Annotated in this window: 33 protein-coding genes, 3 tRNA genes and 4 pseudogenes (2 of these 40 only partly in view); 21 read left to right on the plus strand and 19 right to left on the minus strand. The window is 43.3% G+C overall.

What is annotated here, in order from left to right; all coding sequences use genetic code 11:
• A protein-coding gene (tamB, locus tag A4A68_RS02570; RefSeq protein WP_067566239.1) for an autotransporter assembly complex protein TamB crosses the window boundary here: on the plus strand, positions 1-1628 show its final stretch. It extends 2179 nt beyond the left edge of the window; the window shows 1628 of its 3807 coding nt (coding positions 2180-3807); the start codon falls outside the window, past its left edge; it ends in the stop codon at positions 1626-1628.
• Positions 1629-2573: 945 nt separating this feature from the next.
• On the opposite strand, the pseudogene A4A68_RS02575 reads toward tamB, so the two are convergent.
• Positions 2574-3482 (minus strand): annotated as a pseudogene (locus A4A68_RS02575) (5'-3' exonuclease); the annotation flags it as partial.
• A gap of 820 nt (positions 3483-4302) precedes the next feature.
• On the opposite strand from A4A68_RS02575, the gene ppa reads away from it, so the two are divergent.
• The gene (gene ppa, locus A4A68_RS02580; protein WP_067566245.1) at positions 4303-4830 is read left to right on the plus strand and encodes an inorganic diphosphatase; all 528 of its coding nucleotides are present in this window, start codon (positions 4303-4305) and stop codon (positions 4828-4830) included.
• Positions 4831-5240: 410 nt separating this feature from the next.
• Here ppa and A4A68_RS02585 read toward each other — a convergent pair.
• A tRNA-Thr gene (locus tag A4A68_RS02585) sits at positions 5241-5313 on the minus strand.
• 1289 nt (positions 5314-6602) lie between these two features.
• On the opposite strand from A4A68_RS02585, the gene adk reads away from it, so the two are divergent.
• The 3 genes from adk (at position 6603) to rpmA (ending at position 9370) form a co-directional block, all read left to right on the plus strand.
• On the plus strand, positions 6603-7247 hold the full coding sequence (adk, locus tag A4A68_RS02590) for an adenylate kinase (protein ID WP_067566249.1): 645 nt from the start codon (positions 6603-6605) through the stop codon (positions 7245-7247).
• A 353-nt stretch (positions 7248-7600) separates the two neighbouring features.
• Positions 7601-8566: a ferrochelatase gene (gene hemH / locus A4A68_RS02595; protein WP_067566252.1), complete on the plus strand. Its 966-nt coding sequence runs from the start codon at positions 7601-7603 to the stop codon at positions 8564-8566.
• Positions 8567-9112: 546 nt separating this feature from the next.
• On the plus strand, positions 9113-9370 hold the full coding sequence (gene rpmA, locus A4A68_RS02600; protein ID WP_067566255.1) for a 50S ribosomal protein L27: 258 nt from the start codon (positions 9113-9115) through the stop codon (positions 9368-9370).
• Positions 9371-9611: 241 nt separating this feature from the next.
• Here the strand turns inward: rpmA and cls are convergent, their stop codons facing one another.
• Together cls and trxB are read right to left on the minus strand one after the other, a co-directional pair.
• Complete coding sequence (gene cls / locus A4A68_RS02605; protein ID WP_067566258.1) at positions 9612-11072, minus strand: cardiolipin synthase; 1461 nt, start codon at positions 11070-11072, stop codon at positions 9612-9614.
• A gap of 303 nt (positions 11073-11375) precedes the next feature.
• Positions 11376-12344: a thioredoxin-disulfide reductase gene (gene trxB / locus A4A68_RS02610; protein WP_067566261.1), complete on the minus strand. Its 969-nt coding sequence runs from the start codon at positions 12342-12344 to the stop codon at positions 11376-11378.
• A gap of 1052 nt (positions 12345-13396) precedes the next feature.
• On the opposite strand from trxB, the gene waaA reads away from it, so the two are divergent.
• On the plus strand, positions 13397-14665 hold the full coding sequence (gene waaA / locus A4A68_RS02615) for a lipid IV(A) 3-deoxy-D-manno-octulosonic acid transferase (RefSeq protein WP_067566572.1): 1269 nt from the start codon (positions 13397-13399) through the stop codon (positions 14663-14665).
• Between the two features lie 1238 nt (positions 14666-15903).
• Positions 15904-16827, plus strand: coding sequence for a Kdo(2)-lipid IV(A) acyltransferase (locus A4A68_RS02620; RefSeq protein WP_067566264.1), 924 nt, complete (start codon positions 15904-15906; stop codon positions 16825-16827).
• 2446 nt (positions 16828-19273) lie between these two features.
• Here A4A68_RS02620 and rplY read toward each other — a convergent pair.
• From rplY to dnaA, 8 genes are all read right to left on the minus strand, one after another.
• The gene (gene rplY / locus A4A68_RS02625; RefSeq protein ID WP_067566276.1) at positions 19274-19558 is read right to left on the minus strand and encodes a 50S ribosomal protein L25; all 285 of its coding nucleotides are present in this window, start codon (positions 19556-19558) and stop codon (positions 19274-19276) included.
• Positions 19559-20313: 755 nt separating this feature from the next.
• Positions 20314-21174 carry a peptide chain release factor N(5)-glutamine methyltransferase gene (gene prmC, locus A4A68_RS02630; RefSeq protein WP_067566279.1) on the minus strand — a complete coding sequence of 287 codons (861 nt, stop codon included), beginning with the start codon at positions 21172-21174 and terminating at the stop codon, positions 20314-20316.
• Positions 21174-22256 (minus strand): peptide chain release factor 1, encoded by a 1083-nt coding sequence (gene prfA / locus A4A68_RS02635; RefSeq protein WP_067566282.1) that lies wholly within the window; start codon positions 22254-22256, stop codon positions 21174-21176. Before prfA ends, prmC begins: the two co-directional genes overlap by 1 nt.
• 281 nt (positions 22257-22537) lie before the next feature.
• Positions 22538-23290, minus strand: coding sequence for an FNR family transcription factor (locus A4A68_RS02640; protein ID WP_067566574.1), 753 nt, complete (start codon positions 23288-23290; stop codon positions 22538-22540).
• 489 nt (positions 23291-23779) lie between these two features.
• A tRNA-Ser gene (locus tag A4A68_RS02645) sits at positions 23780-23867 on the minus strand.
• Between the two features lie 1258 nt (positions 23868-25125).
• Positions 25126-27540 carry a DNA topoisomerase (ATP-hydrolyzing) subunit B gene (gene gyrB, locus A4A68_RS02650; RefSeq protein ID WP_067566285.1) on the minus strand — a complete coding sequence of 805 codons (2415 nt, stop codon included), beginning with the start codon at positions 27538-27540 and terminating at the stop codon, positions 25126-25128.
• A gap of 218 nt (positions 27541-27758) precedes the next feature.
• Positions 27759-28859 (minus strand): DNA polymerase III subunit beta, encoded by a 1101-nt coding sequence (gene dnaN / locus A4A68_RS02655; protein ID WP_067566288.1) that lies wholly within the window; start codon positions 28857-28859, stop codon positions 27759-27761.
• Between the two features lie 2 nt (positions 28860-28861).
• Positions 28862-30256: a chromosomal replication initiator protein DnaA gene (gene dnaA / locus A4A68_RS02660; RefSeq protein WP_067566290.1), complete on the minus strand. Its 1395-nt coding sequence runs from the start codon at positions 30254-30256 to the stop codon at positions 28862-28864.
• A gap of 2004 nt (positions 30257-32260) precedes the next feature.
• Here dnaA and A4A68_RS02665 point away from each other — a divergent pair.
• From A4A68_RS02665 to hemW, 3 genes are all read left to right on the plus strand, one after another.
• Positions 32261-32815: a YggT family protein gene (locus A4A68_RS02665; protein WP_067566293.1), complete on the plus strand. Its 555-nt coding sequence runs from the start codon at positions 32261-32263 to the stop codon at positions 32813-32815.
• 203 nt (positions 32816-33018) lie between these two features.
• Positions 33019-33174 carry a non-canonical purine NTP pyrophosphatase gene (locus tag A4A68_RS03930; RefSeq protein ID WP_158648185.1) on the plus strand — a complete coding sequence of 52 codons (156 nt, stop codon included), beginning with the start codon at positions 33019-33021 and terminating at the stop codon, positions 33172-33174.
• 157 nt (positions 33175-33331) lie between these two features.
• Complete coding sequence (gene hemW / locus A4A68_RS02670) at positions 33332-34462, plus strand: radical SAM family heme chaperone HemW (RefSeq protein ID WP_067566296.1); 1131 nt, start codon at positions 33332-33334, stop codon at positions 34460-34462.
• Positions 34463-34887: 425 nt separating this feature from the next.
• On the opposite strand, the gene ruvX is transcribed toward hemW, so the two are convergent.
• Complete coding sequence (gene ruvX, locus A4A68_RS02675; RefSeq protein ID WP_067566299.1) at positions 34888-35310, minus strand: Holliday junction resolvase RuvX; 423 nt, start codon at positions 35308-35310, stop codon at positions 34888-34890.
• A gap of 535 nt (positions 35311-35845) precedes the next feature.
• Positions 35846-35919, minus strand: a tRNA-Arg gene (locus A4A68_RS02680).
• 169 nt (positions 35920-36088) lie between these two features.
• On the opposite strand from A4A68_RS02680, the gene folD reads away from it, so the two are divergent.
• Positions 36089-36961 (plus strand): bifunctional methylenetetrahydrofolate dehydrogenase/methenyltetrahydrofolate cyclohydrolase FolD, encoded by an 873-nt coding sequence (gene folD / locus A4A68_RS02685; protein WP_067566302.1) that lies wholly within the window; start codon positions 36089-36091, stop codon positions 36959-36961.
• Positions 36962-37091: 130 nt separating this feature from the next.
• Here the strand turns inward: folD and cysS are convergent, their stop codons facing one another.
• Positions 37092-38468, minus strand: coding sequence for a cysteine--tRNA ligase (cysS, locus tag A4A68_RS02690; protein WP_067566577.1), 1377 nt, complete (start codon positions 38466-38468; stop codon positions 37092-37094).
• An 835-nt stretch (positions 38469-39303) separates the two neighbouring features.
• Between cysS and A4A68_RS02695 the strand changes: the two genes are divergently transcribed.
• Both A4A68_RS02695 and A4A68_RS03510 read left to right on the plus strand, forming a co-directional pair.
• Positions 39304-40023, plus strand: a complete 720-nt coding sequence (locus A4A68_RS02695; protein ID WP_067566305.1) for a UDP-2,3-diacylglucosamine diphosphatase — start codon at positions 39304-39306, stop codon at positions 40021-40023.
• Positions 40024-40944: 921 nt separating this feature from the next.
• On the plus strand, positions 40945-41151 hold the full coding sequence (locus A4A68_RS03510; RefSeq protein ID WP_158648179.1) for a hypothetical protein: 207 nt from the start codon (positions 40945-40947) through the stop codon (positions 41149-41151).
• A gap of 27 nt (positions 41152-41178) precedes the next feature.
• Here A4A68_RS03510 and A4A68_RS03955 read toward each other — a convergent pair.
• Positions 41179-41434: pseudogene (locus tag A4A68_RS03955) on the minus strand (5-(carboxyamino)imidazole ribonucleotide synthase); the annotation flags it as partial.
• A 149-nt stretch (positions 41435-41583) separates the two neighbouring features.
• Positions 41584-41928, minus strand: a complete 345-nt coding sequence (locus tag A4A68_RS02700) for a hypothetical protein (protein WP_067566307.1) — start codon at positions 41926-41928, stop codon at positions 41584-41586.
• 1119 nt (positions 41929-43047) lie between these two features.
• Between A4A68_RS02700 and rpsU the strand changes: the two genes are divergently transcribed.
• The 4 genes from rpsU (at position 43048) to dut (ending at position 47885) form a co-directional block, all read left to right on the plus strand.
• Positions 43048-43263 (plus strand): 30S ribosomal protein S21, encoded by a 216-nt coding sequence (gene rpsU / locus A4A68_RS02705; protein ID WP_067566310.1) that lies wholly within the window; start codon positions 43048-43050, stop codon positions 43261-43263.
• Positions 43264-43400: 137 nt separating this feature from the next.
• Positions 43401-45161, plus strand: a complete 1761-nt coding sequence (dnaG, locus tag A4A68_RS02710; RefSeq protein WP_067566313.1) for a DNA primase — start codon at positions 43401-43403, stop codon at positions 45159-45161.
• A gap of 134 nt (positions 45162-45295) precedes the next feature.
• Entirely contained in the window at positions 45296-47137 is a 1842-nt protein-coding gene (rpoD, locus tag A4A68_RS02715; RefSeq protein ID WP_067566316.1) for an RNA polymerase sigma factor RpoD, read from the plus strand.
• 289 nt (positions 47138-47426) lie between these two features.
• The gene (gene dut / locus A4A68_RS02720) at positions 47427-47885 is read left to right on the plus strand and encodes a dUTP diphosphatase (RefSeq protein WP_067566318.1); all 459 of its coding nucleotides are present in this window, start codon (positions 47427-47429) and stop codon (positions 47883-47885) included.
• A 727-nt stretch (positions 47886-48612) separates the two neighbouring features.
• On the opposite strand, the gene fabB is transcribed toward dut, so the two are convergent.
• A complete protein-coding gene (gene fabB / locus A4A68_RS02725; protein WP_067566322.1) occupies positions 48613-49824 on the minus strand; it encodes a beta-ketoacyl-ACP synthase I in 1212 nt (403 codons plus the stop codon).
• Positions 49825-52031: 2207 nt separating this feature from the next.
• Here fabB and asnS point away from each other — a divergent pair.
• Positions 52032-53432, plus strand: coding sequence for an asparagine--tRNA ligase (asnS, locus tag A4A68_RS02730; RefSeq protein WP_067566325.1), 1401 nt, complete (start codon positions 52032-52034; stop codon positions 53430-53432).
• A 409-nt stretch (positions 53433-53841) separates the two neighbouring features.
• Here asnS and sspA read toward each other — a convergent pair.
• Positions 53842-54369, minus strand: a pseudogene (gene sspA / locus A4A68_RS02735) (stringent starvation protein A).
• A gap of 860 nt (positions 54370-55229) precedes the next feature.
• On the opposite strand from sspA, the gene aroK reads away from it, so the two are divergent.
• The 3 genes and pseudogenes from aroK to rpe all read left to right on the plus strand — a co-directional run.
• Positions 55230-55751, plus strand: a complete 522-nt coding sequence (gene aroK, locus A4A68_RS02740; protein WP_067566328.1) for a shikimate kinase AroK — start codon at positions 55230-55232, stop codon at positions 55749-55751.
• A gap of 683 nt (positions 55752-56434) precedes the next feature.
• Positions 56435-57174: pseudogene (locus A4A68_RS03260) on the plus strand (Dam family site-specific DNA-(adenine-N6)-methyltransferase); the annotation flags it as partial.
• A gap of 46 nt (positions 57175-57220) precedes the next feature.
• Positions 57221-57671, plus strand: partial view of a ribulose-phosphate 3-epimerase gene (gene rpe, locus A4A68_RS02745; protein ID WP_067566330.1) — the 5' portion only. 230 nt of this gene lie beyond the right edge of the window; the window shows 451 of its 681 coding nt (coding positions 1-451); the start codon lies at positions 57221-57223; the stop codon falls past the right edge of the window.

Consider the following 57671-nt stretch of genomic DNA (forward strand, 5'->3'; position numbering starts at 1 on the left):
ATATTGTCCTCGGTCCATCCGTGCAAGCAAGTGTGTTACTCAACCGTTTTGATCTGATGATACTAAAGCCGATGCTGCCAGCAGAAATGCAGATCAGTGGTTTTTTTACCGGTCGAGCCGATATGCACTGGACCTTGGGTGGCGGTTTTCCGAAGGGTAAATTGGTGCTGGTAGGTAACAATATAAAAGTGAACCAGATTGTGAAAAATAAGACGCTACCGGTAGTCTTTGAGACACTGACGCTTAATGCTGCGCTGGATAAAGACCTTGCGCGTTTGGACTGGTTGATAAACATTGCCGGTAACGGCCAGTGCAACGGTCAGGTGCAGATCACAGATCCTCAGCACCGGCGTGAACTGTCCTGCACTGTTAATGTCAATAATCTTTCTCTATCACTGTTGAAACCGCTGTTATCTCGGGACGAAAGCGTCAATGGACTAATTAACGCCGCATTGCAGCTCGGTGGGGATATACAGCGACCACAGCTTTACGGTCATCTTGGGCTGGAGCGTTTGATCATTAAAGGCACTTTCATGCCTTTTGCTATGACCGATAGTCGGTTGGCGCTTTCCTTCACCGGTAACCACTCTACGCTGCATGGTTTTATTGGTACCACTCATGGTCATGTTAACCTAACCGGAGACGCTGATTGGAGTAAAATAGAGGCCTGGCGTGCGCATATTAACGCGCATGGAAACCGAGTGTACGTCACCGTACCACCGATGGTGCGGCTGAATATGTCGCCGGATATCGTGTTTGAGGCCACGCCGACACTGTTGACCTTCAACGGCACAGTCGATATTCCCTGGGCACGTATTGAGGCTCAAGATATACCGAAAAGTACGATCAATATCTCTAAAGATGAAGTGCTGCTAGACGAGAACCTGCAACCGTTGCCAGATAGCGCCGACTACGCCGCGATCCCGATTAACTTAAATCTGCTAGTACACGTCGGTTCAGATGTACGTCTTGACACTTTTGGCTTAAAAGCTAGACTGACGGGCGATCTGAAAGTGGCGCAGGATAAACAAAGGTTAGGACTTAACGGACAAATCGATATTTTATCCGGTCGTTTCCATGCTTACGGGCAAGATTTAATCGTTAAAAAAGGACAATTACTGTTCTCTGGCCCAGTTGAGCCTTATTTGTATATCGAAGCAATTCGTAATCCTGATTTTAGTAAAGATGATGTTACGGCAGGGGTCCGTATAACCGGACTAGCTGATCAGCCGAAAGTTGAGGTCTTTGCCAATCCGGGTATATCTCAACAGGAAGCACTGTCTTATTTATTACGTGGACAGAGTTTGGATGCTGCAAGCGTCGACAATGGTATGATGACGTCAATGTTAATTGGCATGGGGGTTGCCCAGAGTGAACAAGTTGTAGGTAAAATCGGACAAGCACTTGGGGTAAGTGAACTAGCGCTAGATACTCAAGGGGTTGGCGACAACTCCCAAGTGGTGCTTAGTGGATATATTGCGCCCGATTTACAAGTTAAATACGGTGTGGGTATTTTTGATTCTTTAGCAACGTTAACGCTGCGTTATCGTTTAATGCCTAAGCTTTATTTGGAAGCCGTGTCTGGCCTGAACCAGGCGCTAGACTTGCTTTATCGGTTTGACTTTTAATTATGCGAATTATTCTTTACAGTAGTAGTTTGCGACGCAAACAGGGAAAAGCTGTTAGATAACGAACATTTTTTAACAGCCAGATATAATTTCATTTTCATAGTCTTACTTTTTGTGATCCAAGATGGTAAACCGCTACTTGTTTCTATTTTACTTAAAAGTACAATTAATGCTTATCTGAATTCAAAATATAAGATCTATTACTTTTCACCTACACCGATAATCTATTAGTGTCTTTATCTGCATTAATGTCGGCGCTTCTACATGCTGTAAGCCATTTCGATGGCAGCTAGTCCAGTGCTAGATCAACAACTTTTTATTGATACCATCATTTTGATAATGTTATTTGTTGTACAACATTGCCTGCTGCTGTTTGCTGGAAGAAAAATTCTTTCTCTAATTAACAACGCTGCTCTTTCCAGCGCTACAGAATGTGTTTGGTTTCCCATCTTTTGGTGCATTGTTCAATGCATGCCTTCATGTTTTTGCTACAGATACAACGTCACAATACTGTTTCCTGCGGCGTAAGACGAAACCTACTCCTGTTATTTCTTTCAAATCTTTTTTCAGGCAGTTATATTGTAAAGGCCAGCGTCAACACATAAGATGCCAGTATGATATCGAACGCCTAGCTGAATATTGTTTCAGAACCCCAAAATCGAATTTAAGATTCTAACTAAGATTTTCTAAAACCGATTTCAGTACTGCCAATACCGCAAAGCGGTTTAGTTAGCCAGAAGCGTCCAGATAATCCTGTTACACAGGAAGAGTAATCGTATCGCCAAACTACCTGTCGATTCTGATATTAAGAGTAGCGGTCATTCCACATACTTAAGGATTACCATGTCGTAAATGATCTGATGACAGTCTTTTGATAAGACTTTTTTCAGTGCCTTAACTGCCGTTGGGTGTAGAAGTAATAAACGGCGATGGTGTAACGACAGTGCTTGTGCGCTCTTGCAACCATTGACCCGTTTCTAAATCGCTTAGCCAGCGTTTGAATTCATAACGCTGAAATAACAACATCAATGCTTCCACTTCGATTTCTTTTATTACCGTTAACTTATCATAAGGTAAGCTCAACGGCACATCAGTTTTAATGGTTGCCAGCTGGTAGGAGAGAAACGCCGTATCACGGTACAACGCAAGTTTAGCAGCTGCGGTTTTAGCGCCGCGGAAGTTTAGGCAACTAACGCTATCAAGCTGTTGATAGAGCCTCTCCAGACCGCCAAACTCTTTCAATAGTGCCTGTGCGGTTTTCTTACCCACTCCCGGTACGCCAGGAATATTATCGGAACGGTCGCCTATTAGGGCCAGATTATCAATAATAAGCTCTGGCGGCACACCGAATTTCAGTTTCACTTCCTCCGGTCCGAGAATTGTATTAGACATAGTATTAATCAAGGTAATTTTTGACGATACTAACTGCGCCATGTCTTTATCACCGGTGCTTATCAAGACGTCCCGACCGGCGCTCGCCGCTGCCAGTGCTAGTGTACCGATAACGTCATCAGCCTCGACGCCATTAACAACCAATAAAGGCAAACCCATCGCTTTAACCATATCATGCAGCGGCGCTATCTGACTGTACAGATCGTCCGGCATGGGCGGCCGATGAGATTTATAATGCTTGAACAGCATATTGCGAAACGTCTTGCCCTTGGCGTCAAATACTACTGCAATGTGGCTTGGCCGATACTGAACCAGTAAGCTCTTAAGCATATTCAATACACCATATATCGCCCTGGTCGGTTCTCCCGCCCTATTAGTCAGCAACGGACAAGCGTGATAGGCACGGTAGAGATAAAAAGAACCATCCACTAGAATAATTGGATTTTCTGCTATTTGGACCATAGCGTATTTTACTTGTAACCCAAAGTTACTGATAGTCATGAATTAATACATACTGTTAATAATTTTCTCATACTACGAGAAAGACGTTTGATGTGAATTTTCAGGCATGTCATCTTATATTACGAGATAATTTTTACTTGCTAAAAACTTTATAAATGCGCTTTATATCAGTCATACAAAAGCTACATTAAATGTATTTAATATTATTACTATAGTGTCTATGCATTTCTCACCCTATGTACGAAAAGACACTTGACATACAAAACGTCATTCTTCGTCTACTTTACAACAGATAACGACTTCAGCGTTAGAAACGCCTCGTCACGATTTAAACGCAGGTATTAGTTAGTTGTAACTCAGATCATCTAGTAGCATATGTCATATACCACATAATAATTTAGCATGCCTCAGACAGACTTAGGACTGTCTTAGTTGAGCGTTTCTATAGCGAAATAGAGCTAAAATATTTTCAAAAATAACTTACAGATGTGCATTGGATCATGAAATTCACTGATTTTCTATCCTCCGATTTTTTTAAAAGATAGATCTCAATGCTTGATATTACTGTCCATCGTTATAGCGTAACCATGAAGTTACGTTAATGATTATTCGACACCGGGAGCGCCACAGGAGAACGTTTGAAATAAACGTGGTAAACGCAGACTACCTGCCGTACTCTATACGTTGCGTCACAAAGTGAGCTGACGCTGATATGACTGGTGTAATAACGTGATTTTAGTTATTCAGCAGGCGTTGCGACAGACTGCTTAGGGAAATAGCTATACTAGCCTTTCCGCTTTATAAATTTAAGGGAAACAACATGAGCTTAAATCAAGTACCAGCAGGCAAAGATCTACCAGAAGATATTTATGTAATCATCGAAATTCCAGCTAATATTTCTCCCGTTAAGTACGAAGTTGACAAGGAAAGCGGCGCTTTATTTGTTGATCGTTTTATATCTACCGCGATGTTTTATCCTTGTAACTATGGTTATATTAACCATACACTTTCCCTGGATGGTGATCCAGTAGATGTGCTGGTACCTACGCCATATCCATTGCAGCCAGGCTCGGTAGTACGTTGCTGTCCAGTAGGCGTGCTAAAAATGATCGATGAGTCCGGTGAAGATACTAAAGTAGTGGCAATACCACACGCCAAAGTGGCACGAGAGTATAATTATATCAAAGACATTAACGACCTATCTCCACATTTGCGCGCGCAAATCACACATTTCTTCGAGCATTATAAAGATCTAGAAGACGGAAAATGGGTGAAAGTAAACGGTTGGGACAGCGCCAAAGCAGCCAAAGATGAAATTATCGCCTCCATTGAGCGTGCTAAAAAGTAATCTTAGCGCAAAAACAACCGCTCACAGAACGGTCTTTCACTTTTAGTTGTCTGACGGATTCAATTTCTTTTAGCAAGTCTACCGAACGCTAGTTTAAATATATTGATTTTCTGTAACTACTTTTGAAATGCATATGACAAAGATTAGTATCATTTCTCCTTGTTACAGCGACACACACAGAGTGCAATGTGATGATCATTCGGCATCGAGCGCTCAACGCTACATTTACAATCTGTATTTGAAAACGTCTAAGCTTCATTTTCGCAATAAATGATTCAAAATAATTGCACGAATGTTGACTAACTGTTCTGGAGCGTTTAAAAAATACGCGATATCTGAAGACTTATCGCTCCAGTTTACAGGATATTTTTAAAACGAAATGAAAATTATCTGGCTGCCTGTTTTGATAATGCCGATAGTAGGGGTTGAACCTACGACCTCCGCATTACGAATGCGTTGCTCTACCAACTGAGCTATATCGGCATAAAACTACTTTACATATAATGTGCATATTAAAAAAGAAAGTCAATAGGCGCATTTATCTACGCTCTCTTCTATAAAATTGCGCTAATCTTGATAATAAACACAACAGAGATGAAAGCTCGTCACTGCGGCAAGAGTTTTGCGCGCGGCTGACTTCAAACGACCCGCTAGTTGACGCTTTCCCGCTTGTATCGTCTGGCGGGTGAACGCTGACACGCGCCAATTCGTTAAGTCCAGTAGTCAAATTGGCCTTAGTGAAAACGGCTACCGTTATCGAAGTCGGTTTAGGTTGTCCCCGTAGCTAATCCTTTTGTAGATTATTAAGGACGAGTTAGAGATAGGCACAAATGGGAATAGCCGTACACCGTATAAATTATCATATTAAGATCTATTAATAATAAATCATTTGCATAATGTTTTGCCATCTGGTTATAGTTATGATGTAAGCTTGCGCGCTGTATTTTTAATCTGTTCACAAAATAGGTATGCCTTCCATTTCCAGTGTGCCTTTATCCTTTTCGAGTGTATGCTGTGCTGACACTGGGTGCTAACATTGGCTGAGACTTTCAGTTAACCCATTAAGGGTATCACGAAAACACCACGGTGGTGGTATTGATAGTCATAGTTTTTATAGCAGTGTACAAGACAAAAGCCAGCATAAATAACGGCATAAATTAAGTCAACAGATCGGAGAGAGGTAGAGGCAACTGTGTTTAACCCTTGTGCATCCATATGATCACTAACTCTATAAAACAATCATCCTGCATCTTCTGACCACTGCAGCAACACTCCTTAGTTCCTTTGAGGGATCTACTCGGTGTTGGCAGGTTACCTAATGTTAATGTATAGTATTCTGTATTCTTTTACTGATCTGTCAGAATTGTTTGATATCTGAATGGACCATCATAATGAACAGTCCACACTTTTACGCATAACAATAATTAACATGCTGAAAAAATAAGGCGCCTACTTGAAATTACGGCGGATTGCTGTCTGAAAAGACACCGACATGCCTATCATGTGATTGAACAACCGGAGACGTATATTAATGACTAGTTTTCCGGAAATCCACACAGTAGCTGGAAACAAAGCTGTTGACGCCGGACAACAGCTATCAGGCCGATCATAACCAGCGACACCAGACCAAGTCATACTCTTAGCTTTTACTAAATTTATCATCTAATAGTAATTTAAGCGATAATACTGAAGTGTTACTTACCGTTCAGGGCGTTTCTTTTTCTTGCTCGTTTTTAGATTTAAAATACTTTAGATTATTAAGGATATTTGCAATGCGTATCATTCTGCTGGGCGCTCCGGGTTCTGGTAAAGGTACTCAAGCGCAGTTTATTAAAGAGAAGTATGGTATTCCGCCGATTTCCACCGGCGATATGCTGCGCGCCGCAGTGAAGGCACAATCCGAGTTTGGCAAACAAGCTAAAGCCATTATGGATGCTGGAAAACTGGTGACAGATGAACTAGTCATCACGCTAGTCAAAGAACGTATCAAACAAGACTCTTGCTGCAACGGCTTTTTATTGGATGGATTCCCCCGTACTCGCTCTCAGGCGGACGCCATGAAAAAGGCTGGTATCGTAGTGGATTATGTGCTGGAATTTGTAGTGCCAGATTGGCTTATCATTGACCGCATTATTGGTCGTCGAGTGCATGTTCCTTCAGGACGGGTGTATCACGTGAAATTTAATCCGCCCAAGCAAGAAGACAAGGATGATGTGACCGGCGAGCCGCTGACCACTCGCAAAGATGATCAAAAAAGCATCGTACGCAAGCGCCTAACGGAGTACCGTCAGCAGACGGTACCCCTTGTAGACTATTACTCTAAAGAAGCGTATTCAGGAAATACTCGGTATTTCACCCTCGACGGTACTCGCAATGTACGCGAGGTAAGTGCTGAATTGACTGCTATTCTCAGTTGATCTATTATTTTATTTTTGTATCACAAGTAGCCGTATCTTGGCTTTTTCAAATGTAACTTCAGCGCAGTCTGTTGGAAACCGCCATTGATCGTTGTCATGCCGGGCTGAACTGCCGGTTATTATGTACGCATCCACACGCATAATTGTACTTTCGACCTTGAGCGGAAAATATCGCCGATATCCTATTTCTAATCTCGATGCGCTTACGTGGTCCGTTAGCCAACACTTGTTGCAATAGGTGACAAATAATAACTGTGTTTGGCAGTCGTCTCCGCTAAAATATCTTTTCTGCTAGCGTATTTACTCTCTGAATTCATAGGATGAGCTTTAGCGACGAACTAATAAGGAACGCAATGATCCGGGAAAGATGCGGAGTATTAATGGTCAGTTTGGGGACACCGGAAACTCCTACGCCACGGGCAGTCAAGCGTTACTTGACCAAATTTCTTAGCGATAAACGCGTAGTGAATATGCCACGAGCACTATGGCTACCCTTATTGTACAGCGTTATCCTGCCGCGACGTTCACTGCAAGTAGCAAAACGTTATCAAAGCATCTGGATGGATGAGGGATCACCACTTCTTGTCTATAGTCGTCGACAGCGGCAGGCACTAGCCGCTAGCTTGCCTAATGTCACGGTAGAACTGGCAATGAACTATGGGCGTCCGACTCTGCCGCAGGCAGTCTCGCGCCTGTTTGCGCAAGAAATTACACGCCTGGTGATTCTGCCTTTGTATCCCCAGTATTCTTGCTCTACTAGCGCTGCGATTTGGGATGCGGTAGCACGAATTCTTACTGGTTACCGCCGATTACCATCGATAACTTTTATCCGCGATTATGCAGCGCATCCTGCCTATATCGCCGCGCTAGCCGCAAGCGTTAAGCATGAGTTTAGCCGGTACGGTAAGCCAGATCGGCTAATCATATCATTTCACGGCATACCACAGCGTTATGTCGAAGAAGGCGATGATTACCCGAAGAGATGTGACGTTACTCGCCAAGCTTTAGCCGCAGTGCTGGATTACCCGCCTGAGCGGATAATAATGACTTTCCAATCGCACTTCGGACGTGACCCCTGGTTGCAACCCGCTACCGATGAAACTATGAAAAGCCTGCCTGCTGTAGGCGTGCAGCATGTGCAAGTTATTTGCCCCGGTTTTGCCGCTGACTGCCTAGAGACGCTGGAGGAAATTCAAGTACAAAGCAAGAAAATATTTGAACGTGCCGGAGGTAGCACGTTCCATTATATCCCAGCACTTAATGATGATGAGGCGCATATCGATCTGCTACGCCAGCTTGTAACGGCAGAGCTACCTTAACTTATTTTCTTTAAGACACTTGAATCTCAATTCTCATGCAACATCGAACTATTCATTTTATAAGCAAATGTCTGGTTGAGTTCCTCGATAACAAAAATGAAGTTGGAGGTTTTCAAATACAACTTACAGATGTAGCGTTACGCTTCCGATGCCGAATAAGTATGACATTGCACTTAATTTGTCGTGCTACAACGAGAGCACATTAATCTTTGTTATAAGTCGTAACCTCTCGGCTAAAGATATACATCGTCAGTCTAATGCCGCACATGGGTCGAATACCGGCACATCATTTATTGAAAAACGTAAGAGATACATTGCAATAAATACATTGCACCTTTCCGTTTGATATATGTACTTTCGCTTGTTTCTAGTTAAATTCTTGCGTAGAATTTAGCTTCTACAAGGTGTGTTTAGAAGTAATCTACAAACGATCACGGCAGAAAATTTTTTGTGTGCGTTATTTGGAGTTAACAATACCAGGTGAATTGGCACAGTAGTTCACTGACGTTGAATCAACGGTATTTGCGCTAACAGGAGAACAAACACATGGCCCATAAAAAAGCAGGCGGCTCTACACGTAATGGTCGCGACTCAAAAAGTAAACGCCTTGGCGTTAAACGCTTCGGCGGTGAATTAATAAAGGCCGGTAGCATCATCGTCCGACAACGTGGAACCCGTTTTCACCCAGGGACTAATGTAGGTTGCGGAAAAGATCATACGCTGTTCGCTTTAACGAAGGGTAAGATCCAGTTTGAAGTGAAGGGACAAAAAAACCGTAAATTTGTGAGCATTATTTCTGACTAAGTTTCCAATTTTTGTAAAGTAAAGCTGTGCTAAGTTGAAGAGCAGAGATAGCAAATCCATAGTCAAATAGATAATTATGGAGATAACAATGCTCTCTATTCTCTGTCCGACGAGACTAGAGCTATGGCGTCACAGAATATGGAGCCACTTCTATCATAGAATATAATCTTTCCTATCTAGCTCTGCTAAACAATTTTCTATACACAGAATTATTGTCCCATTAAATAATCGTCCAGAAAAATCATAATAATGGACTGAAAAAGTAAAATAGTCGCTCGACAATACGCTGCCAATAGGGACGCTTCGACCAGATAGTAGGTTCGATAAGCCGCGAAAGAGCGATATAGTTTTCTTGCACTCGTGCTAGATCGCTGCCAAAATTATCATCATCGATGACTAGGGTGATTTCAAAATTAAGCCATAGACTGCGCATATCCAGATTTACCGTCCCCACCAGACTTAATTGACCGTCGACTAGTACGCTTTTCGTATGCAGTAGACCGCCCTCAAACTGATGGATCAACACTCCAGCTTCTAACAGTTCGGTAAAAAAAGCCCGGCTAGCCCAGCCTACCAATATAGAGTCGTTGTGGCGTGGAATGATAATATGGACTTTTACACCGCGCTGCGCCGCAGTACAAATAGCGTGGAGCAAATCATCGCTCGGTACCAAGTAGGGTGTAGTCATCACTAATTGTTCGCGTGCTGCATAAATTGAGGTGAGCAACGCCTGATGAATGACCCCCTCAGGAAAACCGGGACCCGATGCGATCACTTGAAGGGTGTGTCCGCTGGCCTGTTCAAACTGCATGATATTGACGTCTGGCGGCGGCGGAAGGATGCGCTCTCCAGTTTCAATTTCCCAGTCGTAGGAAAAAATGATCCCCATCGCGGTTGAAGCCGGCCCTTCTATGCGGGCCGTAATATCGATCCATTGGCCAACGCCGGCATCTTGTTTGAAAAAACGCGGATCTACCATGTTCATGCTGCCGGTGTAGGCAACATGATTGTCAATCAGCACCATTTTGCGATGTTGTCGCAAATCCATGCGGCGAAGAAAGACCCGGAAGAGACTGACGTGCAGGGCTTCTACGACATGCACTCCAGCGGCCCGCATGAGCGCGGGGTATGGGCTGCGGAAAAAATCCAAGCTACCGGCGGAATCGAGCATTAGCCGGCAGCGCACGCCACGCCGTGCTGCTGCCATCAATGCCTCCGCCACCAGGTCCACTTGGCCGCCAGTTTTCCAAATGTAGAATACTATCTCAATATTGTTTTGAGCCAGGCCGATATCGCGGACCAGCGCTTGAAGCGCGTCATCACTGCTAGTCAGCAGGTTCATTTGGTTGCCCTTCAAACCACCCATGCCCTGACGATGTTCGCACAATTGAAATAATGCCCGGGCCACTTCGCTATTTTCAGTGGCAAAAATACGCCGATAATTTTTTAGATTTTCGATCCATTTGGCGGTAGATAGCAAGAGGGCTTTACTACGTCTAGCGCGACGTTTACCCAGGTTAAGTTCGCCAAACAACAAATAAGTAATAATTCCAACTATAGGAAGAATATAGATCACTAGTAACCAAGCCATAGCGGATGGCACCGCGCGACGTTTCATCATAACCCGCAAGGTGACGCCTGCAATCAACAGCCAATAGACAAACAGCAATAACCAGTTGATTACAGTATAAAGCGTTGTCATAAGGGGAAAACATCCTGTTTGCGGAGCATTAATGTGAGTTTACGCATAAGAGGCGCAAAGAAGACATTGTTTTACCCAGCGCATAATGTGCTGTTTGACGCGGTTTTGCATGGATGAAAAGTTAATCGCGACTCAGCTGAATCGCGACTGTAATATCATAGCTTTAATATCTTATAGTGATTTCCGTGTGTTTTCCAAAAAGCAACTAATGTCTGTTTTAACTTATGACGACAGCCCTGTAGCAATTCTAGCATTAGCTGAGTGCGCACATCGTCTCTGCTATGCAGCAGCGATTGTGTTGTCTCAAAATGATCTGGTCTTATCCAGACCGTCGAGATAACGCTCAGCGTCCAACGCTGCCATACAACCAGTCCCAGCAGCAGTAATCGCCTGACGGTAGTTATAGTCTATGACGTCACCGGCGGCGAATACGCCAGGAATTGAGGTGGCGGTCGCGTTGCCATTGATTCCGGACTGCACGTGCAAATAGCCATTTTGCAGTGCTAATTGGTCGCCAAAAATCGTGGTATTAGGACTATGACCGATAGCGATAAATACCCCAGAGACCGCTAAATCTTCATAGGTGCTGTCAGCTACTTGTTTCAAACGTACGCTGGTGACACCCATCTCGTCTCCAAGCACGTCTTCCAGGGTACGGTTAATATGCAGTACAATATTACCGCGGTTTACCTTATCCATCAGACGCTCAATAAGGATCTTCTCCGCACGGAAGGTATCGCGACGATGGATCAAATGTACTTCTTTAGTAATATTAGCCAAGTAGAGAGCTTCTTCTATAGCGGTGTTACCGCCGCCAACTACCGCCACTTTTTGGTTTTGGTAAAAGAAACCATCGCAGGTAGCGCAAGCGGAAACTCCTTTCCCTTTATAGATCTTTTCGGATGGCAAACCAAGATAGCGCGCTGAGGCGCCGGTGGCGATAATAAGCGCATCACAAGCATATTCACCATGATCACCGACGAGGCGGAACGGACGGATTTTCAAATTAACTTGGATAATATGGTCGCAAATGATTTCCGTATTGAATTTTTTGGCGTGGGCGTACATGCGTTCCATCAGTAGTGGGCCGGTCAGTCCCTTTGGGTCGCCTGGCCAGTTTTCCACTTCAGTGGTAGTTGTTAGTTGTCCACCTTGCTCCATCCCGGTAATCAAAACCGGGTTTAGATTGGCGCGTGCGGCATAGATTGCGGCGGTATAACCCGCTGGCCCCGAACCTAATATAAGCAATTTACTGTATTTCACTGTAAATATGTTCCCCTCATTATTGTCGACTCAAGAAATTACAAAAGTAAGTGGTTATTATCACGAGTTAAAAACAGGTTTTGTCTGTTCTCTATTAAACATTAAGCAAAAATAAAAACGAAGTAGTGTTATACCTTATGAGATATTATTACAAGGTTATGATATTATCCTGAAGTTTCCACCTGATTATGACTGTTGAAATACTTACTGTCACTTTTGTCGTTAAAAAATCAAGATGTCATCGATTCTTGAGACTCTTATCTGTGAAAAGGATAAACCGGAACTGATAATAGGGAAATCAATAAAAACTGCACCTGTAGCTTGTAGACGCACACGGCATATCACTTATTTTCAACGGCCATAATCAGGTGGAAGATCGCTCCGGAAGTCGTTCTTAAGATTTAAAATCTGAGTTATGTCCCATTTTCTAAGGGATTCTGCTCTATCCGCTGAGCATATTTTGCCTTACTTCATAAAATGAAAGTATCGAGAATAGTATTATATTAAGATCAAAATTATAATTGAGATAGGACTATCTCAGCGTGATGGATGCGTTAATCAACCTATGGTATGCAGCTATCCATTTGTTGTTTGCTTTTAAAAAAGTAACTAATGTTTATCTTAAATGCTAGTCTTGAGTGACGACGGTTCTTAGGAAATATCATCATGGGACGTAAAGATAAAAGACAGATTGTGACTTAGATTTCTTGATCTTCTTATTTTTTTTGAATGCATAAGAAAAATTGATATTATCTGCCTTCATTATTTGCGTTATTGAGGCGATTAACCAGATATACATCTGACTATCGTTGCTATGGTTAATACACAATTCTAGATACAGAGATATTGCTTGAATATTCACATGGCTTAACGCTGAAGTTGTCATCTACTGTGTAGCAGATAACTCATGGTCTGATGCATAAAAGCAATTAGATCGTATGTTCCTATTAGCGTCTGTCTTTAACTCGTGACAACAGCGATTCCAATTTACCGGTTCACATTGCCTGCTTAAAACTAACTCAGCATATAAATTACCTGTGTTTTATAATAATTTAATTGTAATGATCTACAATATAATCATAATCTTAATCCAACCACTAGTATGGATACAATTATTATGGCGTAGCAGGAAAGCACCCGCCTACCGCCGGCGTTGGGCCGAACGCTATGGCTTTTGCCAAGGAAAAGTCAAACCTGGTGGAATTATGCTGCATTCCGTGTCAGTCGGCGAAACGCTCACTGCTATCCCTTTGCTACGTGCACTACGCCACTGCTATCCGTTGTTGCCAATTACTGTCACTACAATGACCCCTACTGGTTCTGAGCGAGTGCAGTCGGCATTCGGTAAAGAAGTCTATCATGTCTACTTACCCTATGATCTGCCAGGGGCAATGAGTCGTTTTCTTAATCAAGTAAATCCAAAGCTGGTTATCATCATGGAAACGGAGCTATGGCCTAACCTTATCAAGGCATTGAATCAGCGCGGCATCCCCCTGATAGTCGCTAATGCACGTCTTTCTATCAGCTCTGCTGCCGGCTATAAAAAATTTAGCGGTTTTTTCTCTGGAATCATGCGAAATATTACGCTCATCATAGCGCAAAATGAAGAGGACGCCGCTCGTTTCTTGGAACTCGGTCTGAAAAAGAAACAGTTAGCCGTTATGGGAAACTTGAAATTTGATATTTCTGTAACTCCCGAACTGGAAGCGAAAGCGCTTATGCTGCGTCGCCAATGGGCGCCTCGACGCCAGGTATGGATAGCTACCAGCACCCATGATGGGGAAGAGACGTTGTTATTAAAGGCTCATCGCCAGTTATTAACTAACTTTCCAGATCTTCTGCTGATTTTGGTCCCGCGTCACCCAGAACGGTTTCTGTTAGTACGGGAAATGACCATGAAAGCCGGCTTCAATTGCATCATGCGCAGCAGCGGCGAAATTCCGTCCAGCAATACACAAGTGGTAGTAGGAGACACTATGGGAGAGCTCATGCTACTGTACGGTATCGCCGATCTGGCTTTTGTCGGAGGAAGCTTAGTGGAGCGCGGTGGCCATAATCCTCTGGAGGCGGCAGCGCACGCCATCCCCATTCTCATGGGGCCATATACTTTAAATTTCCGTGATATTTGCAGAAAACTGAACAAAGCCGGCGGTTTGATTACCGTAACCGACGTAGTGACGTTAGTAACTTCGATTTCTGCCCTGTTGACTAACAAGGATTGCCGTCTGTATTACGGCTGTCACGCCGTTGATGTGCTGCGCCAGAATCAAGGCGCGCTCCAGCGCTTGTTGCATTTGTTAGAGTCATATCTTCCACAACGGAATCATTGAATGTCTCATAGCAAAGCTTGTCACCCGTAATAAGGCTGAAACCCTGTCGAGTTGTCTAGCCTCAACGAACTGGCAGATGAAATCGTAGTATTGGATGCAATAGCGTTGACGAAACACACCATATTGCCGCGCAGGTCTTTTCCAAGACTACGGATTGGCCAGATTTCAGCATACAGCATCAGCACACACAGGCTTATGCAAATGGTGGTTATATTCTAATGCGGTTTACAGCTGCGCGCGGCATAATTTATTTTCGGTCGTTTCATGCGCCACAGTGGCTGACATCTAGATTGAGTAGCATGGTTTATGCGCGCGCATGCTATTACTATAGAGCGCTGCAAGTCCATAAATCCCTTACTTGCCGCAATTTGTCGGCTTTCAGCGATAGCTGCAGTATGCGGAAGTCTGAGCGCGAGAGCCCTATCTCCAAGGGAGAAAATATAGTTTATTTACCATTATTAGTTATACTAGTAGTGCTTTTCAAGATTTAGCTGCTTCGCGCTGGCTTTTTGGCGATAAACAAAGTTAGTTACTTGTGGTGGCAAATATGCAATATTGCTTTTTGACATTCTGCCTAATGGTTATCTGGATTTGATGATCCATATTACCGGTGATTTCTTCCAATTACAGTGGCATGGTCACTATGACAGATCTCGATTAGGATGTAAGTGGAGAAATGACATAGAACAGAAACTGTTTCAATGATGCATTAATGTGTTTAATAGTATTAATAATTTCTGTAGCAGCCAAGCATTGTTTACGCTCCTTGTTTTCTTATGATAAAACAGCTAGAAAAGATTACCTTTATTACATACATCAGACCATTGTTCGTCTGTTTCATAAACAACTGTCGCATTAAGCGTTATCATCACAAAATTTTATATCTCAAAATTACTCTGATTTACATACCGTATACGTTAACAGCCAGCATAACCTTTACGTACCTGATATATAGCCTTCAAAATCTTGTTGAACTCAAACAATGATGTAGTATGCAAAATACACTTAACAAATAGAACGGTATAACTTGCATTGACATCAAACGTCTTGCTCGAAAACCATTTGCATTTCAAAATTAGAATCGATGCATGACTAGATCATTAGATGGTATATGATCAGATCCTGCGGTTATCAGATTCGAATTACGATTACTAATGTCTGTCTTTACTCGTGACGGTGGCCTGTAACGACACACTGAAGACATAGGCTTACTGTCATATATTCACACTTAGGATGTTATGACTACACTTCCTGTTTTTAATCGTTCTTTTCTACATCCTCGTTATTGGCTAATCTGGCTAGGTATTGGTGCGCTCTCTTTATTGGTACTGCTGCCTTATCCGCTGCTCTACATACTGGGTACCCGTTTGGGACGGCTTGCGATGCGCTTTATGCGCTACAGAGAGGCGATCGCGCGCCGTAATCTGCAATTGTGTTTCCCCGATATGCCAATCATGGAGCGTGAAGTGTTGTTGCGGAAAAACTTTGAATCGGTCGGTATGGGACTTATCGAAACCGGCATCGCTTGGTTTTGGCCTGATTGGCGTATCAAACGCAGGATCTCCGTTATCGGTCTTGAGCATATCGCCGACGCGCGCACGGAAAATAAAGGTGTTCTGCTTATTGGCATGCATTTTCTTACCCTTGAACTTGGAGCGCGAATTTTTGGCATGTATAACCCAGGTATCGGCGTCTATCGCCCAAATAACAATCCGGTGCTGGACTGGTTGCAAACTTGGGGGCGTATGCGTTCTAACAAATCCATGCTGGATCGGTCTGATATTAAAGGCATAATCCGAGCTCTGAAAAACGGCGATATTGTCTGGTACGCTCCGGATCACGACTATGGCCCTAAAAGTAGCGTGTTTGCACCTTTGTTTGCTGTTCCAAAGGCAGCTACTACCGCCGGCACCTATTTACTGGTCAAAACGGCAAAACCGGCGGTCATCCCGTTTATACCACGCCGCTTGCCTCAGGAGGGTAGATATGAGCTGTTAATTCTGCCAGATGAACGCGACATGCCGTTGGATAGTAACATTGCCGCTGCTAACTATATGAATAAAGTAGTAGAAAAAGCGATACTTCGAGCGCCGGATCAGTACATGTGGTTACATCGGCGATTTAAAACTCGCCCTCCTGGAGAACTTTCTGTATATCGCTGATTCTACCTGTGTCGACCTCAACCGAAGGCATAAAATTACCTCTACTTCCCTTTCGTCTTATACTATGTTGGTTGATTTGCCCTCGGCCAGAGCGTGCCTATCTCTGTTATGTTGCCGTATCTAACGGCATAACACCACCACTACTAGTTCGTATCAACTGGAAGCGCACATCTTAGCTCGCTAAGATGTTTTTTCAACCGGCATCGCATTTACTTTAGTAAATGCCGAAACGTGTTTGTCCAGGTTTTTATCGCTGATTTCATCCGTATTCAACGCTTAAACCGCAGTGCGGTATCGCTAAAACGATCACTCGCCTCTGATAATACATGTCCCTAGCGTTAGGGCTGTATACATTAGAGACTGTTGGTCATCTCGTGAGTAGTATATTTAAGATCTCAATGATAATCAAAATTCGCTTTAGATCATATCAGCATGATAATGACAATAATACTATTAAGTAAATTCAAATAGCCACATGACTGATGCATAGCCAATGTATCTGATGAATTTAACTGGTTATTTTGTGGTAAATAAAATATACTCGTCTAATAAACTAGAATAACTTGAATTTACGTACTTGCATTAAATGATTTGTCTTGAAATCATTTACTGTCAAAATCAGAAACGATGCATAAAATCATTAAAAAATTGCTTATATAATTGCTTTGGATCTTTGCATCCAAAATCATGCGTTGCTATATTGACGATAGTTGGATGTATGTCTGGTTGAAAATAGCGAAAAATGAAGTTGGAATGTTTTTACAGATACGCAGGTACAGTGTTGAGCACCTGAGATTAAATTTTACTTTAGTATAATAAAAATCACGACTTTTCAGAAAGTTATTTTGTGCATTTTATGAGTAGTTGTGCGTTTGATATTTGAACAAGATAGACCGCAACCGTATTAAGCGGCTCTATAAATGTATTGAGGTTAAGCGGATGCTAGCGTAATAACGCGAGCTCAATCTGAGCTGAGCAATAAAAATCGCTGATTTCCACTTAACCGCTAGCTCTTTACGAAAAATTCTAATACGATTTATATGCGCTGAGTTCAAATGTGGCCCTGCCTCACGCAGGCTCATATGCTGGCCTAATTAATCTCTGCATTATGACCAGTCAAATGACTTTTGTATGTGGGATTAACGCCGTTCGTCTTACCAAACTCGCTAAAATGCCATATTACTGCTGATAGCCACGGATCGTGACCAAGATAGCCGGATTCGCCTTTTTTCCAATAAAAGATTTAAGTTGCTAACTTGATAGCAGTGAACACCTTGCAGTGTTAAACTCTTCCTATCTCTTGGGAAGACGGAAATTTCATTGCGCTCTTTTCCCTGCCTGTCTAGGGAAATCCAATACACTGGCAAGCGTTGCTTGGTACGTGACGATTAAAACAGTAGAAAACGTCATGTTGATATTGCTTAAATAATGCCACAGCTGTAGTTATTGAAAGAGAAATACCCTTGTAATTCTGCGTAATTCGGCTAAAATAACAGGCCGAAACGTACGTTTCGGCGTAAACCTGCCAAGACAAGCTGATCGGGACCAGTGTAAAAACGTCATTTAAAAAATAGGGCTGATACGACCAGATTTAAATGTAAATTCACCGAATTTTAATACCCGTTCCTTTAATATATAGTCGATAAATTTACAATGGTTTGTTTCACGGACTCTTACCCTTTAAAGATATCAGCACCAAGGGTGGATGCTAAAATGGCTCTTTCCAAGATACTTGTATTAAAATAGCGCAGTGTCACATCGTAGGACTCACATTAGTATAATGATGTATTTGACATTCCAGTCTTATGCTTCGGATTTCGTATGGCGCTTAGCTCTGCTGCCAAAGCACATCACTAGATTTCCTAAGAAAAAGGATGTCGTCACAAGTTAAAGATAAGCATTAGTTGTGCTATTTTTGCTGATCACTAATAGGAAAGAAAGGAACATGGCGGCGTTGCACAGTTTAAAATAGGTCCCCATAAACTTGCTCCCTAATTATATCGTATAGGGTATTGATTTTTTACTTGCGAAGCAAGTACAGAATAGTTGTTGATTAATACAACGCATACAAAAGTTCACCTTATATATAACAGAAGCTGCACCTAGCTTGTCGACGCATACTTAGAGTAATTGTAACGTCTGGTACTATTGCTAAGTGTATATTCGATCCAAGTTTACTTGGAAGATTGTTTGCTGGCCGAAAAGGCCATGATGGCAATTTAATAATCAAACAAGGACTATGACAACAAGATCATGTAGTAGGGTGATATGGTATGCGTCGTTTTTGATTTTAAAAGAAAATGGTTACAAGAACGACTTGATGCTAAATTCAAGTTAAGCTACTCAGCTTAATGAATATACTTTGCTTATTATATAATAAGTTGCGTCTAACAAGATTTTATCTAAAAAACAAATAACGCTTGTCTTTAACTTGTGATGATTCGCCCTAGGCGCGAACGAAATCAATATGGATCAGTTTTGGTTTGCACGGATGACGTTGCACCGCTTGCACCCTTACTTTACTTCTTTTATTATCAATTAGCAAATCCAAAACGTCAGCGTAAAAACCTTCTTTGAACTGGGTGTTCAAGACGATATCGTGATCCAGCGCGATAGCAATCGGCGCTTCGGTTCCACCATAAATGATAGCTGGAAACTTATTCGCACGCCGCAGGCGGCGGCTTTCCCCTTTTCCCTGATATTTACGGATTACAGCGTTGATAGTGAACATAGTTTTTCTCAAGACGATGTTAGCAGCAAGCTTACTTACTAGTAAGCGGACATTATCAGAATTACCGGTGGGAAGCAAACAAAACTAGGTTGGCTACGTAATGTAATAGTTTTAACCACAAAATCCCGTAATTTGTCCGCTTCCACCTTAATATGTCCTCTATCGCTCTTAGTCGACACTATCTTTGCCATAATAAGTCATCTAAAGCTCTATATTTTTTCTAACCCGCGCGCCACGATATACTACTATTTCACCTAGCCTATAATAACCAACATCCGTAATGTTCAACTACTGCTCGTTATTTTACTTCTAAAACATATTGGCAAACCGCAAACACAGCAAAAACCTATACCGGCCAGTTCTAAGCGTCTAGGGTTTATCTAGCCAATTTCTGCACCTCTCACATAACTCTTGTGAGCGAACTTCATGGAGACAAATACGTCGATTGGTTACAATGTGTAAACTTAGAAAGTTATCATGAAGCCAGAAAGGGCGAAAATCTCTTTACAGCCGCACAGAATACAAAGAGTCAGAGATACGCTGTTAGCCTAAATTAACACCGACAATTGCTGGAGCCGGCTTAAAGCCGGACGCGTAATAGCAATAAGAAGCGAACGCCTCACTGACACGGATTAAACTGTGCTGCACTTACCTTCAGCCAGTACCGACACCTATCGATACAACCTGTTGTCTTTTAACGTTGAAACGACTGACGCATATAAGCGCCTTTACAAAACATTACCAAGTGGAATTACTTAATAACGTCGGTTACGTTTGCGCTGGTGAACGCGTCCCTGACTGACGCGTTCATTGTTGCCATAATCGCGCAACGTAACTATCCGGTCAAAACCGGCACTTGCGAGTAGGCCGCGTACGGCTGCTCCTTGACGCCAACCGTGCTCTAATATCAACCAACCCCCAGATTCTAAATGGGCCTCCGCTCCGCGGCAAATTGCCGCTAGATCCTGCAGCCCATTTTGCATTGATACTAAGGCGCTACGGGGCTCGAAACGTACGTCCCCCTGCATGAGATGGGGATCCTCCACCTCAATGTAAGGTGGATTGCTCACAATAAGATTGTAGCGTTTCGCTTGCAATGATTTAAACCAATTATCCTCATGGAATTGCACATTTTTTAGTCCCAAACGCACAGCGTTATCACGAGCGAGTTCCACAGCACCATGCAGGCGATCGATGCCAGTTATCCGCCATGCTGGCCGCTCTGAAGCCAGCGCTAGGGCGATAGCACCGCTTCCTGTCCCCAAATCCAGTACCTCAGCGCGGTCTGGTGATAATAGGTTTAGCGCGCACTGAACCAGACATTCTGTCTCAGGACGTGGGATTAGCGTATCGGACGACACGCGTAACGGTAAAGACCAGAACTCACGTTCACCGATTAGATAAGCTATAGGCTCTCCTTGTTCTCTCCGTACTAGTAGCGCCTCGAGTGTAGTATGCTGCGCAGTCGTCAAAGAAGTTTCGCCGAAAGCCAGCAGATGGGTGCGCGTTACGCCGGTCACTTGTGCCAACAAAATTTCGGCATCGCGCTTGGCGCTTGGACTGTGGGACACACGCAGCCTGAACACGGCTTGAGCTAGCCATTGTTGCCAGTTCATCAGGATGTCTCGGACATCGCGGCAAGCTGATCGGTCTGATATTCTTGCATAATGGGTTGGATCAACACGTCGATCTTGCCTGCCATAACTTCCTCCAGCCTATAAAGCGTCAGACCGATTCGGTGATCAGTAACCCGCCCTTGGGGAAAATTGTAGGTTCGGATGCGATCAGATCTGTCGCCACTACCTAAAAGATTACGGCGCGTGGAAAATTCTTCTTGCTGCCGGCGTTGGAGTTCGGCAGCGCGAAGGCGCGAGCCTAATACGGCTAGCGCCTTCGCTTTATTCTGATGCTGGGAGCGTTCATCTTGGCATTCCACCACCAGCCCGGTAGGCAAATGGATGACGCGGATAGCTGAATCAGTGGTATTCACATGCTGGCCGCCAGCCCCGGAAGAACGAAAGGTATCTATACGTAGATCGACAGCGTTGATTTCCGGTAGCTCTGCTTCAGGAATTACCGGCATTACCGCTACAGTGCAGGTAGAAGTATGGATACGGCCCTGAGATTCAGTCTCTGGTACACGCTGTACGCGATGACCACCGGATTCAAATTTCAGTAGTCCGTAGGCCCCTTCATGGGACACCTTTGCGATAACCTCTTTGAAACCGCCGTGTTCTCCATCGCTAGCGCTGATGATTTCCACCATCCAACGCCGAAGCTCAGCATAACGACTATACATGCGAAACAGGTCGCCTGCGAATAGTGCTGCTTCATTACCGCCAGTGCCTGCACGTATTTCCAGGAAACAGCTGCGTTCGTCATCGGGATCCCTCGGCAACAGCAGAACTTGCAATTGTTGTTCAAGTTGTTCAAGACTTGCGCGAGACGCCAGCAACTCTTCTTGCGCTATATCACGCATTTCTGAATCCTGCAGTAGATGCTCCGTAGTGCGGATAGTTTCTTGTAGCTTCTGCCACAACTGAAAATAACGAGTAACATCGGAAAGCTGCGCGTACTCCTTTGACAGAGCGCGAAAACGGACTTGATCAACTACAACACTGGCATCACAGAGCAAAATTTCCACTTCTGCGCGTCGCTCTTGTAATGCTGTTAATTTAGTGACTATCGAGAACTTCATGCGTTGTGGTCACCTTATATATATCAGTATCTGTTTAGTTCGCATCTTGAAAGTGTAGTTTTCGTGGCAGACTGCTGCAGCAAAAGGTAGCTGCAGATCTTAGGTTTGATTAAATTATTCATTATATTAGTGTAAAATGTAATCATAACATGAGTTTTGTCTCAATATTTCATCTTATGATGATCGCCGCTAAAGCGATTCCACAACTGCTGAACCAAATAGATTGCTTTGCGCAGACAGTCTGGTTAATAAAATAATACAATTGCCGATACAGCCGTTATTCAGGTGATTTTTTGAGGCAAGCCGGCTAGATCGGCCAGATCAGCATGATTTTCGATAATAATATATTTGCCTTTTACTGCCAGTATCCTACTTTTTTGGAAGCGTCCGAATAAGCGACTGATGGTTTCCACCGTTAGGCCAAGGTAATTTCCGATATCACCACGGGTCATGGTGAGTTGGAATTCACGTGGAGAAAATCCGCGCTGGGCAAAACGGTATGAAAGTTTATAGATAAACGCGGCCAGACGCTCCTCAGCGTTCTTTTTCGACAATAGTAGAAGCATATCTTGCTGACTTTTAATTTTACTACTCATCAATCGCATTATCTTCTGACGCAGATTAGGTATCTTACCGAAAAGATCGTCAAAGTGTTCAAAAGGAATTTCGCAAACCATTGACGTCTCAAGCGCCTGAGCAAAACTAGGATGCTGGCTGCTTCCAATAGCATCAAAGCCCATCAAATTGCCGGATAAATGAAAACCTGTTATTTGTTCATCACCTTGTTCAGTAATAGTATAGCTTTTAATCGTACCCGAGCGGATGGCATAAAGCGACCTTAACTCATCACCGGCTTGAAATAGCGTTTGCCCTTTCTGGAGTGGTGTTTTACGTTCAATAACATTATTAAACTGAACCAGCTCGTTCGCATTGAGAGCAAAGGGAATACAAAGTTGGCTGATATTGCAATCCTGACAATGGACAGCTCCGTTGCCGGACTGAACACGTCTAATAATACGCTTTTCAGGGAAAATCATTAGGTCGCCGATCATGAATATTGACTTGCGTCAAGTTTAACATTAATTGCCGCTGTTATAAAAGTGTCTCGGTGAGTTGATATATTCTATCAAAGAAGGTAGATTGTAGGATAAGAACACTCAAATTTAGTGTTGATAATTTCTGTAGCATCTGCGGAAATACAAAACAACGAGAAGATTGTCTTTTCGTACATATAGTAGATACTAACTTTAGTTCAAGATGACTCTTGCTTTTTCTTTTTAGAAAAACAAATGGCAAAACGTGGGCGTATACCTTCAGTCCAATGAAATTATTTATCGTTCTGATATGAAGCTAAGTTATCTTCACAATAATTTACGTCTTGAATATACTATTCTCTATATTTTTGTTTTATAACAATAGCTTCTAAAATATACAACTGTCTTTTCCATTTATCCATAACAGAATAAGCAGACTCGTCTTTAACTTATAAAATATCAGCAGATGTGCGTCATGATAAAAGAAAGTGGCGGAGGAGTAGAGATTCGAACTCTAGAACGCTTTCGTGTTGCCGGTTTTCAAGACCGGTGCCTTCAACCACTCGGCCACTCCTCCGCAAGAAGGCAAACTATAAATGGAGTTGATCCGGTTGTAAAGAGCGTTTATGTTGATTAGATCGTAATTTAGATTCGCTGATATTAATTATATTGGTCATGTTCAATTTAATGAAATTAATTTCTGATTTGAATGAATATTAATTCAAGTGATACCAACCTATCCGATGAGTATATTTTCTTACTACATGATTAATGGAATCCAACAAGACATTGTAAAAGAGCTATGCATCAGCCATTCAGAAATCTCTAGTGAATTTAATTAACAGAATAATTTGTTTATGTATTTTTTGACCATGAAATCAAACTTTATTACCACACTACAGAAGATAATGTGTATTTGACATACATCAGACTATTATCAATATATTCCTCACCATTTATTCTTTCCTAAGAAAGAATAACCAATGTTCTTTAATTCATAAAGAAAGCTCTTAAATCAATGCTATTGAACTTGCTTTAACGCCTTCACGTCCATCACACAATGCATTGTCATATCAACGAACCAAGTGTATGTCTGATTGATTGCCTCGATAGAGAAAATGAAGCTGAAATGCTTTCAAAGACAAAACTTATCTATTGCCGGTTGAGGTGAGTAAAGTCATGCTGTGCAGATAAGTTACAGCTCGGTCTATTCTTAGCGCATAATATTACCTAGATCGATACTCGCTTTCATCTTCCAGTACACAATTTCAGAAACGATAAGAATCAGAAAAACTCAAAATACATTGTGTGTCGATTGTTGCCTGGTCTCACCTATTCACGATTGATCTGGAATGCAGCAATAGCGAACCGCTCTATGAGCGCATAAAGCTTTTCTATCGAGAAACAGCGATGACCTTATTGGGTACTGCGCGCCTGTTACTAAACCGTAAATACGGAGCGATGATGAACGCAACTTTATATTGCGTTGCCTAAGTATAATACCGTCGTATCTATCCAACAAAATATTATGGGGGAACTATTACCACTGGTGTACTGGCCGATAAGCCTCATGCAAATGCTGCTTGACGCGTCAGACTTTTCCGAAGCGCGTAACGTGAACGCGCTGTTTCTTGCTCATACCTGACTTAATCGTATAGCAGAATGAATAGTCTAAAGACATTCGGCCAGGAAAACAGTTCGAATTGTGCCTGCTGTTAGTCTTCGTCCTATTAAACAGGGTCACTTTAGGCTATATAACTAGACAAGGCTGTCGATCATGTCGCGACACTGTTTGTGTCGATCAATCACCATCTGAGATTGCATCAGAAAATACGTTATATATCAATATTGGCGGCTTTTAAAGCATTCTCTTCTATAAACGCACGCCGTGGCTCTACCTCGTCCCCCATTAGCGTAGTAAACAGCTGATCAGCTGAAATGGTGTCCTTTACCGTGACGTGCAACATACGACGGTTGATTGGATTCATAGTCGTTTCCCATAGCTGCTCGGGATTCATTTCGCCTAAACCTTTATAGCGCTGCACCACCAAGCCACGGCGCGACTCTTGCATCAGCCATTCCAGCGCTTGCTCAAAGCTAGTAACCGGCTGACGCCGCTCCCCTCGCTCAATATAAGCATCTTCTTTAAGAAGATCACCTAGCGTTTCGCCAAGCGTCGTCAGTTTGCGATATTCACCGCTATGGATAAAGTCGTAATCCAGCAAGTAAGCCGTATCGATGCCATGCGTTCGCACCTGAAGCAACGGCTCAAACACTTGGCGTTCACGATTTTCCTGTACTTTATAAGTGTATCTACTACCATACTGCTCATGATCGTTCAGTACTTGCACCAGAGAGGCCATCCAACTTATGATTTGATCCTGTTGACTTAATTGCGCTTCAGTCAGAGACGGCTGATAAATCAAGTGATAAAGCAACGCACGCGGGAAACGGCGTTCCATGCGGAGGATCATTTTTTGTACGGCGCAATGTTCGATCACTAGATTTTCTAACAGTTGTCCATCCAGCGCCGGAGCATTCGCGTTAGCGTGTAGCATGGCACCATCTATTGCTAACGCTATTTGATACTGATCCATGGCTTCATCGTCTTTAATATATTGCTCTTGCTTACCCTTTTTGACTTTATAAAGCGGCGGTTGGGCGATAAATACATGGCCGCGCTCGATAATTTCCGGCATTTGACGATAAAAGAAAGTCAAAAGTAGAGTGCGAATATGCGAGCCATCAACATCGGCATCAGTCATAATAATAATATTGTGATAGCGTAACTTATCCGGATTATATTCGTCTCGGCCGATGCCACAGCCAAGGACGGTTATGAGGGCAGCGACTTCTTGGGAAGAGAGCATTTTGTCGAAACGGGCCTTTTCGACGTTGAGGATTTTCCCTTTCAACGGCAATATCGCCTGATTCTTACGGTTTCTACCTTGTTTGGCCGAGCCGCCGGCGGAGTCACCCTCCACCAGGTAAAGCTCCGACAGCGCCGGGTCACGCTCCTGGCAATCCGCTAACTTGCCCGGCAGGCCCGCTAGATTTAGCGCTCCCTTACGGCGAGTCATCTCGCGCGCTTTGCGAGCAGCTTCACGGGCACGGGCAGCATCGATAATTTTCCCCACTATAATTTTTGCATCGTTAGGGTTTTCCAGTAAATATTCTACTAGCCGTTCGTTCATCAGTGATTCCACCGCCGGTTTTACTTCGGACGAAACCAGTTTGTCTTTGGTTTGAGATGAGAACTTCGGATTCGGGACCTTAACAGAAACCACGGCGGTAAGTCCTTCGCGAGCGTCATCACCAGTCGCGCTGATCTTGGCCTTTTTACTGTAGCCTTCTTTATCCATATAGGAATGCAGCGTGCGAGTCAGTGCAGCACGAAAGCCGGCTAGATGGGTACCGCCGTCGCGTTGGGGAATATTATTGGTAAAGCAGTAAATATTTTCTTGAAAACCGTTATTCCATTGCAGCGCGATTTCCACACCAATACTGTCTTTTTCATTTGAAAAATAGAATACACCCTGGTGGATAGGTGTCTTGTTTTTATTCAAATATTCCACGAAAGCCTTGATACCACCTTCATAATGAAAGTGATCTTCCTTATCGTTGCGCTTATCGTGCAAACGTATAGATACGCCGGAGTTCAGAAAAGATAGTTCCCGAAATCGCTTGGCTAGGATTTCGTATTGAAATTCAGTGTTATTCGTGAAGGTATCAAAGCTCGGCCAGAACCGCACGGTAGTGCCGGTTTTATTTGTTTCACCTATCACTTTTAAAGGTGATTGTGGCACGCCAGCATAGTAGGTTTGCCGATAAACTTTACCTTCTCTTTTAATTATTAGTTCAAGTTTTTCCGACAGAGCGTTTACCACTGACACACCGACACCATGCAGACCGCCTGACACTTTATAGGAGTTATCGTCAAACTTTCCACCCGCGTGCAGTACGGTCATAATAACTTCGGCAGCAGAGACGTCTTCTTGTTCGTGGATGCCGGTCGGAATGCCGCGTCCATCATCCTGCACGGAAACCGAATTATCTTCGTAGATCTTGACCATAATTTCTTTACAGTAACCAGCTAAGGCTTCATCAATAGCGTTATCTACAACCTCAAACACCATATGATGCAGACCGGTGCCATCATCGGTATCTCCGATATACATATTCGGGCGCTTACGTACAGCGTCCAACCCCTTGAGTACTTTGATACTTGAAGAGTCATAAGAATTCAACATCAACTTTTCCCGCTCGTTTTAATCTTCAGATTAAAAGTTCATTTTACTCTTTTCCCCTTTGAATATCTTGCCCTTTCATCGGGAATGTCAGGGACATTATCCGCGTTGTACGAAATACGAGGCCGTAATCAAACGCATAAATGGCTTATAGAACGCTAATTTAGCGTTGTCGTTGACACTCACAAAAAATTGAAATTGGCGACCATTTACCACATTGGCTACAGCCGCATCGGCATAATGATATAAGTGGCTTCCTGACTAGCACTATCTTCAATCTGCACGCTAGACACTTCATCAGTTAGCAGTAGTCGCACACCTTCGCATTTTAACGCATTCAGAGCGTCAAGCATGTAACTAACATTAAAACCGATCTCTATCTCACTGCCCTGATAGACAGCATCTAGAATCTCTTCTGCCTCTTCTTGCTCCGGATTGTTAGCGGTAATTTTCAGCTGATTGGCACTTAAATACAGCCGCACGCCGCGAAACTTTTCATTAGCAATGATTGCAGCCCTGGCGAAGGCTGTTTTAAGCACATCACATCTTGCTTCAAGCGTTTTATCGGGATTTTTCGGTAACACACGGCGATAATCTGGGAAATAGCCGTCAACCAATTTTGAGGCGAAAATGTAATCATCGACGCTAACGCGAATATTATTGCTACCGATTTGCACTTTCACAGGATTATTTCCATTGTTCAATATTCGCATCAACTCTATTACGCCTCTTCGCGGGACAATAACAGAGTAGGCCGGTAACGCTTTGCTAACAGATATAGCACAGACAGCCAGACGATGACCGTCGGCGGCCACGGTACGCAACTCTTTGTCTTTAGTTTCAAATAGCATACCGTTAAGATAGTAACGAACATCTTGATGTGCCATAGAAAACTGGGTCGATTCAATTAATCGCTTCAAAATAGATTGCGACAGCGTGAACTCCACCTCGCTTTGCCAATTGTTCAGATTAGGAAAGTCTGAAGCAGATAACGTGGACAGCGAATAACGACTGCGCCACGAACGAATCAGCATGTGTTGTCCTTCCAACGTTACAGTGATCTCTGCACCTTCCGGCAAGCCGCGGCAGATATCAAAAAACTTCCGTGCCGGCACTGTGGTTGCTCCCGGCTCGTGAGCGGTACTTAGTGTGACCTGCGCAACTATTTCCATTGCCAAATCGGTACCGGTCAACAGCAAACGGTTTTCGGCAACTTGCAATAACAAGTGTCCTAAAATCGGTAAGGTTGGGCGCCCCTTTAACGAGTTGCTGACCTGTTGTAAAGGTTTAAGGAGTTGCTCACGTTCAACGATAAATTTCATAATTAGGACGATAATGTTCTAAGTAAATTGAAAAAATCTTCTTTAATGTTGCAGCTTTCTTTACGCAACTGCTCGATTTTTCGGCAGGCATGTAGCACCGTCGTGTGATCACGCCCACCAAAAGCATCGCCCATTTCGGGCAGACTATGATTGGTTAATTTTTTCGATAACGCCATCGCTATTTGTCGGGGTCGAGCAACCGAGCGTGAACGTCGTTTAGAGAGCAAATCAGCCACCTTGATTTTATAATATTCGGCCACCGTTTTCTGGATATTATCGATAGTGACCAGCTTTTCCTGTAGCGCCAGCAAATCTCGAAGCGTTTCGCGCACGAAATCGATAGTAATCGCCCGACCGGTAAAGTGAGCGTTAACGATGACGCGATTTAACGCACCTTCTAGCTCACGCACGTTAGAACGCAAACGTTTGGCGATGAAAAACGCTACTTCCCTTGGCATGTGGATCGCGCTCTCATCGGCTTTCTTCATTAATACAGCCACACGCATCTCAAATTCTGGCGGCTCAATCTCGACCGTCAGTCCCCAGCCGAAGCGTGACTTCAGCCGGTCTTCCATCCCATTTATCTCCTTCGGATAGCGGTCGGAAGTCAAGATTATCTGTTGATTACCTTCCAATAACGCATTACAAGTATGGAACAATTCTTCCTGTGAGCGTTCCTTATTAGCAAAAAACTGAATGTCATCGATAAGCAACGCATCAACCGAACGGTAGTAACGTTTAAAGTCTTCTATGGTGTTGTTTTGTAAAGCCTTAATCATGTCCTGGACAAAACGCTCGGAATGCATATACACCACTTTAGCATTGGCCTTGCGCCCTATGATGCCATTGCTCACCGCATGCAGTAAATGAGTTTTGCCCAATCCTGTTCCACCATAAAGAAAAAACGGATTATAAGCGCCGTTCGGGTTATCGGCGATTTGTCGTGCTATCGTACATGCCAGCTGGTTGGACTTACCTTCAATGAAATTGTCAAAGTTATGCTTGGCATTTACATTAGAGTAATAAGAACACTCAAACTGAACTGAAGCGCTATCCCAGCTTAGGCAACTTAGCCGCGGACAGACAACCGCTGCCTGGACAGACGCTTCGTTGATATGACGGCTAGAGGATTGCAACATTGCCAGCTTCGGAGGTTTTCTACCTACTTCAAAGCGCAGCAGCGGTACATCGGTACCGCAAAAATCATTTAGCAGGGTGTTGATGTTATTTAAATACTTATCCCGCACCCAATCTAGCACGAATCGGTTAGGAGCATAAAGCGCTAGAATGTTGTCACTCAGTTTTGCCTGTAGGGGTCTTATCCACATATTGAATTCTGTGGCAGATAACTCATCCTGTAATCGGGCAAGACATTGCTGCCAAAACGAAAATGACATGACGGACTCCAAATAAAAACAAATGATTCAAGCTTATTTTTTGACACAGATTACAGCTATGCAACATGCGAAGCATTTGAAACGATTTTCCCGCAATGGATCTTATCGGGGGTTCCGTTAAGGAATATGAAGCATAATGCACCACACTACAGATCTTTTTTCCACACAATGCCAACTCTTTTTATCCACAGGGTAATAGAATAGGCATTTAAGAGTGTATCTGATAATCTCTTTGTCGGATAAAAAAGTGAGCCTTGTGATCAACAAAATTTAAAGATGTTGTCATAAGCTACAGACAGGCATTGATTTTTTAAGCAAAAACAAGCAGTAGTACATCTTATAGGATATAATTACAAGATGTGAAGCTATGACAATGGAAAGATGAATTTATTAGCACATCATCGGCATGATATTGCCGACCGCTGCTGAGAGAACAACGAGCTTTTACTTCCCGTCAGAAAAGACATATGAAGTGATGTCGCAGAAGATAATAGATTGTATATTACTATAAGTGTTTTGGATCCTAAGTACAGGGTTTATTTGGAGAGATCTGCCGCTTAATTATGTTGTTAGAAAATACCTATCGCTTTTTCGTTATAGAGGTCGATATGAGGAGGTATATCCATTCCTTACCTGAAGTAGACATTACAACAGGAGGCTCAACAAAAATAACACCTGACCGTAGATGTGCATGGCATGCTATTCAAAGCAATTTTAACATCTTATGCTGTTAACTGACAATCCGATCTAAACTTACTCAAGGAGTTTGCTATAGATTATGTGTCGACCGACTGAGACTATGATAGCGATTTAGTTATTAAACAAGCTGAAATAAGGAATGAAGTCTGTCATGCTAATGCTATCCAACAAGCACATCAAAAGCTTTAATACCGATCTCTACAGAATCGCCATATTGCTGAGTGCGTCTTTATGACAATTATACAGTGGCGAGGAATCATGGATTCATGGAGAGACCTGCAAAAATCGGGCATACCGACTGCTAGACACCACGCGTAAGCAAATGACAATGCCTAGGCGTTAAGGTAGTGCTGAGTACAGTGATTTCAGCTAAAATCAGCTTTTCCAGCGACTTCAGCAGATTATATCGAGAATTATCGACAGGTTGACAAGGGCAAAATGCAGATCACAGGCATTGTCTTCTACACTATGACTCACTAGGTAATGCTATATGACTTTCTAAAACATGAGAATGATCGAGAAAAAATCTATAGTTGCATTCATCTGAAAATTCGCAAGGCTGCAGATTACTTCGTCCGCCGTTAGTAACATTAAACTTGTGACAAAAAATTGAGGCTGTCATCCACACCGGTCAGCAAGCCTTTGTGGAAAAACATTATAAAAGGGAGCGGAAATCGACTGCTTCCGTAAACGGTCTTAAGGAGTAGGCTTTACTAGCACTGTGTCGGTTTGTTACAAACCAATAAAAGCAGGTCGGTTACGGAAAATTTTAACTGGCGCCACACCTTGTACCGTCTATCAAGTTGGCTCTACAGCTAAATGATTAACGATCGGTAAAACAGGCGCAATCAATGTGATGTTTCAAATTAACATCAGTGAACAAGCTATCGAAGCCAATATTGCACCTGTAGAGGTGTTGGCGCTGGCAGCGCTGACCATTGAGCGCCCGAACCCATGATCACGTGATTTGATGGTAATGCCGACGTAGCAATTTCCGCGCCAGCTAGCAGCTTTCAAACACATATTCTCTGCATGAAACTTGACAACGCGCTACCCAGGAGGCGTAGGTGCATTATTGTTAGATATGACGGATAACATGCCAGAGGTTATTACACCAATGTCAGTACTCTGGTGCGTATTGGCACTACGAATTTTTGGCACTAGAAAGTAAACTCACGTGAATCAACAGCTTCTTTGTACCTCCGACACCCATGCAAGGAGCGCTTATGCGCCAAAAGATGAAAATTATTCTAAGCATTATCGCCTACACGGCGCGTGTTAATTTATTAAGGATATTATTTTCTTATGCTAACGCTGACGCTTTTAGTTAAAACACTTGTCGACCTCTATATTATGGTGCTACTGTTGCGCATTTGGATGCAATGGATGCGCTGCGACTTTTATAATCCTTTTTCTCAATTTATCGTTAAAATCACCCAACTTGTAATCAAGCCTCTGCGCCGAATGATGCCCAGCATTTGCCCAATATACACTACTGTGTTTCTATTGACATTTATCTTGACAATAATCAAATTTCCGTTGTTGACTTTAATCGAGACACATGTCCTGATCATCGATCCGGTTTATTTTCTGGGCGGACTACTAGCGCTGTTGAAAGCGGTCGGAGAACTAGTATTCTGGGTAGTCATGATCCGATCATTACTTAGTTGGGTTAGCCAGAAACGCAGCCCGATGGACATAGTTCTATACCAATTAAGTGAACCGCTGATGCGGCCTATCCGCCGTATTCTGCCAGCCATAGGTGGAATTGATTTTTCAGCAATGCTAGTGACCCTTATACTGTATGCACTGAATTATCTTGGCATGAATTTGTTTCCTGGAATTTGGTATCGGCTGTAATAGATATTTAGCAGAAATTAAGAAAGACCGTAGTATGTAAAAGTCGGGTTATCTTTAACAAAGGGAAACTGGAGAATCATAAATAGTTTAGTATCGACCAACTCTAGTAGCAGTCCAATGTCATTACGGCACATAATAATTAGTAAAGTATGAAAACATACTTATAAAGGTCACTACGCGGCCAGAGTCATTGGTTTGCCGCCATCGACAATAATTCAGGCTTATCGGTAAATGCGCTCGTCGGCACGCCGGGAATTTATTTGGCTCGTTATGCGGTCGAAGACATTAGCAATCCTCAGAATCTGAACAAAATATTCTGTTCCGACACAACGCCGATGATGCTTCACTATAGCAGTTGAATTGGCAACATCTCTCACAAACTCTCCGGTACTGGCACTTTTTGGTTACAGTTCTATCTTCCCTCTATAGGGGCAGTGCCGATGCCGTGCTCAGCGTGCAAACAAGCAGGCGCTAACCACGGTTGGGTGCTCACAAGTCTCTTGGAGACGTTACACTATGCCTAATTTTCCGCCGCTCAGTCTGTACATACATATTCCTTGGTGCGTGCAAAAATGCCCTTACTGTGATTTCAATGCCCATGTGCTAAAAGGCAAAGTGCCGCCTAAGGAATATATCGATCATTTGTTGGCAGATTTGGATCATGACTTACTTCTGGTATCGTATCGCACCATAAATACTTTGTTTATTGGCGGTGGCACTCCCAGCTTGCTTTCGGTTAGTACTGTACAGTCTCTGCTTAATGGCATCCGCCGGCGTCTGCCGTTAGCACCGGACGCCGAAATCACCATGGAAGCTAATCCAGGTACAGTCGAAACGGATCGTTTCCTGGGCTATCAGCTGGCAGGAATCAATCGTATTTCCATCGGAGTACAAAGCTTCGAAACAGAAAAACTCGCCCGTCTTGGTCGCATCCATGATGCGGATGAGGCTAAACGCACGGCGCGGTTAGCGATGTCACTGAACTTGCGCAGTGTTAATCTTGATTTGATGCATGGCTTAATGAATCAGTCACTTGCTGGCGCACTTGATGATTTAAACAAAGCGATTGCCTTAACGCCGCCACATCTTTCCTGGTACCAATTAACTATAGAACCGAAGACATTATTTAGCTCACGACCGCCGGTACTGCCGGATGATGATGCGCTCTGGAATATCCACAAGCAAGGCGACGCGCTGCTAAAAGCAGCGGGTTACTGTCAGTATGAAATCTCCTCTTACGCCCGCCCTGGTTTCCAGTGCCGCCACAATCTTAACTATTGGCGCTTTGGTGATTACCTTGGCATCGGCTGTGGCGCCCACGGCAAGCTGACCCAGCCAGATGGCACTATATTACGTACGAGGAAAACCCGCCATCCACGTAGTTATATGCAGGGAAATTATCTAGATAAACGCTATTCAGTAGTTCCCGCTGAATTATCGTTTGAATATTTTATGAACCGTTTCAGGTTACTAGAAGCAGCGCCGCGTGCTGAATTCACCACTTTGACTGGACTGACGGAAGACACGGTGCGCCCCGCGTTGGAGCGTGCTTTAGCCGAAAATTATATCACAGAGAACGCTAGCCATTGGCAGGTAACAAAGAAAGGCCAATTATTCCTCAATTCGCTGCTGGAGTTCTTTATATAAGACGCGGCACATATGCTATACAGGCAAACACGTTAACTCTTTCCGCACTTCTAGAAATCCTGTTCCTGGTTATTCTATTTGATCTGCATTCCCGAGCTGTAACGGATGCTGTTGTTGGTCGCCTGAGGCATAAGGTTAACGCTACATTCGCAAAAGGCGCTTGAAAATGTTCTAACCTTATTTTCGCTATTGAGGGGCTTAACTCTAAATGTACACAAGATTACCTTCATAATCACCTATAGTATAGATTATTCGGTACAAGGTAAAATGTAAATGGGTATATTAAAGACTTAAATGAAACACCCACCTATCATGATATCATCATGATAAATGATTAAAAACGAGATGTGTACGGATATCTTACTGAGACTAGATGGCAAAGTCACGTGGCATCCAATAGCCTTATATGTATTGTTGTCATAAGGTTACTTAAAAAACTTTTCGAGCCAGCTTTCTAGTATAATTACCGCTGACTCCGCGTCGACTTTGCTTTTTTCTAGTGCGAGATAGCCTCCGAGTTCAAATAGACCCGCGCGGGCCTCAACAGTGCTGAGGCGCTCATCGTGCAAGGCTACCTGAACACCAAAGCGACCGTGAAGCCGATTGGCAAACTTACGTGCCTTGGCAGTCAACGGCTGTTCGCTACCGTCCATATTCAACGGCAAGCCCACTACTACTATTTCCGGTTGCCATTCATTCAATAATTTTTCGATCTCTTGCCAGTCATCGTTGTTACGAATCTTGAACGCTTTCAGCGGCCAGGCGGTACAAGTGATACGCTGACCAATAGCCACGCCGATGCTGCGCGTACCAAAATCGAATGCCATAACACCACCAGCATTGGACATTAAGTATAATCTGCCTGCTTGGAAAATAATGATGCTACTTTATCCGATAAGTATGTTTTTGTTGACTATTAATATTTAGTGAGTTTTGTGTATGGATTCTATTTTCAACTAGTTTTGCAAGCAAAACATTTAATGTAACTACATACATCATAATACATCTATATATTTCTTGGTCCAAAAAAACGAGCTAGAACGTGTTTTTTATGCAATCATAAGCGTAAAATGGGAAAGGCTTTCCTTATTACACAGTAGATCAAGACTGCGAATCTAGAACTATTCATGTATCAACGATAGTCTAGTGTATATTTTTAAAGCGCCTCAATAGTGAGGAAACTAAAATGTATAAAAATCACTTGACATCAAACTTTTCGCTTATCAAAGCATTTGCTTTTCAAAATCAGAAATGATGCAATTATCAATATCTGCATCATATGATGACAGGCTCTAACTAACCCAAAACATCATAAAGAATGAGTTGACTCCTAAAGAGACAACAGCGTACCTTAGGGTACTTGTTATTTTTTAGTTTTATTAGCGCGCCCTGTAGGATTCGAACCTACGACCTATGGCTTAGAAGGCCATTGCTCTATCCAACTGAGCTAAGGGCGCATAGCACCATCTTTGGTGCTGAATGCGGTTTAGCTTATACGGAGGTAAGCGTTGGAGTCAATAGCCTTGCTGTCTATTATGCTGCTAGAAAATGGGCAGGATAAATGATATATCTGACATGTCAAAATAATGCTCTTAACCTGATTACATTGATGGATGCTCGATTTAGATGGTAGCAAAAATAATTGATGGCAAGGCCGTTGCCCAACAGGTTAAAAGAGAAGTAGCCGCACGGGTGCAAACGCGTGTGAAAGCAGGCAAGCGCGCACCGGGACTAGAGGTAGTGCTGGTTGGCAGTGATCCCGCTTCGCAAATTTATGTTTCAAGTAAACGTCAAGCCTGTGCAGACGTTGGTTTCATCTCCTTCACTTATGACTTACACAATACTGTCACGGAAGCGGAGTTGTTGACCTTAATAGATCAATTAAATGCCGATCATCGGGTAGACGGGATTTTAGTACAGCTGCCGTTGCCGAAGGTAATAGATAGTATCAACGTACTCGAGCGCATTACGCCGGATAAAGATGTAGACGGTCTCCATCCCTACAATATCGGTCGCCTGTGCCAACGCGCGCCGTTGCTGCGTCCTTGTACCCCGCGCGGCATTATGACATTGCTGAAATGTTATCATATCGATACCTTTGGTCTTAACGCTGTTGTAGTTGGCGCCTCCAACATAGTTGGTCGCCCAATGAGCCTCGAACTGTTGCTAGCGGGTTGTACTGTGACCATCGCTCACCGTTTTACTCGTGATTTACGGCGCCATATTGAAAATGCTGATCTGTTAGTCATTGCAGTAGGAAAAGCAGGCTTTATTCCCGGCGAGTGGATAAAGCCCGGCGCGGTAGTTATGGATGTGGGGATTAATCGTCTGGAGAACGGCAAGGTGGTAGGGGACGTAGATTATGCTAGTGCCGTCGAGCGCGCCGCCTACATTACACCTGTGCCTGGCGGCGTGGGACCAATGACAGTGGCCGCCCTTATCCAAAATACTTTACAAGCTTGTGAAAATTATCACGATACGACAATGTCGGAATCTTAACTATATCTCATCCCTTACATCTGTGACTTTTGAAAATTTTAGACTGGTACGAAAACGGTTTGGTGATTAAGCAGGCACAAGATCGTGTGACGGTTAACACACTGTAGTGAAAACTACCAGCACAAGCCCTTTAACCACGGCGCCAAATCGTCCCCTGGGGGCTGTCTTCCAGCACAATGCCGAGCGCAGCCAGTTTATCCCGTGCTTCATCCGCTAAGATCCACTGTCGGGCTTTGCGCGCGTTATTGCGCTGTTGGATTAACGATTCTATCATGACGTAATCCTCAATAGGACCTTGTTGTAGAAAGACATCTGGTTCTTGTTTTAGCAGACCAAGCACGCCGGCTAATTGGCGTAACGTTGCAGCCATCCCCTGTGACACCGTCGGCTGTTCACGTTTCAGGCGGTTGATCTCCCGGGCTATATCGAATAGAACAGAATAGGCTTCCGGCGTATTGAAATCATCATCCATTGCGGCGATGAATTTCGTCACAAATCGGTCCCCGCCTTCGGGAATGGCGCTTGCATCGGTATCGCGCAAGGCGATATAGAGGCGCTCTAAGGCTGTACGTGCCTGTTTGAGATTATCTTCATTGTAATTTAGCTGACTACGGTAATGGGCAGACATCAAGAAATAGCGTACAGTTTCAGCATCGTAATACCGCAAAACGTCGCGTACGGTGAAAAAGTTTCCTAGTGATTTAGACATCTTTTCGCGATCAACCATTACCATGCCAACGTGCATCCAAACGTTCACATAGGGACCGTCATGGGCGCAAGTAGACTGCGCAATTTCATTTTCATGATGTGGAAATATTAAATCCGACCCACCGCCGTGAATATCGAAATGATGGCCAAGTTGTTGACCGTTTATAGCCGAACATTCAATGTGCCAACCTGGGCGGCCATAGCCCCACGGTGACGGCCAGCTTGGTTCGCCAGGTTTTGACATTTTCCATAACACAAAGTCCATAGGATTTCTTTTCACAGTAGCTACCCCGACATGGGTGCTAGCCTTAAGCTGCTTGAGATCTTGACGGGACAACAAACCATAATTGCTGTCACTGTTTACAATAAACATAACATCACCGTTATCTGCCACATAGGCATGATCTCTACTAATGAGCTGACTAACCAGTTCGACTATAGCATCTATATAGTGAGTAGCGCGCGGCTCCTGATCAGGACGTAGGATATTTAACTGGTCGAAATCGCTATGCATTGCTCTAATCATACGCTCAGTAAGTTGCTGAAAAGTCTCTCCATTCTCAGCTGCGCGGTGAATAATTTTATCCTCTATATCGGTGATATTACGAACATAATATACTTTATAACCGCAGTAGCGAAGATAGCGGGTGACAGCGTCAAAAACGACGAAGGTGCGCCCATGTCCGATGTGACATAAGTCATACACGGTGACACCGCACACATACATGCCCACTTTACCGGTATGAATAGGTTTAAATACCTCTTTTTTACGAGTTAAGGTATTAAAAATTTTTAGCATAAAAAGTTTTTCCATGTGTCTGCGGATTATTTGTGTAGAACGACTAGGAATTAGAGTCAATAAACCTAACGAGGCATTGAACCTTGAAGTTGCAGCTATTGCAAGGGTATGGTATAGAAAAACTGGAAGTCGATGTATTTCGGGAAGAAAATAATTTCATTTTTACTATCTAGGCATCTTAATTAGACACACATTAAACTATCCAAGACGCAGGGATTTGAAAGTTCGCTTCAAGACTGTTCTGGTGCATTTTAAAAAATTACGCCAAAACAAATTGCCAATAGCACAAAGCTTAGTGCCGCAGTTGTTGTCTGTTGTCAAAACAATAATGCTAGTTGGTTGTTTTAGGCTTATGTTCACATAAGAACATAAGCCTTTACTTATTTTTAGCGCCACAGATATCCCACATAACCCTTTAGATACTAAAGCATGGTTCATTTATCAGGTCTCATTAAATTCAACTTATTATGTTATAAGCAAATCTGATCTATTGCCTAACGTGGAGTTTATTTCTGATTTTATAACAGAGTTGTCATACCAAAGGATCTTTCGGTCCAGACTTGCAGAACATTATTTATGGTCGCTTTACATATCAAGTACGATGATATTCTTATAGAAACCTTTCGGATAAAGCGCCGTTAACCGTTGAAGATTGTCTCAATTACTGCCGAAGGAAGTTTAATATCATTTTACATCACCTGATTAAGCGTTTTATGATCCAGAGAAGTGTTTATTCTTTCCATGAAGAAATCTATCCAGGTGTCGATAGAACATAAAGTCAACAATGATCTAAAAATAATAGGTCTTCATAAAGAAGACGTTAGTAATTCCACGTATGTCAACATTATTTGTCGCAGATATTCATCTTTGCGCACGAGAGCCGGCAATCACCGCCGGTTTTCTGCATTTTTTACGCGCGCGCGCGATAGCTGCGCAAGCGCTGTATATCCTTGGCGATTTATTTAAAGTATGGGTTGGTGATGATGATCCTAATCCGCTGCATCACGAAATTGCCGTCGCACTACAGGCACTAACTCAGCGCGGCATTCCCTGCTACTTTATCCACGGAAATCGTGATTTCTTGCTTGGCAAGCGTTATGCCGCTGCCTGCGGCATAACGCTATTGATCGCTCCGCAAGTAATGTTTCTAAATGGGCTACGGATCGTGATTTTGCATGGTGACGCGCTGTGCACCGACGATAACGACTATCAGCGTTTTCGCCGCTGGATGCACCAACGCTGTCTACAGCGACTATTTTTGTCCTTGCCGCTGTGGCTACGGTTGCGTATTGCCGATCGAATGCGTGCTAATAGCTTGCGCGCTAACTCTGGTAAAACTACCGGAATTATGGACGTCAATGCGCAAGCAGTTATAGCCGCGATGGATGATACCGACTCGACGGTGATGATCCATGGTCATACCCATCAGCCAGCGATCCATCAATTGCCCGGGAAACGTTGTCGTGCAGTACTTGGCGCCTGGTGCCATCATGGATCGATCGTCGAGGTTTCCACTAGCGGTGTCATACTGCATGAGTTTCGTTTCAATGGCTGAAATTCAGCGTCGCTGAATTTGTGCGGCGCTCTACTACTGATGGTGCAGTAGATATATTCGCTTTACTGAGACTGGTTATAGGCGTAAGATCTGTTACTACGCCGAGACGGTGTAGATACTATTGCATAGATAGGAGTTGACGCTCGGCAATATTATTTTTTATCGCTATTTTCTATTCTGCTTGGCGCCTGTTTTAATAGTATCACCTGTTCACCAAGACTTTAATTGTCACAACAAAAACATAATCAGCGTTGTGACAATAGGATTAACATGACCCGGATCAAAAAGGTGTTATCTAGAGTCTCGTCTCCGATTATGTTTCCAATGCATGTAAACGTTGTACATAACGTTCGGTACTTTTTAGATAGTGCAGCTGCTATAACTGACGGAGTTCCGATTCCGGTGGCTGCGCGCCGAAACATGTACAGCATGCATATAGGAAAACATCAACGCTAAAGCTCTCTAGAGCAATGTCCGCCTCACCGAGGCGTGTGATATGGCGGACAGCAACATCAAAGAAAAGTACTAGAAAAAACGTCAAATCAGACTAACACTCAACTCCTCGAGGCCACAAATCGCCTTCTCGATAAATAAACGAGCTGAACAACCGAGGCGTATCTTGTTGTTCTGAACACAAACACTAGTGGTCCGCCAGCCACTCTGTTCTCACCTCGTTGCCAATCATATTCAATATCACCGCGTGTGCGCTAACAACCAGTGTCGGCAACGGTAGTCCAAAAATGCGCCTCATATTGACTAATAGAGGCACTGTTTTGCGTTCAGTGGTCGCTGTTATACAGCTTTGGAGCTAGTTCATTAATGAGTCATTGCATTATTCCAATAATCTTTGCAGTACAGCCTGAGCATATTTTCCGCTTATCGTTGGAGGCTATTGTCTGGTGATAGGAGGCGCGAAGCTGAATGGTAGGATTCCATCTAGATGAAATTATGGGTCAGCGGGTAAAAAACCTGAGCACCGTCAGTAGAACTGACGCGCCTAGCAGCGACACTTCACTATCAAAAGCGATTCCCTTTTCGACGCTACTGCTACCGTTTGTGGAAGACCAGCCTCATCGCCCGAAGCTGTCATTGTTCTTGACCGTCGCGCTAAATAGTCGAAGAAAATAAATATTTTCACCCATTGGCAAGACTTGTCAACAGCCTCAAAGGGGCGGTTGCTAAACATAATTGATCCAGCAGTTGCTTTTGCGTTAAGCGGTCAGCCAAAAGGGGAAATATCACGGTTGACAAAGCTATTGTGACGTGCTAGCTCTCAGATGAGAGCTGTTTCTGGCCAGCGCTCGATTTCTGCGGTAATTACGCTTTGCTGGGATTAAATAGATTCGGATTCGGTATTGAGTCAGACCAAGAGCTCTGTGATACATAGAGGTTTGCCGGCTTGCTGTAGCATTCGATCCAATTGGTCGATGCCAATACGAAGAGGGGTTTCGTGTCCGTTCCCTCGGGTCAAGATTGTTCACCCTTCATTGGTTTGTTGTTGACGACACTGGCTCAGACGTTCAGTTAGCGTCGTATCATGCGGCACTAAAATTTAAGCGACTAAGAGAGCAGCGTTGGCTGCGCTGCTGCGCTGGCTTTACTATACGATAGAAACAGGCTGTTCACGCTGCTAAGTGTTGTGCTTTGTACTAGAACACCTAATACGGGAAGTAACGTCTTGACTGTTAGCATATCTAGCAGATGCACTGCGCCTCTGCGTCGGCAAAAATTACTTGTATAACTGTTTTCTGTCGCCTGCTCAGCGAAGCTGAATAACTTAGTGTGCGGTGTGCCGAAATAATTTTGCTTCAAAAAACGTGTAGTGCGATGCGGAAAATTGTAGGGTGCTCCAATCGCTTTGTGCCATGATAATAGCCATTTTGCCGTCTCGAAAGTTGCTTGCATACACGTCGTCTTCCTGGTTTATGAGGACCACAGCCCTAATTAATTGAGCGTAGAAGCATATCATGAGTCTAAAGAAAATATCGTAACTGCCGGATGCGTTTAGCCTCATGAAAACTGCTCTGCACAGACTGACAGTCTATGTTTTGTTCACTAACGATTTTATCTCATTCTGTGGCAGGGATTAACAAGATATAGCGTATAAAAATACGCACGCAGCCTCTATGAGAGGTACGCGGCCGCTTACTCTATGATGCATAATTGACTGATAAGTTGTGCAGGCCGTATATGGACGCTGTCGTCATGAATTAAAGATGAATTATAATACAAATTTTTTATTAATGTAGCGCTTGAACCTAATCATCTTTAAGCAATTTACCACACAATGATGGCTATACGCGAGTATCGCTTCTGAAAATATTACTGGAAAACAGATGAGTAAAGTACCTCGTTGGTATATTACTATCGCAGAAACATTATTGAGGTATTTTAAAACTGCTGAGTAAAAACATCACTTTAGCAAAGCGTACTAACTGTAATGCTTACACAGAATGAAAACATTGAGAATAGCATATTAAACTCAAATCGTGATCAGCAAGAGTTTCATTACTACATTCTTCAAATATCTATATGGTGTTGATGAATGACGCTGTAACGTCAAGTCGCGAAACTGTTGATGATCCACTAGTATCACCGGTACATTTACAACATAATGAGCAATTCCATTTTATGCATTAAAAGAACAACCAATGTCTTCCTTTAACTCCTGACGACTTAGCGAAAGAGTTGGCTCATTGAGTTTTCCAAAACTAATTCGCTTATTATTTAAAGCATACTAAACAGTTTAGATAATTGCAAAAGTTGATGTTTGAGTACTTGCGTAGTCCTTAACCGTAGACGCTAGAAAATCGCAAGCATCGTATGCTTTTAATCAACGGTTGATATCTGGAAGGTAATGTAAGAGTTAATTTTTGTGCCTGATATGAACGAGTTTTATTAATCGAAATACAGAGAATCAAATCATATATCGTGACACTTTACAAAGCAGATAGGCTTAGAGTAGAATCTCACACATTTTTGAAGAGATGCACTGGTCAGAAACAATATCGAGGTGAAATGCATATGCCGGTAATCAAAGTACGTGAAAATGAACCGTTCGACGTAGCACTGCGTCGTTTTAAACGTTCTTGCGAAAAAGCAGGTATTTTGGCTGAGGTTCGTCGTCGCGAGTTCTATGAAAAACCGACGACTGAACGCAAGCGCGCCAAAGCGTCCGCCGTTAAACGTCACGCTAAGAAACTGGCTCGCGAAAACGCACGCCGCGCTCGTCTATATTAATTTTCCGGCATACACGATTAACCCCGGTCGCGTAATTAATCTACAGACTTCGCTTCGCTATTATATATTAAAAGCTCTGTGTCATCCGGAAGGATTGCACTGTCTTTTATCGTTCAAGTGCTTATCTGACTGGACTTATGGCTGGACGAATCCCAAGTATTTTCATCAATGACTTGTTAGCATGCACTAACATCGTTAATCTGATCGATGTACGGGTAAAACTCAAAAAGCAGGGCAAGCATTTTCACGCCTGCTGCCCATTTCATCGTGAGAAAACTCCGTCGTTTACTGTAAATAGCGAAAAGCAATTTTACCATTGTTTCGGGTGTGGCGCCCATGGTAATGCCATCGATTTTCTGATGAATTATGACAGGCTGGAGTTCCTCGAATCTATCGAGGAGCTTGCCATTCAACACAATCTGGACGTGCCATATAAAACGAACGCCGACTCAAGCCAGAAAAAGTACCAACAGAGACAAAGCTTGTACCAACTGATGGACAAGCTTAGCAAATTTTATCAACAGGAACTACAGGAACAGACGGCATCGAATGCGCGTCACTATCTACAACAGCGCGGGCTAAGCAAAGCGGTCATTAATCATTTTGCCATCGGTTTCGCGCCGCCAGGCTGGGATAATCTTTATAAGCGTTTTCGTTGTTCAACAGAAGAACGAGCCTTGCTCAATGAGACTGGCATGATAGTTATAAATAAAAACGGCCGCACCTACGATCGTTTTCGCGATCGTATCATGTTTCCCATCCGCGATAAACGCGGGCGGGTAATCGCTTTTGGTGGACGAATATTAGGTGAAGGTCAGCCGAAATATCTAAATTCTCCAGAAACAGATATTTTTCATAAAGGCCGCCAGCTGTATGGACTGCATGAAGCCCTGCAGCAACATACGAAATTATCCCGATTACTCGTGGTCGAAGGTTATATAGATGCCGTAACGCTAGCACAATTCGGTATCAACTATGTAGTAGCTTCGTTAGGCACCTCGACTACTCCTGATCATATGCAACTGCTGTATCGCATCACCGATCGAGTAATCTATTGCTATGACGGCGACCTCGCTGGACGGGAAGCGGCTCGGCGCGTACTTGAAAACGCGCTTCCCTACTTGACTGATGGCCGCCAGCTAAGCTTCATATTTCTACCGGACGGGGAGGATCCTGATATGCTAGTGCGCAAAATCGGCAAAGAAGCATTTGAACAATACATTGCACAGGCGCAACCGCTGTCGACGTTTTTATTTGAGATGCTAATGCCACAAGTTGACTTAAGTAGCCCAGATGGTCGCGCTAAGTTGAGCATGCTAGCACTACCGTTGATAAGACAAGTGCCTGGCGAGGTATTGCGTCTCTACCTGCGCCAACAATTGGGCAATAAACTAGGGATCCTAGATGACAATCAACTAGAGAAACTGCTTCCCACAGCACCTCTGAAAGCAAATATTTCACTACGTCCGCAGATAAAACGCACAACCATGCGTATACTGATAGGATTACTAATACAGAATCCGCAGCTTTCCTCCTTAGTACATACGGTGAGGGAACTTGGACAGATAAATCAACCAGGCGTTCCGTTGTTTGTTGAATTAGTGCAAACCTGCCAGACTCAACCAGGATTAACCACTGGCCAATTGCTAGAGTATTATCGGGAGAATAAATTTTACTCCCAGCTTGAAACCCTGGCGATCTGGAACCACATGATTGTAGACGAGATGATTGAGGCTACATTTACAGATACCTTAGCAAGTCTTTATGCCTCCATACTTGAACACCGTCAAGAAACGCTTATCGCCCGTGAGCGGACGAACGGTTTGACGACCAAAGAACGCCAAGAACTTTGGCTGCTAAATCAAGCGCTGGCGAAAAACCTGAATGACAAGATTTAATTGCCGATATTTGATAGGCAAGATCCTACACGATGCCGTATTGGGCTGCGGTGAAAAACAAAGCCTAGATTTCTAGTTGGTGATGCGCTTTCACCAACCAACCGAATATTACTTTGAAGTGTGGATACCGTCTTATGGAGCAAAACCCGCAGTCACAGCTCAAGCTACTTGTCACACGTGGTAAGGAGCAAGGCTATTTGACGTTTGCTGAAGTCAATGATCATCTGCCGGAGGATATCGTCGACTCAGAGCAGATCGAAGACATTATTCAAATGATAAATGACATGGGCATCCAAATGATGGAAGAAGCACCGGACGCCGATGACCTACTACTGACCGAAACTACTTCTGATACCGACGAGGATGCGGAAGAAGTTGCGGCGCAGGTTTTGTCCAGCGTAGAATCCGAAATTGGGCGAACTACAGACCCCGTGCGCATGTACATGCGTGAGATGGGTACCGTTGAGCTCTTAACACGCGAGGGAGAAATCGATATTGCTAAGCGTATTGAAGATGGAATTAATCAGGTTCAGTGCTCAGTTGCCGAGTACCCTGAGGCTATTACTTACCTGCTAGAGCAATACGATCGCGTTGAAGCTGGCACGGCTCGCCTGTCCGATCTTGTTACCGGCTTCGTCGATCCTAATGTGGAAGAAGATATAGCGCCCACCGCTACCAATATCGGTTCCGAACTCTCCGTCGACGAAATCGTCGATGATGGCGAGGAGGAAGAGGACCGCGACGACAGCACAGATGATGATAACAGCATCGATCCTGAACTGGCGCGCCAAAAATTTGTTGAGCTGCGCAAACAATACGAAATTACTCGTACCGTTATTAAAACTAACGGACGCAGCCATGCTAAATCGGCTGCTGAAATTCTCAACCTTTCCGATGTCTTCAAGCAGTTTCGCTTTGTGCCAAAGCAATTCGATTACCTAGTCAATAACATGCGTGCCATGATGGATCGCGTACGTACCCAGGAACGGGTGATTATGAAATTGTGCGTAGAAATCAGCAAGATGCCTAAGAAAAACTTCGTCACGTTGTTTGCAGGAAATGAAACTAGTGAAAGCTGGTTCAGTACCGCTCTAGCAATGAACAAACCTTGGTCGGAAAAACTGCACGCAGTCGACGATGATGTGCACCGCAGCTTGCAAAAACTGCGCCAGATTGAAAAAGAAATCGGTTTGAGCATTAAACAGGTAAAAGATATTAATCGTCGCATGTCGATCGGCGAAGCCAAAGCGCGACGAGCCAAGAAAGAAATGGTCGAGGCGAACTTGCGCCTGGTTATATCTATCGCCAAGAAATACACCAACCGTGGTCTGCAGTTCCTTGATCTGATTCAAGAAGGCAATATCGGTTTGATGAAGGCGGTGGATAAATTTGAATACCGTCGTGGTTATAAGTTTTCCACCTACGCCACCTGGTGGATCCGTCAGGCCATCACTCGCTCTATCGCCGATCAAGCACGCACCATCCGTATTCCGGTGCATATGATTGAAACCATTAACAAACTCAACCGTATCTCCCGGCAGATACTACAGGAAATGGGACGCGAACCGACGCCAGAAGAGCTGGCGGAACGCATGCTGATGCCGGAGGATAAAATTCGTAAAGTGCTCAAGATTGCTAAAGAGCCTATCTCCATGGAGACACCTATCGGTGACGATGAAGATTCGCACTTAGGGGATTTTATCGAGGACACTACTCTTGAGCTGCCGATAGATTCAGCTACTTCGGAAAGTCTACGTTCAGCTACTCACGATGTGCTAGCCGGTCTGACTGCGCGTGAAGCTAAGGTTCTGCGCATGCGGTTTGGTATCGATATGAATACCGACCATACGTTAGAAGAAGTTGGTAAACAATTTGATGTTACCCGAGAGCGTATCCGTCAAATCGAAGCAAAAGCGCTGCGTAAGTTGCGTCACCCGAGCCGTTCTGAAGTCTTACGCAGCTTTCTGGACGATTAAGTGCCGGTGTATCTAATGTGCACCTGCTTATCCACAGGCAGCATAGATTATGTAATAAGGAGGGGCGGACATGGGTGTCTTAATTGAAAATCGGTGTCACGGCGGTGGATTTTCTGCTCAAACTTATAACGCCAGGCAAACGTGTCTCAATAACTAAATAACTAGTGACATTTCCGGACAGGTCAAAAGTTAACAGTGAAAATAACGTGTTGCATCTGTTCTGTAGGACAGAGAATCTTACTTGTGAGTCCCATTCATTCAACAACTCATTGACGAATTATCAGCCATTATGATGAAAAAAATCGATGTTAAGATCTTAGACAGCCGTATTGGCACTGATTTCCCACTCCCGACTTACGCCACTACGGGGTCCGCCGGTCTGGATTTACGCGTTTGCATCGATGAGTCGATGGTGCTGACTCCGGGAGAAACCACCCTGATTCCGACCGGGCTGGCTATTCACATTGCCGATGCCAATCTGGCGGCAATGATCTTGCCACGTTCCGGATTAGGGCATAAACAAGGTATTGTTTTAGGCAATTTAGTAGGACTAATTGACTCCGACTACCAAGGGCCGCTCATGCTTTCGATTTGGAATCGCGGTAAGAATATTTTCATAATTGAACCTGGAGAGCGCATAGCACAGATGCTCTTTGTGCCGGTTGTGCAGGCGGAGTTTAATGTGGTGGTATCCTTTGATGCCAGCAAACGTGGTCAAGGGAACTTCGGTCACTCCGGGCGACAATAGCTTAATGAGTATTTAGTTCACTATCATTAAAAACCTATTAATAGTGCACTATATAGATAGTACTTGGTGTTTAATCATAATTAATAATGATAACGCAAGATCTATGTGAGAAAATACGCAGGTATTGGTGCAAATGCTTGCGTCCAGATATGATAGGCAATGTGTTATTAGTGCGAAATTAGCACTACTAGTTAGTAGTAGTATGTGAGAATGTTGTTGCTAATTTTGGCAATAAATGATTTTATGAGGAAGACGTTTAATGTTATATCGCTTTAGAATAGATCTTGTTTATAATAAGATGACTAACAAGCGTTAACTTTTCAGTCTAAACATAAGAAAATGCGCTGGTTACTAATAAGTAGTCCTCTGTACGTATGTCATTAGTATTGACAGCAATATTTTATCTTGTGACGTCATCTTATTAGCGCACACTTGCAGTTCTGAGTGCCAATCAGCAGTTGAGTATCGCTAAAATCACTATGAAGTTCTTTTAACAAAGGGCTCGCAGCAAGTCCGCAGTCAATGGCAACAACACCGACAAAAAATGCATAATGTCACTAAATGCCTAACTATTATAACTGCACAACAAAACAGTATATTACTCGCCGCGTAGTACCTATATAGTAGGTATAATATGTATGATGTGAAAGAAAATTAACAGCAAAAGAGCATCAAAAACTAACGTCCTTCTGTGAAATCACCACGTCTCGATCCCATCTGACACGCCTTAACTATATTTACGCATCACGATCGTTGCGTTGGTGCCACCGAAACCAAAGCTGTTACTCATGACTGTGGTTAACACACGCCTGGTCGGTTCAGTAATAACGTTCATGCCTTCTGCTTCTGGATCAAGCTGTTCGATATTGATGCTCGGAGCGATAAATCCATGTTCCAGCATTAGCAACGAGAAGATAATTTCGTGCACTCCGGCAGCACCGAGAGAATGACCGGTCATCGCTTTCGTAGAAGAAAACGCCGGATGCTGGCTGCCAAAGGTTTCTCGGATAGCCCACAACTCCTTGACGTCGCCAATTGGCGTAGAAGTTCCGTGAACGTTTAGGTAATCTACCGGAGTATGAACATCTTTCAAGGCCATCCGCATGCAGCGGATGGCGCCTTCACCGGACGGCGCGACCATGTCCGCACCGTCAGAAGTTGCACCATAACCGATAATCTCAGCATAAATATGAGCGCCACGGTTTAAAGCATGCTCCAACTCTTCCACTACTACGATACCGCCGCCACCGGCGATAACAAATCCATCGCGATCGACGTCATACGTGCGCGACGCTTTAGTCGGCGTTTTGTTATAGCGAGTGGATAATGCGCCCATAGCATCAAATTCACAAGCCATTTCCCAGCACAGTTCTTCACCGCCACCCGCGAATACCACATCTTGCTTGCCGAGCTGAATCATTTCCACCGCATTTCCGATACAGTGTGCAGAAGTTGAACAGGCGGAGCTGATAGAGTAGTTAACGCCACGAATTTTGAAAGGGGTCGCCAGACACGCTGACACACCGGAGGCCATCGCCTTGGTAACCATATAAGGTCCCACGCCGCGCAGGCCGCGAGCACGCATGTTATTAGATCCGACAACTTGATTGTGCGGTGAGCCACCGCCGGAACCGACGATAAGTCCAGTACGGTCGTCGGACACCATGTTTTGAGTCAGTCCAGAGTCAGCAATCGCTTGCTCCATAGACAAAAAAGCGTAGATAGAGGCATCACTCATAAAGCGCGCTATTTTGCGATCAATTAGCCCGGTGGTATCGAGTTTGATATTGCCCCAGATATGACTACGCATCCCAGAATCTTTCAATTCCTGAGAAAAAGTAATCCCGGAGCGGCCTTCTTGCAGTGAGGATAGGACTTCTTTTTGATTGTTACCGATACTTGATAAGATCCCCAGGCTGGTAATCACTGCACGTTTCATTTAATACCTCTTATAATGATATTTGAATTTCAGTTACGCAATTCAGCTTACATATGTAAGCTGAAACAGTCCGATCAGGGGATGTTAGCAAAATTTGCACTGGAAAGCCCGCGTGGTTAAAATCACCCTGTTTCCTGCCGTAAGTCTGCAGTCGTTGAACTCGCCATATCGCACTGGAGCAACATAGTTGCTCTATTTTTCTAATCAGGAAAGTCTAACGTTTTCTGTATGAAATGGTTTACTTGCCCGCTTTAGGCATAGTTCGTTTCAGCCTTTCAAGTAACACACTGGTATTATGGCATGTTTTTAATACACGCTGCCGGCAGCAACCGGAAACCGGTGAGCGGAGATTGAATTTTATTAGCTTTGCAAGATCCGCTTGAGAAGGAAGATTTTGTTATATGCTTAAACTATAGCAAATGCTGACGCTGCTCGTGAGGGAACCTCTATTGCTCTAGCTGCAACCACCGGTAACAGTTACCATCGATTTCTGCTAGTTTACGTTAGAATTATTCATTGATTTTTACGATGTCAATACGCTACTCCTGTACTGAATGTAAGATTGATCACCCACAATATTTCTCTATCTTTGCCCCGCTTACTACATCAAGCCGGTGTCGCGGTAATAATAGTTAAAACTCTAGCAATTGGCGGCGTAAGGGTATTATCCCGTTTAGCGCCAGATATGGCGACCTCTGTAACGGCTGCTGGCCTGCTTGTGCCGAAGGCGCCATGTTTGGACTCGGTAGATGTTCTCGGCCAAAAGCACAGAATATCTGTAGCACGATCTGTAATTTATTAAAATGACAGCCATTAGTTGTACTTTTTAAAAAATAACTGCAATCTTGTGTGCTGTCGTCACAAGATTTCAGGAAAATTGCAATACAGTAGATGCTTACCAGAAAAGTGTCGTGTATGAAAACTATGCTTTCATGGCGCATGAAGCCGTAGATTAGGTGTGCTATTTAAAGCAATTACAACTTTAATCTTACTTAAGGAAATAAAAAGCAATAATTAGTCAAAGAACAAGGAATGCAGATATAATCTTCTTTAGCGCAGATTTTTAATTTATCAGAATAGTATTAAAGTTAATTTCTCATTCTCATTCAGTATTCCTGCATTCAGATACATTCGTTGCCATATCGGCGATAGTCTAATTTATATCTAGTCGAGCACTTCGATAGAAAAATGAAGTTTTAAACTTTCCGAATGACCGTAACATCAAATAACATTGGCTTGAAAGTAAAGAACGTGTTTACCATATGTACTTTAAAAAAAGAAGAGTATGGAAATCTGTACAAAACAACCTAAAGTAGAATGATTAATAAAGCCAAATAAGGCGCTGTTGCAAAGGATAACAGTGTTCTTATCCATGCAGTGTTTGGAATCCTAAGAATACAATGCTTCTGTAACGGTTATATCACCGATATACTCTTTAATTTTTAAATAAGCTCATTTTGTTTGACCATCTGGCTTAGCATAAGTTCTGTGTCCTTCTTACTAACAAACATCCTGTGGTCGATCAGAGTAAAGAGGGGTAATATTAATATCGTACAGCTATTCTGCACGAGTGTGTATCAGCGCAAACACTCATAACGATACGATCTCACTTTGAGACAGTGTATATAGCAAGCCATGTAGTAAAGCTGATGAAATTCAGGGTAATACTCATGCGGTACTAAAAATTTAGTACTACATTTGCAGACTGTATGAAATGTTCTAATTTCATTTCTCTATCTTACACATACACCAGACTATCGTCGGCATGGCAATGAATGCTAGCCTTAAGCACTGTCCTGGTGGATTGAAAATATGCAAGCAAACAAATAATGGTCTTATATACGTAACTTGCTAACTGTTTTGTGTTTAAGATCGCATAAGAAAACGAGTCATTATTCATTTTTTTTTTGCGAAATGCACAGACGCTACAGAAATAATTAACGTTGTTAAGAAAATTCGACTTAACTTTTTACATGATGGATATATAAGCGGTTATAATGTCCTATTGAACGTCTTTAGTTGTGTAATCAGAAAATATATCTATCAGATAGAGCAGAATAACTTTACGTACCACAAAAACGCTTTGCTTATAAAGCTATTTTCTTTCAAAATCAGAAATAATACATGATCTTGCCATCGCTAAGAAAAATATTGTATCCCGTTATCGGGCTAACAACCTTTTCTATTAATTAAATAAGAGAGTGTTTATGGGCATAGTCCCTGTAATCGATATACTGCAAGGGCGCATGCCGGCTAACAGTGAGGTCACTGTACAAGGTTGGGTGCGTACTCGCCGGGATTCCAAAGTTGGAATATCCTTTCTTGCTGTCTATGATGGTTCTTGTTTCGATTCATTACAGGCTGTTATTAATAATACCTTACCGAATTATCAGAACGAAATTTTACACCTGACAGCGGGTTGTTCCGTGTCGGTCACTGGTCGGGTTATTGAATCCCCTGGGGGTGGTCAACGTTACGAAATTCAGGCGCAAGTAATTGAAGTGATTGGTTGGGTAGATGATCCTGGTACCTATCCCATAGCAGCTAAGCATCACAACATGGAATATTTACGCGAAGTCGCTCATCTTCGGCCACGCACCAACCTTATCGGCGCAGTGATTAGGGTACGTCACACGCTGGCACAAGCCATTCATCGTTTCATGGACGAGCAAGGGTTTTTCTGGGTATCAACGCCGTTGATTACTGCTTCCGATACGGAAGGCGCCACTGAAATGTTCCGTGTGTCCACACTTGATTTAGAGAATCTGCCGCGCACCCCCAACGGTAAAATTAATCATGAGGAAGATTTTTTCGGAAAAGAGACTTTCCTGACGGTGTCAGGACAGTTAAACGCTGAAAGTTACGCCTGCGCTTTGTCGAAAATCTATACCTTCGGCCCGACGTTTCGGGCGGAACATTCCAATACCAGCCGCCATCTCGCCGAATTCTGGATGATTGAGCCAGAAATTGCATTTGCTACCTTGGATGACGCTGTCGGTTTAGCGGAAGCTATGTTGAAATATTTATTTCAGGCGGTATTGACTGAACGAGCCGACGATATGCAATTTTTCTCTGAGCGGATCGACAAAGAGGCAATAAATCGTCTCAAACAATTTATCAGTGCAGATTTTGCACAAGTCGACTACACCGAAGCAATAAAGATCCTGGAAAACTGTGGTCAGATTTTTGAAAATCAAGTTAAATGGGGCATTGACTTATCTTCGGAACACGAACGCTATATAGCAGAAAAATACTACAAAGCCCCGGTGGTGGTAAAAAACTATCCTAAGGATATTAAAGCGTTTTACATGCGGATGAATGACGATGAAAAAACCGTTTCAGCCATGGATATCCTAGCACCAGGCATCGGTGAAATCATCGGCGGGTCACAGCGTGAAGAGCGTCTAGACCGGTTGGACCAACGTCTTGCGGAAATGGGTCTCAATAAAGACGATTACTGGTGGTATCGGGATTTGCGTCGCTATGGCACCGTTCCGCATTCAGGATTCGGATTAGGTTTTGAGAGACTAATAGTATATATTACGGGAATACAAAATATTCGTGATGTAATTCCCTTTCCGAGAAGTCCACGAAATGCTAATTTCTAACTATTGTTCTTGTAAAAAGTCGTATGAGTTCACTGAAGCTATGGCACAATGTGCAATGCTACGTACAAGAAGGACAACTTTCAGTCTAATCACCTATCGTTATGTTCTGCTATCGACAACTTGTTGAATTTTTTAAATACATTAGAACGGCATTAAAGCTTATTCGCAATTAAATGGTAAAGGGTATAGTCGTATGCACAAATTATAGCTGACGGTAAAACCAGAGCGACTGCTGCAGTCTGATTGCTCCTATCGCGCATAGTGCCATAGGAATGCGGCATAGTGTCTAAATATTAGAATAAGACAAAGAAGCTTACAAGAATCACAAACTACCGAAACGTGTAACAAATTTTTTCTATTTGGCGATGCCTAATAGCGACACGTGTCAAAAGTAAAACTTTCTTCCTTATTACGTCCGAGTCTGCAAGCACATTTTGCGTTCGTCTTCACTCAACGAGACCAGAAACGCATCGCAATCAAATACGCGCGTTATATATCCTTGCAAAACTCCTTGCCCCTACACTGGCCAGTTGCAATGCCTAACTGAGGTAAACGCCATAGTAGTGACGCTAAGTAGCAATCTACTAGGCGAAATCTTCGCTAATGAAGAAAGGAGTTTCATTAAATACCGGCGCTACGGACAACAGTTCCTTTGCTTCGCTTCTACTGCTTTGTTCAATTTTAAGCATTAGCTCATACCAATCGTTTTCAATGCGATATATAATCAGGCGGTTAGTACTTCCGGATATATCGACATCAATGGGGGTGCGGCAATCGTTCATCGAGGTATTCGATAATAATGCGAGATTGTAAAACATCAATTCACGATCGACTAGTGCCGATGCGGCACGATAAGGATTAAGGTCAATCCCTTTTCCGCCAACACGATGCGCCCTTGATGGCTGAAAATGTCACGCGTGTCGGAAAATAGCATCATCACCGAACATTTTTGGCAACAAAAGTCACGAAAACTCCAAGTCTTTTAAAAAAGACGGCGAATTAACCCTAAAGACTGTCATCACAAGATGAATATCGAGAATAGCCTATTTAATACCAAGTGATAGTCTAAACTCATTTAGCATTATATCAATATCATGATGGGTAATGTAATTAAACCTAATGTGCACGGTTACGTTCCATATGTGTTTTATCTAATAAATAATCAATGCCTGCTTGTCTTTTACTCTTGACAAAAGCCATGAATACTGCAGTCAGTATCTGATACTTGACTGGCACAATCATTAGATGGCATATGGCCGCCGAGAACCATCATCAAACTTATGTCGTGAAAATAAATCTGGAACGTTTTCAGACATAGCTTATAGTTTGACTATAACATCGAAGGCCATTAGCTTCGATTTATAACAAGGGAAAAAAATCCCAATCTCTATTATAAAAATAAGAAGATAGAATACCAATCAATCTAAATTAGAGCCCGTCAAAAAGTTAATTATAAATAATATAAATGAGCTATTTTACAAGATAAACCACTGCTCCGAATATCAAAAGTAGGTAGTGACAACAAGTTATGAGTTTTCGTTATTAATTTGAAGCTATAGGCAATTACCCTTACAAAGGTTATCCATTAAACAATGCTGATTGTGCGTAATATGTTATACCGACGCTTCCTCTTACGATATGGACATTGATTTAATCGATTGCCAAATTACTCAGAGTTGAGATAATTTTACCTGATTCTCGCACTAACGCTCATGCGGTTTCAGTTTATGTCCTGCCGCTAATTTGATTGGTGGGGCGGGTTGTTATTAACGTATAATTTTAATAAGATCGAAAAACATGGCAGAGAAACGCAAGATCTTTCTGGTAGGGCCTATGGGTGCTGGGAAAAGCACTATTGGTCGCCAGTTGGCTCAACAACTTAATATGGAGTTTTTCGATTCTGATCAAGAGATTGAGCGACGTACCGGGGCTGATGTAAATTGGGTATTTGACGTGGAAGGTGAAGACGGCTTCCGCAATCGAGAAGAAAAAGTCATCAACGAACTGACCGAAAAGCAGGGGATTGTGCTGGCCACCGGTGGTGGCTCCGTGAAGTCACGCGAAACACGTAACCGCCTTTCCTCCCGCGGTGTGGTTATCTATCTTACAACCACCATTGAAAAACAGTTGGCTCGTACGCAAAGGGATAAAAAACGTCAACTGTTGCAAGTCGACGCTCCGCTGCATGTAGTGCTTGAAGCGCTGGCGCGCGAGCGTAACCCACTGTATGAAGAAATAGCGGACATGACTATACATACTAATGAACAAAGTGCCAAAGTTGTTGCTAATCAAATTATCAATTTACTAGAAAGAAGCTAATCTAAATTCATAAGATACCGAAAAGGTTATTTAACGTATCTCTCCGATTCCCATTGCTGTCAGATCATTCTATGATCTTGTCTTGCGCTCGTCATTGGTGATCTGGAAGAGTTTTCTGTCGCCGGTTATCAACGCGGAGCGCGTTGTATCCAGGCACTAGTCCTACATATTAACCCCTCGGTTGGAGGCAAAATCGTTACAAACCATCCTCTAGGAAAATATGATCGGCATCTGTTATTAACTCATATTTATAGTCATTGATTTGCGTCACTGCAGCATGTACTGGAGCTGCAAGCGCTAGCTTTATTGCATCCGTTGTTGCTGTGAACTGAGAGCCGATGTAGTAAGCTACTGATGAGTAGACTATCTGAAAGAGCACAGGAAGATTATCTAAACACTCATCGTTAAACCGGTTGAGTCTGTTCCGACCTTTAAATATTGGTCCAGCGCTGAAATTTGAATTTTAAACTGATTCAAGTTGCCAAAGTGTGAGGTAAGTATAATACAGTTTTATTTGGCTTAACTTCCGGCGCCGAAAGTTAACGGAATAACAGGTCCTTCCCGAAAGAACTGAGTGTGCCAAAATGGCTTCTACGCTGACGTAAACCATAGTAACACACACTATCATCTGAAGCTGAAATAAAAGCACAGCAAAGAGTAAATAAGTAATAAAGGCATGAAAAAAACTATTTCTAACATGGGTCGTCGGTAAATATCGTTGATTGAGGATATTCGCTGTCATCTATTGGGTGGTGACTGTTTAATAGAAACTATTGTTGGCACTGGTTCAGTTTTTTCAACACTGATTACGATCGATACATCTTCGCTGATATCAACAATGATTTTATTAATTTATTCAATATCATTGAAGAGCGCTCAAACGATTTTATCCGAGATGCCAGGCATTATTCTCCGATGACGCTAATATCCTACTCAGTGAATTACATCTCTGTATAGACATTCATCAACGCTCGGTGCTACTTTTATGTCTTAACCGGCGTTGCTATGACGGGCTATGCCGATATAACCTAAATGGAGGGTTCAGCGTTCCTTTCAGACCTTATAAAAAGCCGCATTTTCCGGAGCTGGAACTGTACCAGTTTGCCGAGAAACCCAGTCGAGCGATATTTATTTGCGAACACTACCAATAAGCGCTATCCCGCGCCGTATCTGGTACGGTGGTATGTTGTAATCCACCTTATGTGCTGCTTTCAATCACCGCAAACTTTAGAGACGAATCTACAGAACTTCATCAGTAAGCTGTTTCGTGATAGTCGGATATCAGTGTTGGTTGCACGATACCACGCTGACTTGGCAATGGTATGGTGATGTGGTGCTGCATCGTGTTACGGCACATCGAACCATTAGCCGCAATGTTTTCAGACGCAGCAGTATAAATGAACTGTTAGCGTTATACTTCTGAGCGGGACTGCCAGCCATAGACTAACTGTAATTGACGGGAGATATAGATGAAAAACTATTTAATCGCTCCTTCCATCCTTTCTGCGGATTTTGCTTGCCTGGGTGAAGATACTGCTAGGGTGTTAAGTGCGGGTGCGGACATGGTGCATTTCGATGCGATGGATAATCATTTTGTTCCAAATCTTACCATGGGGCCAATTGTACTTCGATCGCTGCGTAACTATGGTATTACTGCCCCAATTGACGTGCACTTGATGGTACAGTCAGTTGATCGCCTCATCCCGGATTTTGCCGACGCCGGCGCCAGTTACATTGCTTTTCACGTCGAAGCGTCACAACATATTGATCGTTCTCTGCAAATCATTAAAGAGCACGGCTGCAAAGCCGGGCTGGTTTTCAATCCAGCTACGCCGCTGAGCTGTCTGGAGTACGTTATCGATAAACTCGATATCATTTTGCTGATATCGGTCAACCCCGGTTTTAGTGGCCAGTCTTTCT

Origin of the sequence: Candidatus Doolittlea endobia, assembly GCF_900039485.1 — a bacterium.
In the GTDB taxonomy this organism is placed as follows: Bacteria; Pseudomonadota; Gammaproteobacteria; order Enterobacterales; family Enterobacteriaceae; genus Doolittlea; species Doolittlea endobia.

Bases quoted from the DNA above. Each gene is read 5' to 3' on its own strand.
- ppa (WP_067566245.1), top strand. From the start codon at position 4,303: ATGAGCTTAAATCAAGTACCAGCAGGCAAAGATCTACCAGAAGATATT.
- adk (WP_067566249.1), top strand. From the start codon at position 6,603: ATGCGTATCATTCTGCTGGGCGCTCCGGGTTCTGGTAAAGGTACTCAA.
- hemH (WP_067566252.1), top strand. From the start codon at position 7,601: ATGATCCGGGAAAGATGCGGAGTATTAATGGTCAGTTTGGGGACACCG.
- rpmA (WP_067566255.1), top strand. From the start codon at position 9,113: ATGGCCCATAAAAAAGCAGGCGGCTCTACACGTAATGGTCGCGACTCA.
- cls (WP_067566258.1), bottom strand. From the start codon at position 11,072: ATGACAACGCTTTATACTGTAATCAACTGGTTATTGCTGTTTGTCTAT.
- waaA (WP_067566572.1), top strand. From the start codon at position 13,397: ATGATCTACAATATAATCATAATCTTAATCCAACCACTAGTATGGATA.
- A4A68_RS02620 (WP_067566264.1), top strand. From the start codon at position 15,904: ATGACTACACTTCCTGTTTTTAATCGTTCTTTTCTACATCCTCGTTAT.
- rplY (WP_067566276.1), bottom strand. From the start codon at position 19,558: ATGTTCACTATCAACGCTGTAATCCGTAAATATCAGGGAAAAGGGGAA.
- prmC (WP_067566279.1), bottom strand. From the start codon at position 21,174: ATGAACTGGCAACAATGGCTAGCTCAAGCCGTGTTCAGGCTGCGTGTG.
- prfA (WP_067566282.1), bottom strand. From the start codon at position 22,256: ATGAAGTTCTCGATAGTCACTAAATTAACAGCATTACAAGAGCGACGC.
- gyrB (WP_067566285.1), bottom strand. From the start codon at position 27,540: ATGTTGAATTCTTATGACTCTTCAAGTATCAAAGTACTCAAGGGGTTG.
- dnaN (WP_067566288.1), bottom strand. From the start codon at position 28,859: ATGAAATTTATCGTTGAACGTGAGCAACTCCTTAAACCTTTACAACAG.
- dnaA (WP_067566290.1), bottom strand. From the start codon at position 30,256: ATGTCATTTTCGTTTTGGCAGCAATGTCTTGCCCGATTACAGGATGAG.
- A4A68_RS02665 (WP_067566293.1), top strand. From the start codon at position 32,261: ATGCTAACGCTGACGCTTTTAGTTAAAACACTTGTCGACCTCTATATT.
- hemW (WP_067566296.1), top strand. From the start codon at position 33,332: ATGCCTAATTTTCCGCCGCTCAGTCTGTACATACATATTCCTTGGTGC.
- ruvX (WP_067566299.1), bottom strand. From the start codon at position 35,310: ATGTCCAATGCTGGTGGTGTTATGGCATTCGATTTTGGTACGCGCAGC.
- folD (WP_067566302.1), top strand. From the start codon at position 36,089: ATGGTAGCAAAAATAATTGATGGCAAGGCCGTTGCCCAACAGGTTAAA.
- cysS (WP_067566577.1), bottom strand. From the start codon at position 38,468: ATGCTAAAAATTTTTAATACCTTAACTCGTAAAAAAGAGGTATTTAAA.
- A4A68_RS02695 (WP_067566305.1), top strand. From the start codon at position 39,304: ATGTCAACATTATTTGTCGCAGATATTCATCTTTGCGCACGAGAGCCG.
- A4A68_RS03510 (WP_158648179.1), top strand. From the start codon at position 40,945: ATGGTAGGATTCCATCTAGATGAAATTATGGGTCAGCGGGTAAAAAAC.
- A4A68_RS02700 (WP_067566307.1), bottom strand. From the start codon at position 41,928: ATGCAAGCAACTTTCGAGACGGCAAAATGGCTATTATCATGGCACAAA.
- rpsU (WP_067566310.1), top strand. From the start codon at position 43,048: ATGCCGGTAATCAAAGTACGTGAAAATGAACCGTTCGACGTAGCACTG.
- dnaG (WP_067566313.1), top strand. From the start codon at position 43,401: ATGGCTGGACGAATCCCAAGTATTTTCATCAATGACTTGTTAGCATGC.
- rpoD (WP_067566316.1), top strand. From the start codon at position 45,296: ATGGAGCAAAACCCGCAGTCACAGCTCAAGCTACTTGTCACACGTGGT.
- dut (WP_067566318.1), top strand. From the start codon at position 47,427: ATGATGAAAAAAATCGATGTTAAGATCTTAGACAGCCGTATTGGCACT.
- fabB (WP_067566322.1), bottom strand. From the start codon at position 49,824: ATGAAACGTGCAGTGATTACCAGCCTGGGGATCTTATCAAGTATCGGT.
- asnS (WP_067566325.1), top strand. From the start codon at position 52,032: ATGGGCATAGTCCCTGTAATCGATATACTGCAAGGGCGCATGCCGGCT.
- aroK (WP_067566328.1), top strand. From the start codon at position 55,230: ATGGCAGAGAAACGCAAGATCTTTCTGGTAGGGCCTATGGGTGCTGGG.